This window comes from Nocardioides sp. 616, from assembly GCF_002930065.1.
GTDB classification, from domain to species: domain Bacteria; phylum Actinomycetota; class Actinomycetes; order Propionibacteriales; family Nocardioidaceae; genus Nocardioides; species Nocardioides houyundeii.
The window spans coordinates 55,049-98,776 of record NZ_POAG01000024.1; the positions used below are offsets into that span (position 1 = coordinate 55,049).

Consider the following 43,728-nt stretch of genomic DNA (forward strand, 5'->3'; position numbering starts at 1 on the left):
TTGGCGTGCAGCGTGCCCGCGCCGCCCTCGTGCCCGGTGTTCATCGCGGCCAGCAGGTCGACCACCTCGGCACCGCGGACCTCGCCGACGACCAGCCGGTCAGGACGCATCCGCAGTGCCTGGCGCACCAAGGTGCGCAGGTCGAGTCCCCCCTTGCCCTCGATGTTGGGAGGACGCGCCTCCAGGGCCACGACGTGGGGATGCACCGGTCGTAGCTCGGAGGAGTCCTCGACCAGCACGATCCGCTCATGCGGCGGCACCAGTCCGAGCATCGTGGCCAGCAGGGTCGTCTTGCCGGAGCCGGTGCCCCCGCTGATCAGGTAGGCCAGCCGTCCCGCCACCACGTCTCGGAGCAGTCGCGCGCCAGGCCCGGTCAGGGTGCCGGCGGCCACCAGGTCCTCGAGCCCGAACGCACGCGCCCGCGGCACGCGCAGGGAGACCAGGGTGCCGGGACGGGCCACCGGTGCGAGCACCGCGTGGAAGCGGGTGCCGTCGGGCAGGCGCACGTCGCAGCACGGAGTCGCGTCGTCGAGACGTCGGCCGCCCAGGCCGGCCAGCCGCTGAGCCAGCCGGCGTACCTCCTCCTCGCTGCCCAGCACCACCTCGGTCTGCTCCAGGCCGTCGCCGCGGTCCACCCATACCGGGCCCGGCCCGTTCACCAGCACGTCGGTCACCTCCCGGTCCCCCATCAGCGGCTCCAGGACCCCGACACCGAACGCGGTGCTGCGCAGCACCGCGTGCACGGCCCGCACCTCCTCGGCGCCCAGGGGCAGGCCCCGGCTGCGCAGCACCTCCGCCACCCGGTGGGGAGTGACCTCCCCGTGCTCCCGGGCCAGCTGGTCGCGCACCGCCTCGACCAGCTCCGGAGCCGGGCCCGGCATCTGGGCGACGCCCCCTGTGATCATGCCGCCCACCCCCGGTCGACCGTGCTCAGCAGCCGCGCCGCGGCCCGTCCCAGGGCGCCTCTGCCGCCGCGCACCGGACCCAGGCCCAGGTCCACCGACTCCTCCATCCCGCGCTGCTCGGGCACCTCCGCCAGCACCTCGGCACCCACGGCTCGTGCCACCGTCTCCGGCGACAGGCCCCGGCCACGGACCACCAGGGCGCCTCGCCCCTCGAGCGCGGCCACCTGGCGGGTCGCCGCAGCCACCCCGGTCAGCGTCGGTCGCACCACCACCAGCAGCCGGTCGCACCTGGTCAGCAGCTCGGAGGTCGCGGGGCCGGCGCGGCGCGGGAGGTCGACCACCACCAGGTCGTGGGCGCGCCGGGCGGCCTCCAAGGTCTCGCGCAGCACCCCGGCCGACGGCTCGACCTCGAGCGGGCCGCCCCAGGTGAGGACCCCGAGCTGGCCGCGCCGCGGGACGGAGTCCCGCAGCGACGCCCCGCTGAGGCGGCCGGAGGTGCCGGCCAGGGCGTCCCAGCGCAGGCCGGGCACGCCGTCCAGCCCCAGGACCCGATCGGCACCCGGGCCCAACGGGTCGGTGTCCATCAGGAGCACCGGTCCGTGGGCGGACCCGACCTGAGCGAGTGCGCAGGCCAGGGTGGTGGCGCCGGCTCCCCCGGAGCCGGGCATCACCGCCAGCACCCGGCCCGGCGGCCTGGGATCGCCGAGCTCGGAGAAGAGCTGTCCCAGCCAGTCTGCCGCCGCCGCCAGCTCCAGCACGGACTCGGCCCCGAGCACCACGGCACTGCGGAACAGCCACCCCTCCGCCTCGCCGCGGCTCACCACGTGCACGCCCGCCCGACGAGGCGGCCGGAGCAGGGCCAGTCCGTCGGCCAGGTCCGCCCCCACCAGGACCACCTCGGCCCGGCCCCACGCCCGTAGCGCCACCGCCTCCTGTCCCGCCACCTCGGGCACCACTCCCGCCGCTGCGGCCAGCCGCTGCACCTCGTCGAGCAGCCCGTCGTCCCGCGAGACCAGCAACACCGTGAACCCTGGATCCGTCATGGCACGACGCTCCCGCACCCGGCCGCCCGGCGCCGGCGAGGACGCCGGCCCCTGTGGACAACCGCGCTGCCGGTCAGGGGCACGCCCGGGCTGTGCAGGATTCGCGGCTGGGAAGGTGCAGGGGCGACGTTCTGTCCCGGCCCAGGAGTGGTCGACCTACGATGGGGACATGTCCCGCCCGTCCGCGGCCTTCTTCGACCTCGACAAGACGATCATCGCCCGATCGAGCACCCTGGCCTTCTCGCGCCCGTTCCAGGCGGGTGGGCTGATCACGCGCCGGGCGATGCTGCGATCGGCGTACGCACAGTTCGTCTACGCGGTCGGCGGCGCCGACCACGACCAGATGGAGAAGATGCGGCAGTTCATGTCGCAGCTGTGCGCCGGCTGGGACGTGGCCACGGTCCGCGAGATCGTCGCCGACACCCTGCACAACGTCGTCGACCCGCTGGTCTACGCCGAGGCGGTCAGCCTCATCGACGAGCACAAGCGCGAGGGCCGCGACGTCGTCATCGTCTCCACCAGTGGCTCCGAGGTGGTCGAGCCGATCGGCGCCATGCTGGGCGCCGACCGCGTGGTCGCCACCCGGCTGAAGATCGTGGACGGGAAGTACTCCGGCGAGATCGAGTACTACGCCTACGCCGAGGAGAAGGCCAACGCGATCCGTCGGCTCGCCGAGGAGATGGACTACGACCTGGACGAGTCGTTCGCCTACAGCGACTCCGTGACCGACGTCCACATGCTCGAGGCCGTGGGGCACCCCTATGCGGTGAACCCGGACAAGCAGCTGCGTCGCACGGCCGTCGAGCGGGGCTGGCCGGTGCTGGTCTTCAACCGTCCGGTGGCGCTGCGCAGCCGGGCCAGCCTGCCGCAGGGTCCCACGCTGGCCGCGCTCGCGGTGGGCGGCGCCTTCGCCGTCGGCGGGTACGTCTGGGCCAACGCGCGCCGGCGTCCGCACTCCGGCTGAGGGGCCGCGGGGCATGCCCGGCTCACCGGTCACCGAACCCGTCGCGCGCGTCTGTCCGGCCGTCAGATCAGGTGCGCAAAGTCAACCCTTGAAGGGGGTGGCCGGGGGGCGTAGACAGGAGTGCAGAACTCCACAGAGCAGCACGTGATCCAGGCACCCACGCGGCGATCAACCCTTCGAAAGGGCCGCTGGTGAGGCGGATTCAGTTCCGCCCACCACAATCTGGTGCACGCTTGGTAACCGGGAGTCACGTGTCAGCGGCGGCATCCGCACCCTCCGGGGTCGGGTGCCGCTCGCATGCTGCGGATCAGTCGGGGATCAGTCGGGGATCAGCCGGCGGGGCGGCGCAGCGGGCTGGCCTCGGCTCCGGCGGTGTAGGCCTCCGCGGCGTACAGCGCCCAGGACTGCACCCCCCGCTCGCCACCGTCGCGGTAGGCGCGCAGGTTGGACTCGTACTGCGGCCGCAGCGCCAGGTGGCCGGCCTCCGGGACCACCAGCGACTTGGCGTCCACACCCCGGGAGACCAGGACCAGCCGCTCCGCGGCCCGGGCCACGATCCCGTTGTGGGAGGCGAACGGCAGGGCGGTGGCCAGGTCGGCGTGGACCATCGCGGCCACCAGGAGCGCCGGCGCGCCGGTGTCGGCGAGCAGCAGGTCGGTGACGCCGCGGAGCCGCTGGGCCGAGGCGCCGTCCCGCGGGCGGCCGAGCTCCTCGGCGGGCAGCGACGTCGCCGCCACGACGCTGTGCAGCCGGGCCAGTGCCTGCATCGGCGCCTGCTTCATCAGCGGGGCCAGGGAGAGCTCGACGGCCGAGAGCCGTACGGCGTCCTCCGCGATCGCGTCACCCTCGCCCTCGCGCACCTGGGCCAGGGTCGACCCGGATCCCTCGAGCACGGCGCTGGCGTGCGCTCCCCGGAGCAGCGACTCCGCCGTCATCTCCGGCGACGTGCGGCGCAGACCCCGGTCCCGCAGCATCACGTCGATGCCGTCCCGAGTGGCGGCGTAGGCCGAGGAGACACCCTCCAGGCCGGACAACCACGCCAGGGGATCCGTCATCACGACAGCAACGCTAGTAGCCTCGGACCGATGACCGACGAGCAGCCCCCGGACCCGACCCGATCGCCGGACCACTCCCCCGTCGTCGGGGCAGGCGTCGGGGCGCGCGCCGGCACGCGCGTCCTGGCCCGGTCGCACGAGCGGGGCCGTCCCGAGTTCCCCCGCGCGGCAGCGGACTGGCTGGTGGCCGGCCAGGCCCGCACCGTCCTGGAGCTCGGCGCCGGCACCGGCAAGCTGACGCGGGTGCTGCTGGCCACCGGTCACGACGTGCACGCCTGCGACGCGGATGAGGCGATGCTGGAGGTGCTGCGCGACACCCTCCCCGGAGTCCGCGCCAGCACCTGGTCCGGCGGGGACCTCCCCGCTGCGGACCGGTCGGTCGACGTGGTCGTCTGCGTGGACGCCTTCGAGTCGCTGGACCACGAGCAGGCACTGCCGGAGATCGCCCGGGTGCTCAAGCCCGGCGGACACCTCGCGGTGGCCCACCACGAGCGGGACGAGCGCATCCCCTGGGTACGCCGGCTGGGCCGGCTGCTGGGCACCACCGCGCGGCGCGCGGCCGACGAGCCCGGCTCCACCCACGAGGTGCTGGTGCACTCCACGCTGTTCAGCTTCGTGGAGGAGGGCTCCTTCAAGTCCTGGCAGGACGTCAACCGCGAGACCGTGGTTGACCTGGCCCGGTCGCACCTGGGCGGCTGTGACGAGGACGAGCTGGACCAGGCGCTCGCCGAGGTCGTCGCCTTCTACGACGAGTTCGGCCGCGGCATGGACGGCATGCAGCTGCCGTACCTGGTGCGCGGCCACCGCACCCAGGTGGTCCACCAGCCCGGTCTCTTCGCCGACGGCGGAGCGCTGGGCGAGCTGCCGGAGCCCGAGGACGCCGCCGTCGCCGGCAGCTTCCTCTCCGACGGCACGGACACCGACATGCTGCTCATCGACTTCCGCTGAAGGTTTGCCGAGCCGGGTGACGCGGAAGGCTCGAACCCTCATCAACCATGCGGGGGAACAGATGCACCTGACCAAGAGCCTCTCCACGTCGTCCCGTGCCCGGACCCGGCTGCTCGCCGGGCTGTGCGCGGGGGGCCTGACCGCGGTCGTCCTGGGCGTGCCGACCGGCGCCAGTGCGGCCGCCTCCACCTGCCGGGGCGTCGCGGCCACGGTCGAGGGAACTCCCGGCGTGCCGTTGACGGGCACCCCGACCGCCGACGTGGTGGTGACCAACGGCGCCACGGCGGTCAGCACCCTGGGCGGCGACGACCTGGTCTGCGTCACCGGCGGGACGGCGTACGTCGACACCGCCACGGGCAACGACACGGTCGACACCATCAGCGCCGGCGGAGCGGCCGTGCAGGTCTACCTCGGTCCGGGCGCCGACCGCTTCGAGGGCGGCGAGGGCGCCGACACCGTCGGAACCCACGGCGCCGACCTGGTGCCCGACGAGCACGCCGACGTCATCCTCACCGGAGGCGGGAACGACGTGGTGAGCAGCGGCGCCGCCGGTGAGCTCAACCCCGACACGGTGGACCTCGGGGACGGCAACGACCGCCTCGAGGTGCGCGGGGCCACCGGCTCCCAGGCGGGCACCCTCTCCGGCGGCTCGGGCAGCGACGAGCTGGTGCTGGACCTCTCCGGAACCGCCACCTGGGTGATCAACAACAACCTCGGGGTGGCCCGTCGCCTGGGGCAGCGCCGCCACCGCTGGACGGCGTTCGAGCAGTTCGACCTCACCCCGACCCAGGGGGCGTTCCGGTTCGTGGGCTCGCCCAGCAACGAGCGGCTCGACTACAGCGAGCCGGGCGGGAGCCCGGTCGGTCCTGTCACGGTGCTGATGGGTGAGGGCAACGACACCGTCGTGGCACCGCCCCAGGCCGCTGGCGGCGCCCGCTACGACGGTGGCGGCGGCCGCAACACCTTCGTGGTCTCCTCCCCCGCCGAGCACCTCACCCTCGATCTCCTCAAGGGTCGGCTCGACCACGGTCCGACGGGAGCCGACGGCAGCGCGGCTGCGATCGTCAGCCTCTTCTCCGACGCCACGGTCCTGGCCGACCGGGCCGTGGTCCGCGGGGACGCGAACCGCAACACCCTCAAGGTGGGCGGCTGCAAGGCCCAGGCGTTCGGCCGGGCCCGCGGTGACGTGCTCCGGCGCGTGGAAGTGCCGGGGCTGACCTGCACCGAGCGGTCGAAGTTCCTCGGCGGCTCCGGCGACGACCGCCTCATCGGGGGTCCCGGCAAGGACAAGCTCTTCGGCGGATCGGGCCGCGACAAGGCCGACGGACGCAAGGGCAAGGACACCTGCCGCACCGAGCGCCGCAAGCGCTGCGAGAAGCGCTGAGCGCCTCGGCCCTCGACAGCCGCCGAGATGGGTAACGTGCGCCCATGGCGTCCTGGCGTCCCTGGCGGCGTACCCATCTCGGCACGGAGGCCGACCGGGCGACCTTCCACACCCTGCACACCGCGTCCCTGGCCTCCCCGGCGCTGCGGGAGGGGCTGACCACCGCCAGCGCCCAGCGGTCGGTCAAGCACCTGCGGGCCCTGCTGGGCGTCCCGGCGGTGGCGCTGACCGACACCGCCGGGGTCCTGGCCTGGGACGGTGTCGGCAGCCACCATGTCCCCCAGGTTCCCGACCTGGTCGCCTCCGCCCTCGAGCACGACACCACTCGCGCCACCGAGGCCGCCGACCTGCCCTGCGTCGACCCGGGCTGCCCGGTGCGGCACGCGATCGCCACCCCGCTGGTGGTGGAGGAGCGCACCGTCGGGATGCTGCTGGCCTTCGCCCCGCAACCGGCCGCGGGGCTGGTGCTGGCCACCCACGAGGTCGCCCGCTGGGTCAGCGGCCAGCTCGAGCTCGCGGAGCTCGACGCCCAGCGCACCCGCGCGATGGAGGCCGAGGTGCGGGCGCTGCGGGCCCAGATCAGCCCGCACTTCATCTACAACTCCCTGGGCGCCATCGCCAGCTTCGTGCGCACCGACCCCGACCGGGCCCGCGAGCTGCTGCTGGAGTTCGCCGACTTCACCCGCTACTCCTTCCGCAGCCACGGCGAGTTCACCACGCTGGCCGAGGAGCTGCGCTCCATCGAGCGCTACCTGATGCTGGAGCAGGCCCGGTTCGGCGACCGGCTGCGGGTCACCCTGCAGGTGGCGCCGGAGGTGCTCGCGGTGACGGTGCCCTTCCTGTGCGTGCAGCCCCTGGTGGAGAACGCCGTACGCCACGGGCTGGAGGCCGTCGAGGGGGTGGGCCACCTGCGGATCGTGGCGCGTGACCTGGACCAGGAGTGCGTGATCGAGGTCGAGGACAACGGGGTCGGGGAGGACCCCGAGCGGGTGCGGCGGGCACTGGCGGGCGACGACTCCGGGGACTCGGTCGGTCTCGGGAACGTCGACGCACGGCTGCGCAACGCGTTCGGGGACGGCTACGGTCTCGTGGTCGAGACCGCCCCGGGCGCCGGCACGAAGGTGATCGTGCGCGTGCCCAAGTTCGCCCCGGGAGTGCACCCATGAGCCAGACCGCCACCGGGCTGAGGGTGCTCGTCGTCGACGACGAGCGGCCCGCCCTCGACGAGCTCTCCTGGCTGCTGGCCCGCGACGCCCGGGTGGGCGAGGTGCTGACCTGCGACTCGGCCACCGAGGCCCTGAGGCTGCTGCGGGAGCACGAGGTGGACGCGGTCTTCCTCGACATCTCCATGCCGGGCCTGACCGGGCTGGAGATGGCGCAGGTGCTGGCCCGGTTCAAGATCCCTCCCCCCGTCGTCTTCGTCACCGCGCACGAGCAGCACGCCGTGGAGGCCTTCGAGCTGCGGGCGGTCGACTACGTGCTCAAGCCGGTGCGCGAGGAGCGGCTGGCCGAGGCGGTACGCCGGGTGGTCGAGCGCGGCGGCTCCCCCGCGGCCGCTGCGCGGGAGCAGATCGCGGTGGAGCGGGCCGGCGTGACCCGGTTCATCAGCCGAGCCGACATCAGCCACGTGGAGGCCCAGGGCGACTACGCCCGGCTGCACACCGCCGCCGGGTCGCACCTGGTCCGCACCCCGCTGTCCACCCTGGAGGCCGAGTGGGCCGGAGCCGGGTTCGTGCGGATCCACCGGTCCCTGCTGGTCTCGGTGGCCCACATCGACCAGGTCCGGATGGAGGGCGGCCGGTGCACGGTGGTGGTCGCCGGCCGCGACCTCGCGGTGAGCCGCCGCCACACCCGGGAGCTGCGGGACCTGTTGACCCGCCGTACGTCCTGACCCACACTCGGCGTCCATGGAGCAGCCCGAGCCGCAGCGGGTCCGGGTGACCGGACCGCCGCGGCGGCACGGGCGGGCGCTGCGCCCCGGCACCGGCGACATCGACGCGGGCACCCGCGTGGGGGCGATCCTGATGGGCAGCCTGCTGGCCGAGCAGCGGCGACTCGCGGGCTGGGTGCTTGCCACGCTGCTGCTCACCGTCTGCTCCTGGCCCCTGGTCTTCCACCTCTTCCCCGGCCTCTCGAACCTGCGGGTGCTGGGCATGCCGTTGGCCTGGCTGCTGCTCGGGTTCGTGGTCTACCCGCTGTTCGGGGGCCTGGGCTGGGTGTTCGTGCGCCGTGCGGAGGCCAACGAGCGGGCCTTCTCCGAGCTGCTCGCCGAGGTGCTGCCCGAGGGCGAGGAGCCGTGACCGACTCCCTCGCCGGGGTGGTGGGGGTGGTGCTGGTGGTGGCCGCCACCCTGGCGATCGGCACCTGGGGGCTGCGCATATCCCGCACCACCAGCGACTTCATGGTGGCCTCGCGCACCGTGCGCCCGCGCCTCAACGCCTCCGCGATCGGCGGTGAGTACCTCTCCGCGGCGTCCTTCCTCGGGGTGGCCGGCCTGGTGCTCACCTTCGGCGCCGACATGCTCTGGTACCCCGTGGGCTGGACCGCGGGCTACCTGGTGCTGCTGGTGCTGGTGGCGGCGCCGCTGCGCCGTTCGGGGGCCTACACGCTGCCCGACTTCGCCGAGGCCCGGCTCCGCTCGCGCGGGGTGCGGGCGGTGTGCTCGATGCTGGTGGTGGCCATCGGCTGGCTCTACCTGCTGCCCCAGTTCCAGGGCGCGGGCCTCACCCTGCGCACCGCCATCGGCGCCCCCGCCTGGGTCGGCACCGTGGTGGTGACCCTGGTGGTGCTGGCCAACGTCACCTCCGGCGGGATGCGCTCCATCACCTTCGTCCAGGCCTTCCAGTACTGGTTCAAGCTGTTCGCGATGCTGGTGCCCGCGGCGGTGCTGCTGGTGGTCTGGCTCGGCGACGGCGCCGCCAACCCCGCCGACGCCAGCTCCCCGCACGGCGCCGGCGGCTGGTCCATCCCGCTGGGCGAGGGCGGCGGGCAGGGGCTGTACGTCACCTACTCGCTGATCGTGGCCACCTTCCTGGGCACGATGGGCCTGCCGCACGTGGTGGTCCGCTTCTACACCAACCCCGACGGCCGGGCGGCGCGGCGCACCACGCTGGTGGTGCTGGCGCTGCTCGGCGCCTTCTACCTGCTGCCGCCGGTCTACGGCGCCCTGGGCCGGGTGTACGCCGCGGACCTGGCCGCGAGCGACCAGGCCGACTCCCTGGTGCTGGCGCTGCCCCGGGTGATGCTGCCGGGGATGGGCGGAGAGGTGCTCACCGGCCTGCTGACCGCCGGCGCGTTCGCCGCCTTCCTGTCCACCGCCTCGGGCCTGACCATCGCGGTGGCCGGGGTGCTGGCCCAAGACCTGACCGGGCGGCGCTTCGGCACCAGGCGGCTGGCCGGAGTGGCGGCCTTCCGGGTGGGCGCGGCGCTGGCGGTGGCGCTGCCGGGGGCGCTGGCCCTGACCTCGATGGACGTCGGCATCGCCCGGGTGGTGGGACTGGCGTTCGCAGTGGCGGCCTCCACCTTCTGCCCGCTGCTGGTGCTGGGGATCTGGTGGCACGGGCTGACCGCGCCCGGGGCGATCGCCGGGCTGGTCGTCGGCGGCGTGGGCTCGGGGTTCGCCGTGGCGTGGACGCTGTTCACCTCCGCGACCACGGGGTGGACCGCCGTACTCCTGGGGCAGCCGGCGGCGTGGAGCGTGCCGGCGGCCTTCGTCACCATGGTGCTGGTCAGCCGGGCGACGCGGGCCAGCGCACCGGTGGACGCGCGGCGCTTCATGGTGCGGCTGCACACCCCGGAGGCGCTCCCGCTGGACCGCGGCTGACCGTTCGTCGCGCCAGGACGACCGCTGGACGAGTCGCGGGCCCCGCTGGGCGACGTACCCGGGACGCCCTCTCGCCCGCCGGGTGTGATCTGCGCCACGTTGATCTCGACCGACCTGCCGAGAAGAGGGAACCGCCGTGACCCAGACGCCGCACGACCAGGCCGCCAGGCACGATCCGATCTACGACCACCTCGCCGCGAAGCCGGAGTTCGCCCTGCTCCGCCACCAGTACCGACGCTTCATCATCCCCGCCACGGCCGTCTTCCTCGGCTGGTACGGCCTGTACGTCGTGATGTCGATGTTCGCCCCCGACTTCATGAACCACGTGCTGTTCGGTCGGATCAACGTGGCCCTGGTGTTCGGACTGCTGCAGTTCGTGACCACGTTCGGCATCGCCTACCTCTACAGCCAGTACTCCAACAAGCACCTGGACCCGCTGGCCAAGCTGCTCAACGACGAGTACGACGCCGACCGCACCGGCCGGAAGGACCACTGACATGGACGGCAACCAGATCCTCACCGCCGGCCTCTTCCTCGCCGTCGTCGCGCTCACCGTGGCCATCACCTTCTGGGCCAGCCGCCAGACCCGTGGGGCGGCCGACTACTACGCCGGCGGCCGCGGGTTCTCCGGCTTCCAGAACGGCCTCGCCATCGGCGGCGACTACATGTCGGCCGCGTCGTTCCTGGGCATCTCGGGTGCCATCGCGCTCTACGGCTACGACGGCTTCCTCTACTCCATCGGCTTCCTCGTGGCCTGGCTGGTGGCCCTGCTGCTGGTCGCCGAGGTGCTGCGCAACTCCGGCCGCTACACGATGGCCGACCAGCTCGCCTACCGGATGCGGCAGCGCCCGGTCCGCACCGCGGCCGCGATCAGCACGGTGGCGGTCTCGATCTTCTACCTGCTGGCCCAGATGGTGGGCGCCGGCGCCCTGGTCGCGCTGCTGCTCGACGTGGAGTCCGGCGCGGTCAAGAACCTCACCATCTTCGCGGTCGGGGCGCTGATGATCTTCTACGTCACCGTCGGCGGGATGAAGGGCACCACCTGGGTGCAGATCGTCAAGGCCGTGATGCTGATGACCGGCTCGGCCCTGATCGTGGTGCTGGTGCTGGCCAAGTTCGACTTCAACCTCTCCGAGCTGCTCGGGGCGGCCGCCACCAACAGCGGCGCGGGGCAGGCCTTCCTGGAGCCGGGGCTGCGCTACGGCGCCGACCTGACGAGCAAGCTGGACTTCATCTCGCTGGCCATCGCCCTGGTCTTCGGCACCGCGGGGCTGCCGCACATCCTGATCCGGTTCTACACCGTCCCCACCTCGCGGGACGCCCGCAAGTCGGTGCTCTGGGCGATCGGCCTGATCGGCACCTTCTACCTGTTCACCCTGGTGCTGGGCTTCGGTGCCGCGGCGCTGATCAACCCCGGGGACCTCGACGCGGCCGGCAACCTGGCCGCGCCCAAGCTCGCCGAGGTGGTCGGCGGCGGGGTCGACTCCACCGGCGGCGCCATCCTGCTGGCGCTCATCGCGGCGGTCGCCTTCGCCACCATCCTCGCCGTGGTCGCCGGCCTGACGCTGACGTCGTCGATGTCGGTGGCCCACGACGTGTGGAACCCGGTGGTCAAGAAGGGCCAGGCCACGGAGGCGGAGGAGATGAAGGTCTCCCGGATCGCAGCGGGGGTCATCGGGCTGATCGCGATCCTGCTGGCCATCCCGGCCCAGTCCCTCAACATCGCCTTCCTGGTCGCCCTGGCCTTCGCGGTGGCCGCCTCGGCGAACCTGCCGGCGATCCTGTTCAACATGTTCTGGCGCGGCTTCAACACCCGGGGCGCGGTGTGGAGCATCTACGGGGGCCTGGTCTCCGCGGTGGGGCTCGTCATCTTCTCCCCGGTCTTCTCCGGCAGCGAGACGGCGTTGTTCCCCGACGCCGACTTCGCCTGGTTCCCGCTGCAGAACCCGGGCATCGTCTCCATCCCGATCGGCTTCCTGCTCGGCTTCATCGGGTCGATCACGTCCAAGGAGCCCGACGCGGCCGAGCGCTACACCGAGCTGGAGGTCCGGGCCCTGACCGGGGCGGGCGCGGAGGGGGCGGTGCAGCACTGAGCGGCGTACCTGAGGGGCGGACGCCACCGAGGCAGTAGATTTACGTCACACTCGACAACCCCAGGAGCCTTCTTCCATGGCCGACGAAACACTGTCCAACCTGTTGCACGAGACCCGGACGTTCGCCCCGCCCGCCGACCTGGCCGAGCACGCCAACGTCACCGAGGAGGCCTATGCGCGGGCGGACGCTGACCGCGAGGGGTTCTGGGCCGAGGCGGCCGACCGGCTCGAGTGGGGTCAGCGCTGGGACCAGGTGCTCGACTGGAGCAACCCGCCGTTCGCGAAGTGGTTCACCGGCGGCACGCTCAACGCAGCCGTCAACTGCGTGGACCGGCACGTGGCGGCCGGCAACGGCGACAAGGTGGCCATCCACTGGGTCGGCGAGCCCGCGGACGACACCCGGGACCTGACGTACGCCGACCTGGCCGAGGAGGTCTGCCGGGCGTCCAACGTGCTGACCGACCTGGGCGTCCGCAAGGGCGACCGAGTGGCGATCTACATGCCGATGATCCCCGAGACGGTGGTCGCGATGCTGGCCTGTGCCCGGCTCGGGGCCCCGCACACGGTGGTCTTCGGCGGCTTCTCCGCCGACGCACTGGCCTCCCGGGTGAGCGACTGCGAGGCGAAGGTCATCATCACCGCGGACGGCGGCTACCGGCGCGGCTCGGCGTCCGCCCTCAAGCCGGCCGTCGACGAGGCCTGCGAGAAGGCCGCCCAGAACGGGCAGCGCGTGGAGAAGGTGCTGGTGGTACGGCGTACCGGCCAGGACGTGGCCTGGAACCCCGACCGCGACGTCTGGTGGCACGAGGCCGTGGACAGCGCCTCGAGCGAGCACACCGCCGAGCTGCATGACGCCGAGCACCCGCTCTACGTCATGTACACCTCCGGCACCACCGGCAAGCCCAAGGGCATCCTGCACACCACCGGCGGCTACCTGACCGGTACGTCGTACACCCACTGGTCGGTCTTCGACCTCAAGCCCGACACCGACGTCTACTGGTGCACCGCGGACGTGGGCTGGGTGACGGGCCACTCCTACCTGGTCTACGGGCCGCTCGCCAACGGCGCCACCCAGGTGATGTACGAGGGCACGCCCGACTCCCCGCACAAGGGTCGCTGGTGGGAGATCATCGAGAAGTACGGCGTGACGATCTTCTACACCGCGCCCACCGCGATCCGGACCTTCATGAAGCAGGGCGACGACATCCCCGCGAAGTTCGACCTCTCCTCGATCCGGCTGCTCGGGTCGGTCGGTGAGTCGATCAACCCCGAGGCCTACATGTGGTACCGGGAACACATCGGCGCGAGCAGCGCACCCATCGTCGACACCTGGTGGCAGACCGAGACCGGCCAGATCATGATCTCGCCGCTGCCCGGGGTGACCGCCGGCAAGCCGGGCTCGGCGATGAAGGCCCTGCCCGGCATCTCCGCCGACGTGGTGGACGACGAGGCGCGCTCGGTGCCCAACGGCTCGGGCGGCTACCTGGTGCTCAAGGAGCCGTGGCCGGCGATGCTGCGCACCATCTGGGGCGACGACCAGCGGTTCAAGGACACCTACTGGTCCCGCTGGGAAGGGCTGTACTTCGCCGGTGACGGCGCGAAGAAGGACGAGGACGGCGACATCTGGCTGCTCGGTCGGGTGGACGACGTGATGAACGTGTCCGGCCACCGCCTGTCCACCACCGAGATCGAGTCGGCGCTGGTCTCCCACCCCAAGGTCGCCGAGGCGGCGGTGGTCGGCGCGGCCGACGACACGACCGGCCAGGCGGTCTGCGCCTTCGTGATCCTGCGCGACGCCGCTGGCGACGGCGGCGAGGACATCGTGGCCGAGCTGCGCAACCACGTGGCCCACGAGATCGGCGCCATCGCCAAGCCCCGGCAGATCATGATCGTGCCGGAGCTGCCGAAGACCCGCTCGGGCAAGATCATGCGGCGCCTGCTCAAGGACGTGGCCGAGAACCGCGAGGTCGGCGACGTCACCACCCTCGCCGACTCCACGGTGATGGACATGATCAAGCAGAAGGAGTCCGGCTCCGCCGGCGACGACGCCTGAGCCCTGCGCTAGCTGCGTTCGGCGGGGTCGGGGCTCTGCTCCACGGGCTCGGGCTCGGTGCCGGAGTCCGCGTCCTCGTCCCCGCCAGGGTCCTTGGCGCTCACCAGCAGTACGACGACTCCGAGGGCCGCCGCGATCACCGAGGCACCGAGGATGCCGACCTTGGCTTCCTCGGTGAGCAGCTCCGCGGCCGGGAACGACAGGCCTGCGATGAAGAGGCTGACGGTGAAGCCGATGCCCGCCACGGCGCCGAGGCCGCCGATCATCGGCCACGAGGTGCCCTGGGGCAGCCGGCCCAGGCCCAGCCTGATGGCGATGAAGCAGGCCAGCAGGATGCCCACGGGCTTGCCGATCACCAGGCCCGCGGCGATCCCCAGCGCGATGCTCGAGTCGAGGGCCTCGCCCAGCACTCCGCCTCCGAGGTGGACCCCGGCGTTGGCGAGCGCGAAGACCGGGAGCACCAGGTAGGCCGAGAGCGGGTGCAGCCGGGACTGCAGGCGCTCCACCACCGGCACCGACTCGTTGATCAGGAAGCGCAGCCTCTCGATCTCGTCCGGGTCCAGCTGGCGGTCGGCGAGCGCCTGAGAGGCGTAGGAGCGCGCCACGTCCTCCTTGAGCAGCGCCACGGCCGGGGTCAGCAGGCCGATGGCAACGCCGGCGAGCGTGGCGTGCACCCCGGACTGAAGCAGTGCGAACCAGAGCAGCACCCCGACCACGATGTAGGCCCACACGGTCCAGATCTTCAGCACCCTCATCACCACCATCAGCGCCAGCAGCCCGAGGGCCGCGGCCAGCCACGACAGCGACAGGTCGTCGGTGTAGAAGACCGCGATCACCACGATGGCGCCGATGTCGTCCACGATCGCCAGGGTCAGCAGGAACAGCCGGGCCGCCGAGGGGATGCGCCGGCCGAGCAGGCCCAGCACCCCCACCGCGAAGGCGATGTCGGTGGCCATCGGGATCCCCCAGCCCGAGGAGCCCTCTCCACCACCGGCGATCAGGAAGTAGATGCCGGCGGGCACGACCATGCCGCCGACGGCGGCCACGATGGGCAGCGCCGCCGTCTTGGGGTCCCGCAGGTCGCCCTTGACCAGCTCGTACTTGATCTCCAGTCCGACGACGAAGAAGAAGATCACCATCAGGGCGTCGTTCACCCAGTGCTGGAGGCTCTCGGAGAGCTCGACCACGCCCAGGTCGAGACTGATCTCGGTGTGCCAGAACGAGTCGTAGGACCCCGACCACGCCGAGTTCGCCCAGATCAGCGCGGCGGCCGTGGCGAGCAGCAGCAGCAGCGAGCCGGCAGCCTCGATGCGCAGGAACTCCCGCACCGGTCGCGCGACCAGGCGCGCCAGCGCTCGGTCGCTGACCAGGTAGGTGGGCCCGGTGGTCCACAGCTTGTCCAAGGCGATCCGGGCACGACGAGCGGTGCCGGGGTCCTGGGGAGTCTTCGCAGTCACGGGGAGGCCCTTCATCGGAGTCGCCCTGCGCGCATCGTCGGCGCAGGCGCATCTCGAACACCGTCGCTGGTCCAGCGACGAGCCGACCAGACTTCCCGGCACACCAGGTATCACCCTAGCAACGGCCCCGCGACGTGCCGGGCGCCACTTGTGTAGGGTCGCTGCATGGCAACCGAACCGGTCAAGGACGCGGATCCGACCATCGGCCGACTGGTCACCGATGCGACGCGTGACATCTCGACGCTGATCAACAAGGAGATCCAGCTCGCCAAGTCCGAGCTGAAGGTCAGCGTGAAGGCCGGGGGCACCGGTCTGGGACTGTTCGCCGGCGCGGGATTCATGGCACTGCTCGCCGTGATCATGGGCTCGGTGGGCATCGCCTACCTCATCCACTGGAACGGCAGCGGGCTCGACCTGCACTGGGCGTTCCTGATCGTGATGCTGGCCTACCTCCTGGTCGCCGCGCTGCTCGGGTTCGTCGGCTACCGCAAGGTCCGTCAGGTGCGCGCCCCGCAGCGGGCCATCCACCAGGCGCAGGAGACCTCGCACCTGCTCAAGCGCGGCTGACCCAGCGCCACGAGCGCCGGGAACGGGTAAGTCGCGCGCTCAGCCGGCGCAGTCGCCGGTGTCCACCGCGCGACTGACCCGCTGCCCCACAGCCGCGCTCTCGGCCACCTGCTCGGCGGTCAGCGCGTAGCCGGTCTCGTCGTCGGTGACCGAGGCGGCGAAGACCAGGCCCACCACGCGGCCCTCGGAGGAGACCACGGGGCCGCCGGAGTTGCCCGGGCGGACCAGCGCGCGCAGTGAGAACACCTCGCGGATCACCGTGCCCTGGCCGTAGATGTCGGGTGAACGGAGCCGCTGCTCGGCACGGATGCGCCCGGACTGTACGTCGAAGGGCCCGTCCAGCGGATAGCCGAGCACCGCGACGGCCTCCTTGGGCTGCGCGTCCTCGTCGAAGCCCAGGGAGGGCAGCCCCCCGGCGTCCAGGGACAGCACCGCCACGTCCAGGTCGGGGTCGTAGAGCACCACCTTGGCCGGGACCGCGCCGTCGGCGAGCTGGACCTCGGGCTCGTCCATGCCCGCGACCACGTGGGCGTTCGTCATGACCCGGTCGGGGGCGAACAGGAAGCCCGTGCCCTCCACGCCGCGGCCGCAGTCGTTGGAGCCGGTGATCTTCAGGACGCTGGTCTGCGCCGCCGTCACGTCGGGGTCGGTGAGCATCCGCTGGTCCCCGGCGTCGACCTCCACGATCCGCTCGGGGGCGAAGGGCTCGAGGTAGCGCGGGAAGAAGGTCGAGCCGACGACGTTGTTGAACGCCTGCAGCACCTGGTCGGCGCGTCCCGGCAGGCGCTCGTCCACCGCCGCCAGCACCGCCGAGCTGCGCACCAGCGACGTGATGCCGCTGATCCGGGATCCCGAGATCGCCACCCCGAGCGCCCAGGCGACCAGCAGCACCGCGACCGCACTGAGGGCCGCGCCGCCCAGGGCGTCCACCGCGCGGGCCGGCTGCCAGGTGATGCGGTCCCGAATCCGGGCGCCGACGTACTGCAGGAACGCCTGGCCCAGCGAGGCGGAGACGATGACGATGAACAGGGCCCCGAGGGAGACCAGCAGGGACGGCTCGGCGTCCCCGAGCGCGGTCGGCGCCAGCCAGACCCCGACCAGCCCGCCGATCAGCAGCCCAGCGGTCGCGAAGGCGCCGGTCACGAAGCCCTGCCAGTAGCCGGACAGGGCGTAGATCCCGGCGACGGCCACGAGCACCCAGTCGAGCAGGTTCACCGGATGTCTACTCCCGAAGCTTGGTGTTGGGCGCGAGGTCCGCGCGCGTGTGCTCACCCTGCAGCATGTAGGCGGGCAGATCGCGCACCTCGCCCGCTTCCCACTCCGTGCCCCAGCCGAGGTAGTCGAAGAGCCGGGAGATGATGCCGGCGGTGAAGCCCCACAGGATCAGGTCGTGGTCCTCGCCGATCAGGAAGCCCGGGCCCAGCCATCCCGAGGGGTGCCGCACCGTGATCCGGTTGGCCGGGTCGAGCAGCTCGGCGAGCGCGACGTGGTGGATGGCGTGCACCTCCGCCGGACTCGCGCTCACCTCGCCGCGGTGCTGCCAGTAGCCCAGCACCGGGGTGACCGCCATGTTGGTCGGCGGCAGCCACAGCTCGGGGAGCTCCCCGAAGACCTCGATCTCCTCGGAGACCAGCCCGATCTCCTCCCACGCCTCGCGCAGCGCCGCCTGGAGCACGCTCTCCCCGGGATCGATGTGACCGCCGGGAAAGGAGACCTGGCCGGGGTGGGACCGCATGTGGTGCGCGCGCTCGGTGAGCAGCAGCTCGGGCTCCCCGCTCACGGACTCAGCGAAGAGCATCAGCACCGCGCCCTTGCGGGTCTGGGCGTCCGGCGGGGGGACGAAGCGGGTGAGGTGGTCGGCGGTGATGGTCCGGGCGCCTTCGGCCACCGGCTGCAGCCACTCGGGGAGCTCGATCACTCAGACCCCCAGGTGCTTGTGCACCAGAGCCTCGAGCTCGGCGACGTCCTCGATGACGGCGAACTCCCAGGCCACCACCTGGCCCTCGGCGTCGACGAAGGCCAGGAAGGGCAGCCCCCGCAGGTGGGGGAAGGGCCCGAGCCGGTCCAGCTCGCCGTCGGGGTCGCTCAGCAACCGGTAGGTCACCCCGGTCTGGCGCACCAGCGTGCGCGCCTCGTCGACCTGGGGGTCCTGGTAGTCCACCCCGAGCACCTCGACCCGACCGTCGTAGGCGGCGGCGAACTTCTCCAGCACCGGCATCTCCTGGCGGCACGGGCCGCACCACGACGCCCAGAGATTGACCACCATGGGCCCGCGGAGCGTGGCCAGGTCGACCGGCTCCCCGCCGGTGAACGAGGCCAGCTCGACCGAGGGCAGCGGCGCGGGCAGCGCGACCGCACCTGGCTTGGCGTCCGAGTCGCCCCCGCGACATCCGGTGAGCACCACCGCGGCCAGCAGCAGCAGCACCAGCGCCCGCCTCATGCCGGACCCTGGGTCTTGACCAGGGCTGCCGCGACCACGGGGTCGGTCGGCCCCGCGCCGTACGACGGGCACCACTGCGCGACCGGGCACGCGCCGCAGGCCGGCTTCTTGGCGTGGCAGCGCCGGCGCCCGTGCCAGATGACGTGGTGGCTGAGCATCGTCCAGTCCTTCTTGGGGAACAGCGCGCCGATCTCGTGCTCGACCTTGACCGGATCGGTCTCCTCGGTCCAGCCGAAGCGGCGCACCAGCCGGCCGAAGTGCGTGTCGACGGTGATCCCGGGGACGCCGAAGGCGTTGCCGAGCACCACGTTGGCCGTCTTGCGTCCCACCCCGGGCAAGGTCACCAGGTCCTCCAGCCGGCCCGGCACCTGGCCGTCGTACCGCTCGACCAGCGCGGCGCTCAGCTTGAGCAGCGACTCGGTCTTGGCCCGGAAGAACCCCAGCGGTCCGACGATCTGCTCCAGGCTCTCCCGCGGTGCCGCGGCCATCGCCGCGGGGTCCGGGTACGCCGCGAACAGCGTCGGGCGCACCGCGTTGACCCGCCGGTCGGTGGTCTGGGCGCTGAGGACGGTGACCACGAGCAGCTGGAACGGGTCGTCGAAGTCCAGCTCGCAACGCGCGTCGGGATAGGTCTCGGCGAGCACCCGGTTGATCTTGCGGGCTCGCCGCACCAGCGAGGTGTCAGGCGGCGCGGGGACGACCACGCGGCTGGGACGGGGGGCTACGGGCACCGGGCCAGCCTACGGTGGAGCACCCACCGCCCTGCCCAGGGTGGAGGGTGTCTCAGGCGCCGAACTGCCTTTGTTTGACCCCGAAATGTCCTTGTGAGCAAGGCCACTGGTTAAGATCAGAGTGTTCCCGTCTGTCTCGGGGGCTTTGCGACGACTGGAGGACATGTGGACACCGACGTGCTTCGGCAGGCACCGCTCTTCAGCGCACTCGACGACGAGGCCGCCGCCGCCCTGCGCAACTCGATGGCCGAGACGAAGCTGCGACGCGGCGAGGTCCTCTTCCACGAGGGCGACTCCGGCGACCGGCTCTACATCGTGACCGACGGCAAGGTGAAGCTGGGCCGCTCGGCCGCCGACGGCCGGGAGAACCTGCTCGCGGTGATGGGACCCGGACAGATGTTCGGCGAGCTCTCCCTCTTCGACCCGGGCCCGCGCTCGGCCACCGTCACCGCGGTCACCGACGCGGGGTTCGCCTCGCTCTCCCACGACGACCTGCTGCTGTGGCTGGAGGGCCGCCCGATGGTGGCCCGCAGCCTGCTGTCGCAGCTGGCCGCCCGGCTGCGCAAGTCCAACGACGTGGTCTCCGACCTGGTCTTCTCCGACGTCCCCGGCCGCGTGGCCAAGGCCCTGCTCGACCTGGCCGAGCGCTTCGGCCGGACCGCCGACGACGGGGTGCACGTGCACCACGACCTCACCCAGGAGGAGCTCGCCCAGCTGGTCGGCGCCTCGCGGGAGACCGTCAACAAGGCGCTGGCCGACTTCGCCTCGCGCGGCTGGATCCGCCTGGAGCCCCGCTCCGTGGTGATCATGGACGTCGACCGCCTGGGGCGTCGCGCCCGCTGACGGAGACTCGTCTCGGGCTCACATGCTCCCGGTGTCCAGGTACCTCTGGTGCCAGCTGAGCGCCTCGCCCAGCAGGTGCGGGGTGTGCCGCGCGGTGGGCCGCGCGGCGATCGCCCGGTCCAGGTAGTCGGTGAGCCGGTCGGCGTACGACGGGTGCGCGCAGCTGGCGATCACCCTGCGGGCCCGGTCGTGCGGCGAGAGCCCGCGCAGGTCGGCGAGCCCCCGCTCGGTCACGATCACGTGCACGTCGTGCTCGGTGTGGTCGACGTGGCTGGCCATCGGCACGATCGAGGAGATGGCGCCGTTCTTGGCCGTCGAGGGTGAGACGAAGAAGTTCAGGTAGGCATTGCGGGCGAAGTCGCCGCTGCCGCCGATCCCGTTCATCACCGCCGAGCCCATCACGTGGGTGGAGTTCACGTGGCCGTAGATGTCGGCCTCGATCATCCCGTTCATCGCGATCACGCCGAGCCGGCGCACCAGCTCGGGGTGGTTGGAGATCTCCTCGCTGCGCAGCAGGATTCGGCCCTTGTAGCCGTCGATGCCGTCCATGAACCGCTTGACCCCGGCGCTGGAGAGGCCGAAGGAGGTGGCGGAGGCGAAGCGCAGGGTGCCGTCGTCGAGCAGGTCGAGCATGCCGTCCTGGATCACCTCGGTGAAGGCCACCAGGTCGGTGAACTCGCTGCTGCCGAGCCCCGCGAGCACCGCGTTGGCGACGTTGCCGACCCCGGACTGGATGGGGAGCAGCTCCGGGGGCATCCGCCCGGCCGCGACCTCGTGGCGCAGGAAGTCCAGCACGTGCCCGGCGATGGCCTCGGAGACCGCGTCGGGGGCGGTGAAGTCGCTGTTGCGGTCCGGCGCCCGGGTCTCCACGACGGCGACCACCTTGGCGGGGTCCACCCTCAGGTAGGGGTCGCCGATGCGGTCGGTGGGGTCGTCGAGCGGGATCGGCACCCGGTGGGGCGGCAGCGCGGTCTTGTAGTAGACGTCGTGGAAGCCCTCGAACTCCCGGGGCTGCCAGTGGTTGACCTCGAGGATCACCTTGTCGGCCTGGTCGAGCCAGGTCTTGTTGTTGCCGATGGAGCTGCTGGGCACCAGCATCCCGCCCGGCAGCACGGCGGTCACCTCCACCACGGCGACGTTGAGGCGGCCGTAGAAGCCGAACCACATGTGCGGGGCGGAGTGGCTCAGGTGCGCGTCGACGTAGTCGACCTCACCGGCGTTGATCAGGGCCCGCAGCGTGGGGTCGGAGTTGTAGGGCATCCGGCTGGAGATGGCGCGCGCCTCGGCGAGCACGCCGTCGGCATCGGGTGCGGTCGAGGCTCCGGTCCACAGCCCGATCTGGAACTCCTCGCCGCGCTCGTGCGCCGCGACCACCCGCCGGCCCAGCGCGGTCGGCACCTCCTTGGGGTAGCCGGCACCGGTGAAGCCGCTCATCCCGACGTTGTCGCCCGGCTGGATGTGCTGCACCGCCTCCGCGGCGCTCATCACGCGGGACAGCAGCACGGGGTCGGTGATCCGAGAGTTCACCACGCGATTATCCCAGGTCCCCGCGCGCCCCGGCGAGGTGCGCCAGCTGGGCCCGGACCGAGAGCTCCGCGGCACCCCACAGCACCGGGTCGACGTCGGCGTAGACGCGCTCCACGACGGTGTGCGGGGTGAGCGTGGCTCCGCTGCCCGGTGCGAGGTCCAGCTCGGTGAGGGCGGCCGCGAGGGTCGGCTGGTCGGACAGGTCCAGCACCGCCTGCTCGACCTGGGCCAGGCGCTCGTGCCGGTGCGCGATGTAGAAGTCCAGGGCGCCCAGCGCGTCCTCGATCACCGGGCCGTGACCGGGCCAGATGGTCTGCGCCTCGCGGGCCTCGGCCAGCGCGTGCAGCCGGTCCAGGGAGTCCAGGTAGGCGCCGAGCTGACCGTCGGGATGGGCGACCACGGTGGTGCCGCGACCCAGCACCGTGTCGCCGGTGAGGATCGCCCGGTCGGCGGGCAGCAGGAAGGAGAGAGAGTCGGCGGTGTGTCCAGGCGTCGCCACCACGTGCACCTCCAGGCCGTCGACCTCCACCACGTCGCCGTCGCCGAGTCCTTCGCCACCGAGCCGGTGGCCGGGATCCAGGGCGCGCACCCCGCAGCCCATCCGCTGCGCGAACTCCGCCGCCGCCTCGGAGTGGTCGAGGTGGTGGTGGGTGAGCAGGACCACCGCGACCTCCTCGGCGTGCGCGGCGACGGAGTCGAGGTGGCTCAGGATCGACGGACCGGGGTCCACCACCACGGAGCGTCGCGCGCCGGGCTCGCGGAGCACCCAGGTGTTGGTGCCGTCCAGCGTCATCAGGTTCGCGTTGGGCGCGAGCACGCACCGCGCCCGGTCCCCGAAGGTCCCGCCCTGCCAGGTGGTCACGACCCCTCGCGCTCCAGCAGCAGCTCGACGTACGCCGGAGGCGTGGACAGCAGGTGCCCGTCGGCGTCCTCGACCACCTCGGGCATGAACATCTCCACCCTGCGGTCTGCGGCTGCTGCCAGCACCGCGTCGGGGGTCTCGAAGCCGGAGATCTCCAGGCAGGTGAGCCAGGTCGGCGGCAGCATCCCGATCTCCTGCGCCTCGGCCCGGCGTACCGCCTCGGCGGCGGGCACCCAGCGCACCGAGGAGGCCTCGGTGCCCACGTGCCGGGTGACCTGCCCCTCGGGCATGGCGGCCACGAAGAACCAGGTCCGGTAGCGGCGCGGCTCGAAGATCGGCGTCAGCCAACCCGACCACGCGCCCAGCAGGTCGGTGCGCAGCACCAGGCCCCGGCGCACCAGGAAGTCGCTGAAGTGCAGCTCCCGCGACTCCAGGGCGACCCGGTCGGCCTCCCAGTCGTCGCCCGAGGTGTCGTCGACCAGGGTGGACGCTGACGGGCCGGCCAGCAGCACCCCGGACTCCTCGAAGGTTTCGCGCACCGCGGCACACACCAGGGCGCGCGCCTTGTCCTCGCCGGTGCCCAGGCGCTCGGCCCACTCGGTCGGCGACGGACCGGCCCACGCCACCGCGGGGTCGTCGTCGCGGGGGTCGACCCCGCCCCCGGGGAAGACGCACATGCCGCCGGCGAAGGCCATCGACGTCTGCCGGCGCAGGAGGTAGAGGTCGGGCTCGTCCGCTCCGGGACGCATCAGCACGACGGTGGCCGCGTCCCGCGGCTCGGCCGGCTCGGCGTGACCGTCGGCGAACGCGCGGGCGGCCTCGATCAGGTGGTGGGGCAGCGGAAGCCGTTGCACACTCACACCTCCACGACGAGCTCGACCTCGACGGGGGCGTCCAGCGGCAGCACGCTCACCCCGACGGCCGAGCGCGCGTGCGCCCCGGCCTCGCCGAAGATCTCGCCCAGCAGCTCCGAGACCCCGTTGGCGACCTGCGGCTGGCCGGTGAAGTCGGGGGTGCTCGCCACGAAGCACACCACCTTGACCACCCGTCGGATCGCGGAGAGGTCGTCGATCTGGGCCTTCACCGCGGCGAGGGCGTTGAGGGCGCACTGACGCGCGCACTCCACCGCCTCCTCCAGGGACACCTCGCCACCGACCTTGCCGGCCAGCATCAGCTCGCCGGCGCGCATCGGCAGCTGGCCGGAGGTGAACACGTGGTTCCCCGAACGCACCGCAGGCACGTAGGCCGCCACCGGAGCTGCGACCTCCGGCACGCTCAGCCCGAGCTCGGCGAGCCTCTCCTCGGGGTGCATCAGCCCGCCAGCGGCCGCTTGAAGAAGCCGACGTAGTTGTCAGGGGTCTGTCCGGGCATCAGCTGGATCAGCTCCCAGCCGTCGTGGCCGAAGTTGTCCAGGATCTGCTTGGCGGCGTGGTTGAGGATCGGTGCCGTGAAGTACTCCCACTTAGTCATGGGGGGACCCTACTCCGGCACAGATCCTCCCCTGGTCGGACGTCTGCCGGCCCGACGCGGACTACCTTGGCGGGCATGACCGGTGCCCGCGTTGCAGCCCAGGCGTCGGTGCCGTGGCAGCTGGGGCCGCGTTGGCGCCAGCGGTTCGACCTGCTCCTGGTCGCCGGCCTGATGCTCCCGGTGGTCGCCCTCCTGCTGTCTGGCGCCGACCCCGCGTGGACGATCCTGGCCAGCGCCCAGATCCTCCCGCTGGCCTGGCGACGCGGGCACCCCACGGCGGTCTTCGCCGCGGTCGCGGTGGCCTCGGCCGCCCAGGTGCTGCTGCTGGACACCCCCATCTGGGGACAGGTGGCGTTCCCCGTCGCGGTCTACTCGGTGGCTCGCTTCGGCACGGGCGTCCGGGCCTGGGTGGCGCTCGGGGTGGGCATCGTGGCCGCGGCGGTCGCCACCGTCGACTGGACCGGCTCCCTGGGCCAGGGCTGGACCGGACTGGTGCCGAACTTCGGCACCATCAGCGCCCTCGTGGTCACCTCCTGGGCACTGGGCACCATGGGCCGGGTCCGGGAGGCGCACATCGGCACCCTGGTGGACCGGGCCGAGCAGGCCGAGCGGATCGCCCAGCGCGAGGTCGAGCTCGCCGCCCAGGACGAGCGGGCCCGGATCGCCCGCGAGATGCACGACGTGGTGGCCCACGGGCTCTCGGTGATCGTGGTGCAGGCCGACGGCGCCCGGTACGCCGCCGCCAAGGACCCGGACGTCGCGGTGACGACCTTGGAGACCATCGGCGTCACCGGCCGGGAGGCGCTGACGGAGATGCGTCGCATGCTGGGCCTGCTGCGCACCGGCGACACCGGCGTACGCCCGCAGCCGACGCTGGCCGACCTGCCGCACCTGGTGGCGGAGGCGAGGGCGGCGGGGACCGAGGTGGCCGCCGAGCTGCCGGACCCTGGGGCCGAGGTCCCCGAGGGCGTCGGGCTGGCGGCGTACCGGATCGTGCAGGAGGCGCTGACCAACGTGCGCAAGCACGCCGGTCCCGACGCCAGCGTGCGGCTGGAGGTGCGGGTCGGGACGGAGGTCGCCATCGAGGTGGCCGACGACGGCCGGGGCTCGGCGGCGACCGACGACGGCCGCGGGCACGGGCTGGTCGGGATGCGGGAGCGGGCCGCTGCGCACGGCGGCACCATGAGATCAGGGCCGGTCGCCGGCGGCGGGTACGCCGTCTCTGCGAGGATCCCCCGGTGACCGCGCCCGAACCCATCCGGGTCTTCCTCGTCGACGACCAGCAGATGGTGCGCGCCGGCTTCCGGATGCTGGTGGAGTCCCAGGACGACATGGTCGTGGTCGGGGACGCCGGCGACGGCGGCGAGGCGCTGCAGCAGCTCGCGGTGACCGCGGCCGACGTGGTGCTGATGGACGTCCGGATGCCGCGGATGGACGGCGTCGAGGCGACGCGGCGGCTCCAGGCCACCAGCACGCCGCCCCGGGTCATCGTGCTGACCACCTTCGACCTCGACGAGTACGCTTTCGAGGCGATCCGGGCCGGCGCCTCGGCCTTCCTGCTCAAGGACGCCACCCCACCGGACCTGCTCGGCGCCATCCGGTCCGTGCACGCCGGCGACTCGGTGGTCGCCCCCAGCACCACCCGGCGCCTGCTGGACCACTTCGCAGCCCTGCCTGCCCCCGGGGCAGCACCCACGGACGGCCGGCTCTCGGTGCTGACCGAGCGCGAGCGCGAGGTGCTCACCCTGGTCGCCCGCGGTCGCACCAACCCCGAGATCGCCGCGGACCTGGTGGTCGCCGAGACGACCGTGAAGACCCACATCGGCCGGATCCTGGCCAAGACCGGCTCCCGGGACCGGGTACAGCTGGTGGTGCTGGCGTATGAGTCCGGGCTGGTCTCTGCGTGAGCCTCGCGCTGCCGGCCCCGGCTCCGGTCCGTCCGGAGCGGGTCCCGGCCGACCGGTGGGTGCACTGGACGGCGCGCCTGCTGCTCGCCTGCCTCGTGTCGACCCTGCTCTGGCTCAGCCTGGCGGCGAGCCGGCCGGCCACGCTTGCGGACCTCGAGACGCAGCTGCGGGCCAGGGAGGTCGAGACGCTCGAGGTGAGGGGCGGGCTCCAGTCCCCCGACTCTCAGGGCTACTCGCCCGTCGACCTGCGCTGGCGCTCCGGCTGGACCCGGCACGAGGCGACGGCCGTGGAGGCGTCACCCGGCCGGATGACCCGAGAGGCCGTGCGGTCGCAGCGCTCCTGGACGGGCGCGCCGTACCCCGTCGTCGAGCCCGGGCTCCGCGAGCGGCTCGCCGGCCTCGACCCTGACGTGCGGATCGTCGAGATGGTCCGGCAGTCCGGCTACGGCACGTTCTACGGCTGGAAGACCCCGATGGTGTCGTTCTCGGTGCTGCTCGTCTTCTGGCTCGGCACGTTGGTGCTGGTCCTGCTGCAACCGGCGGCACCCCAGCGGGCCACGAGGGTCGCGTGGACCTGGCTGGTCCTGCTCACCGGCCCCCTGGGCGCGCTCGGCTACCTCGTGCTGGGCGGACCTGCCGGACTGCTGGACCCCCCAGCGCCCGGCCGACGCCGACTGACGGGCGGCTGGGCGTTCGTGCTGGCCGTCGCGGCCACCGCGGTCATGAGTCCTGACCGCTGAGCGGGTCCGGCGTCACCTGGACCAGGTCCTCAGGGTCGGCCCGGACGGCGTCGCTCTTCTCCTGCCGCTTCTCCAGGACGTTCATCGCGAGGGTGAGCACGGCACCGCCGACCGCCAGCACGACGCGGGGGTGCTTCACCCCGTGCCGCGTCAGCCAGTCGAAGGAGGCGGCGTCCAGCCGTTCGCCCAACCGGACGCTGCCATAGACCGTCGCGGCCACCCCGGCGGCGATCGCTCCCCGGGCGACGGGGGGCAGCACCACCTCACCGCCGTCCTCGTCCTTCTGCGGCTGCGCGGCGACCTGGTAGGCCCCGGCGGCGCTCAGCGCGGTGAGACCGAGCCGGTAGCCGCGGCGCATCCGCGGGGAGAGACGCCGGGGGTCCACCAGGGTGGCGGCTCCGGCGCCGAGGGCCATGACGAGATCGGAACGGCTCAACATGGAGCCGAGACTAACGAGCCGCCCCAGTGCGGGCCGTCCTCCCCAGGTCGTACGTCGAGCGCCCGACTCCACCCGTCGACGTACGCCGGGTTCCGTCCCGGGGCCGACGGAAACCCCCGCGCGACCCGGAAGCCTGGTCACCATGACCACCACTCCTGACCTTGCCGGGACCACCCGGACCGACGTCGCCGCCAGCGCTCGCGGCCTGACCAAGACCTACGGCCACGACGACAACGTCGTGCACGCGTTGCGCGGCGTCGACCTGGACGTCCCCGCCGGCCGCTTCACCGCCATCATGGGGCCCTCGGGCTCCGGCAAGTCCACGCTGATGCACTGCCTGGCCGGGCTGGACGCCGCGACCAGCGGCAGCATCTCGGTGGCCGGACGGGACCTCGCGGGGATGGACGACACCGCCCTGACGCTGTTCCGGCGCGAGCACATCGGGTTCGTCTTCCAGGCCTTCAACCTGCTGCCGATGCTCACCGCGGGGCAGAACATCCTGCTCCCGCTGGAGCTCTCCGGTCGCCCGGTCGACCGGGAGCGCTACGACTCGGTGGTCGCCGTCCTCGGCCTCGCCGACCGCCTCGGCCACCTGCCCAGCCAGCTCTCCGGCGGCCAGCAGCAGCGGGTGGCGATCGCCCGTGCGCTGGTCACCCAGCCCGCCATCGTCTTCGCCGACGAGCCCACCGGCAACCTGGACAGCGAGGCCAGCGCCGAAGTGCTGGGCCACCTGCGGCGCTCGGTGCGCGAGCTCGGGATGACCGTGGTGATGGTGACCCACGAGCTGGACGCCGCGGCGTACGCCGACGACGTGGTGGTCATCCACGACGGCGCGATCAGTGCCCACCTGACCGAGCCCACCCACGACGAGCTGGTCGTCGCCCTGCGCCGCACGGTGGCGACGTCGTGAGAGGCATGGGGACGGTGCTGCTGGCCTCGCTGCGGCGCAACACCCGGCGCTACGTCGCCTCCACGATCGCGGTGGTCATCGGCGTGGCCTTCGTGATGGTCACCAACGGCCTCTCCAACGCCACCCGGGACGGGCTCACCCGCGACGCCGGCGCGCCGTACCAGGCGGTGGACCTGGTGCTGGAGTTCCCGACCGAGGACGAGGCGGTCGCCCTGATGGCGCGGGCCGCCGAGGACGGCTTCCCGGCCGGCATCAGCGGCTACGCGGTGGCGCCCGTCTCGCGGGACGGGATCGAGCTCAGCTCCTCCGCCGACGTCGGCGAGGTCGCCACCGACCCGGCGATGCAGTGGCAGACGCTGACCGCGGGCCGGCTCCCGACCGGGCCGGGCGAGGCGGTGGTGGACCACAACGCGGCCAAGAGCAACGGTGCCGAGATCGGTGACCGGCTGGCGCTCGGCACCGGCACGGACGCCGTCGAGGTCGAGCTGGTCGGTCTGGTGGACAGTCCCGCGTCCAGCGGCAGCTCGGTCTACCTCACCTGGCCCGACCTGCGCCGGCTGAAGGACTCGCTGTGGATCGAGGCCGTCGCCTGGGGCGGCGGCGCCGACCTGGCCCGCCGGCTCGCGCCCGAGGCGACGCTCACCGACACCGAGGCGTACGTCGCCCAGCGCCAGGCCGACATCGCCCGCGGGGTGGACTACCTGGCGATCATGGCGCTCCTCTTCGTGGCGATCGCCCTCTTCGTGGCGGTGATGGTCATCGCCAACACCTTCTCCATCCTCTTCGCCCAGCGGATGCGCGACTTTGCGCTGCTGCGCTGCGTGGGCGTCACCCGTCGTCAGCTGCGCAGGTCGGTGCGGCTGGAGGCCCTGCTCCTCGGGCTGGTCTCCTCGGCGCTCGGCGTGCTGGTGGGGATGCTCGGCGGGCTCGGGCTGACCCGGCTGGTGGGAATCTGGTTCGACGACATCGGCGAGGTCTCGTTCGGCGCCTCCTGGATCGTCGGCGCGCTGGTGCTGGGCACCCTGGTGACCCTCGCGGCGGCCTGGCTGCCGACCCGTGCGGTGACCCGGGTGACTCCGCTGGCCGCGCTGCGCCCGGACACCGGGGTGGAGGTGCGCTCGGCCGCGGGACGCCTGCGGATCGGGTCCGCGGTGACCCTGCTCGTGCTCGGCACCGGGGTGCTCGCCGCGGCCGTCGCCGGCGACGAGGTCGGCGCCACCATGCTGCTGATGGTGGCCGGCGGCATCACGGTCTTCGGTGGGGTGCTGCTGCTGGGTCCGTTGCTGGTGCCGGCGCTGATCCGCGTGGCCGGACGGCTGCTGGGCGACGGTCCGGTACGACGGCTGGCGACCGGCAACGCGGTGCGCAACCCACGGCGCACCGCCACCACGGCCGCCTCGCTGCTGGTGGGCGTCACCCTGACCACCGCGGTGCTCACCGGGCTGGCGACCTCCCGCTCCGCGCTGGCCGAGGAGATGGACGAGTCCAACCCCCTCGACGCCTCCCTGACCGCGCTCGAGGAGCCGCTCCCGGCCGACCTGGTGACCCGGGTCCGCGCCGTCGAGGGCGTGGCGGACGCGGTCGCGCTCGACGGCGCCCTGGCCCGGATCGGCGACCAGGTCGTGCCGCTGATCGGGGTCGGGGAGCGCCCCGCAGTGGTGCGCGGCACCGACGACCTGGCCCCCACCGACGGGGTGATCCGCCTGCCCGGGGTCGTGACCAAGGACCTGGGCGAGAAGTCGCGCCGCCAGTGGGCCGACGACGGCACCCTGGACGTCGTGGTGGGCGACCGGGTGCGGACCCTGCAGGTCGAGGAGGGCGGCGGCTGGGGCACCGCCGGACTGGTCTCCGCGCAGACCCTGGCAGCCCTGAGCACCGATCCGGTCCCGACCGCGGTCTGGGTGCGGGCCACCGACGACGCCGACCCCGAGGACCTGCGCGGCGACCTCGCGGCGCTCGCCGGACCTGCCGGCGCCGCGATCGCCGGCGGCCACCAGGAACGCGCCTGGGTCGAGCTGCAGGTCGACATCCTCACCGGCTCGGTGGTCGGGCTGCTGGGCATCGCGGTGGTGATCGCCCTGATCGGCATCGGCAACACCCTGGGCCTCTCGGTGCTGGAGCGGAGCCGGGAGAACGCCCTGCTGCGGGCGATGGGACTGACCCGCACCCAGCTGCGCCGGGCGATGGCGATCGAGGGACTGCTGCTCTCCCTGGTCGCGACTCTGGTCGGCACCGCCCTGGGCGTCGCCTTCGCCTGGGTCGGGGTCGAGGTGATGGTCGCCGACGTCGTCGGTGGGACGGCGATGACGCTGCCGCTGGGCCAGCTGGTGCTGGTGGTGCTGGTGGCCGCGCTCGCCGGGCTGGCGGCCTCCGTGCTGCCCGCGCGCCGGGCGGCGCGGGTGGCGCCGGCCGCGGGGCTGGCGATGGAGTGACCGGCTGGAAGCGGGAGCAGCGCCGTCCTCTCCGGGACGCCCCGACGGGCGGCGTTCATGACGGGGCCGATGATGTTCGGCTGAGACAGCGCGCGTCGGTGCCCGTTCTGTAGCAGACTCGCGCTCGCACTCGCAGGACGAGAAGTTACGGGGAAACAGGCAGATGAATCCGTTGTTGCGCTCGTGGGACCGCTTGTACATCTACGTCGCGGTCATCGGCCTCGTGGCGATCGTCTCGCACTGGTCATTGATCTGGCACCACCCTGTGCCCGACTTCGACACCGACACCCTCATCGGCCAGGCGCCCGGCAACTGCGGAAAGCCGTGGATCCTCGCTGGCATGGGCGACACTGCTCATCCGCTCGGCAACGCGCTGATCCAGCAGTACATCTGCCTGTGGGACGGCTCGTCGACGGTGAACCTGAACCAGGCGTGGGCGCTGTTGCTGGTCGCCGCCGTCACGGGGATCGCGCTGCTTCTGCTCATGGTGTCGTGGCGGACCGGCGCGGGGCCGCTCTCGGCGGCCGTCGCCCTCGGCTACGTCGGCACCTCGCCGGCGCTCCGCACGCTCTCCGCCCGAGCCGAGGAGGACTGGATCGGCCTCACGTTGTTCGTGCTCGTCACGGTCCTCGTCCTGCTGTACCACCGGGCCGATACGGGACTGAGCTGGCGACTGGCAGGCATCGCCGTGGCCACTACCCTGCTGGCGGTGTGGCACTTCCAGTACATGCTCGTGCTGGCGTTCGGCCTGACCCCGTGGGCAGTGCTCGCGATGGCCAAGCCGCGCTGGGCCGGCACGACGCGGCGCAAGGCGATCGCGCTGGGCGTGGCGATGGCGGTCCCGAGCGGCGCCACTCTGGGCACCCTCTTCGGCACCGGCTACGCCGTCCGGGTTGAGTACCACAAGCTCTACCTGAGCATCTTCAACCCGGACTACTGGGAGGGCATCCTCCACTGGCTGCGCAACTACACGACGTACTCCTCGCGGTGGCTCACCGGCTGGCTGGGCAACGACGGCCAGCAGGAGAAGCTGTTCGCCGCTCCCGAGACGTGGCCGTTCGTGGTCCTTGGCCTCGTCGCCCTAGCGACCGTCGTGCTGCTGCTCGTCTTCACCCGCAATGCGGTGCTGATCGCAATCGGGTTCGGCTGCCTGGTGCTGCCCTTCCTCTTCGAGCCTCACAACGCCGAGCGCTGGGACCCGACGAGCGTCATCGTCGCCCTCGCCCTGGCCCACGGCGTCTCGACGTGTGCCCGCGGCGCGCACCCCGTCGAGCCGGTGGCCGGCGAACTCGCGGGTGAACCGGAAGCCCTCGGCGTCGAAGCATCGCCTCCGGCCCGGGTCTGAGGATCTTGGTACGGCCCTGGCGGCCATCGTCGCCGTCGCCGTAGCCGTCGCCGCAGTGACGGCGCTAGCCTTGGGGGGATGTGGACCGCACTCGTCACCGACCTCTTCGACCGCACCCACGACTCCTGGCACGACCTGCTGGACGGCCTCGACGCGGCGCACCTGGAGCGGCGGCCCACTCCGGAGGCCAACTCACCCGGCTGGATCACCTGGCACGCGCTGCGGGTCCAGGACGACCACCTCGCCGACCTGGCGAGCCGGTCGCAGGTGTGGCACGAGGGGTGGGCCGACCAGCTGGGCCTCCCCTACGCCGCCGACGCCACCGGCTACGGCATGAGCAGCGCCGAGGTGGGCGCCTTCACCGTGGAGCCCGCCCTGCTCCTGGGGTACGCCGACGCCGTGCAGGAACGCACGACGGCCATCGTGCGTGGGTTGGCCGACGACAGCCTGGACCGGGTGGTCGACGAGAGCTGGGACCCGCCGGTGACCCTGGGGGTGCGGCTGGTCAGCGTCGTCAACGACGTCACCCAGCACGTCGGCCAGGTCGGCTACGCCCTCGGTCTCACTGCCGACTGACTCAGCGCCGACCGAGGCTGCTGGCTACCCTTCGGCCATGGCGAGGAAGGCTGGCGGCGGCACCCCCGCGACCGACGCGCTGCAGGCGGCCGGTGTGCCCTTCGCGCTGCGGGCCTACGAGCACGACCCGCGGGTGACGTCGTACGGGATGGAGGCGGCTCAGGCGCTGGGGGTCGACCCGGACCGGGTGTTCAAGACCCTGCTGGTCGACATCGGGAGCACCTCGCCCCAGCTGGCCGTTGGCGTGGTGCCGGTGACGGGCCGCCTCGACCTCAAGGCTCTGGCCGGCGCACTGGGCGCCAAGAGGGCGGTGATGGCCGACCCCGCCGCGGCCGCCCGCGCCACCGGGTACGTCGTGGGCGGGATCTCCCCGATCGGCCAGCGGACGCTGCTGCCCACGGTCGTCGACGAGACCGCGGTGCTGCACGAGACGATCCTGGTCTCCGGCGGCAAGCGGGGCCTCGACGTCGAGCTCGCTCCCGACGACCTGGTCGCGCTGCTCTCCGCGTCGTACGCCGACATCGCCCGCTGATCCTGGCGGCCCGGGCAGCGCATAGTCTCGGCCGGTGAGCAACCGTCCCCCCGTCGAGTCAGGGGGGATCCTCTCCCCGGCCTACCTCGCCACGACCGCGGCCGCCTTCTCGCTGATCGCGATCGTCGCCTTCGAGTCGCTCGCGGTGACCACGGTGATGCCGGGCGTGGCCGAGGAGCTGGGCGGCGTCGGCCTCTACGCCCTGGCCTTCGCCGCCCCCCTGGCCAGCGGCGTGGTCGGCATGGTGCTCGCCGGGATGTGGAGCGACCGGAGCGGCCCGGCGCTGCCGCTGGTCGCGGCACTGGTCGCCCTCTCCGCCGGCCTCGTGGTCTGCGGCACGGCGCCGTCGATGGAGGTGCTGGTCGCCGGCCGGGTGCTCCAGGGACTGGGCGGTGGCGGGGCCACCGTCGTCCTCTACGTGATCGTCGGGCTGGTCTACCCGACCCGGCTGCAGCCCTCGATCCTGGCCAGCTTCGCCGCGGCCTGGGTGCTGCCGGCGCTGTTCGGTCCCTACCTCGCGGCCCTGGTGGCCGACGCGTTCGGCTGGCGCTGGGTCTTCCTCAGCGTGGTCGCCCTGATCGCCCTGTCCCTGCTCGTCCTGGCTCCGACGCTGCGGACCGCCCCCAAGGGTGTCGAGGACGCCGACCCGCCCCAGCTGTCGCGGCTGTGGTGGGCGGTCGCAGCCGGCGCCGGCGCGCTCGGCGTGAAGCTGCTCGACTCCTCGCTGTGGCTGGCCGGCGGCTGCCTGGTCGTCGTGCTGTTCGGCCTCTCGCGGCTGATGCCCACCGGCACCATGCGGCTAGGTCGCGGCCTGCCCTCGGTGATCGCCACCCGCGGCCTGTTGAGCGCGGGCTTCTTCTGCGCCGAGGCCTACATCGTCTTCGTGCTCCAGGAGAAGTGGGGCATCGCTGCCGCCACCGCCGGGCTCGCGCTGACCGCCGTCGGCGTGGTCTGGGCCCTGGGCAGCCAGGCCCAGGCCCGGCTGCCCAAGGTCTCCCACACCCGCGTCCTGGTCACCGGCACCTCGGTGGTGCTCCTCGGCGTCACCCTGCTGACGCTGGTGGTCCGGCTCGAGGCGCCGGCACCTGTGGCGATGGCGGCGTACGTGCTGGCCGGGGCGGGCATGGGGTTCGCCTTCCCGCGGCTCGGAGTGGCCATGCTCCAGCACTCCTCCGACCGGGACCGCGGCGCCAACTCCTCGGCGCTGGCCGCTGCGGACTCGCTCAGCGCCGCGCTGGCGCTCGCGATCACCGGCGTGGTCTTCGCCCGCACCGAGGCGGCCGGGGCGGACGCCTTCGTCGCGGTCTACCTGGTCGCGATCGTCTGCTCGGCGGGTGCGGTGGTCGCCGCGAGCCGGACCGCGTCGGACGCCGTACGCCGCTGAGCGCCCGCGGCCGCCGGGCTCAGGAGGTCCCGGCGCTGGAGGTCGTGACTTCGGGCACCCGGGTGCACTCGGCCCCGGAGCAGGCGGCCAGGTGGGTGACCTGGTCCTCGCCGTAGAGGGACACCAGGACCCGGCCGTCGGCGTCCCACTCGACGTCCTCGAACGTCTGTGGGGACGCCACCCGGTAGCGGATCACCGGCTTGCCGGCCAGGGTGCGCACCCGGGCAGACACTCCTCCGTTGCCGACGACGAGCACCGACCGACCGTCCGGCGAGAAGCCGGAGACGGACTCGCCGCAGTTGCGCCACAGCTGCCTGCCCGAGTCGATCCGGGCGAGGACCGTGCACCCGCCGTTGTACTGGTCGGCGTCGTCGGTGAAGCGGGCGTAGATCCCGAGGTCGAGATCGCCGACGTAGGCGCTCTGGTTGCTCAACCGCGCGACCCTGCCGGTCCGGTGCTGCCACAGGTGGGTGCCGCCACTCGCTCCCCCGACCCCGCCCACCAGGACGCGGTCGCGGTCCACGTCGAGGGCATACACCGCGTCGTTGAGCGTGCGCGAGGCGAGCACCTTGCCGGTCCGCGCGCGGAGCACCCGCAGCTCGGTCCGGAACCTGACCACCTTGCTGGTCACCAGCAGCCGGCCGTCGGCGGAGAGCTGCGAGCCGTCGACGCCCCGGGCCAGCACCCGGCGCGTCCCGTCGCGCTCGACGCGCAGGACGTCGGCCAGCCGGCCGCGCCAGGCCTCGACCACGTAGCCGCGACCCGCGGCGCGCCCGACGACCCAGACGTGCGCCGGGACGCTGATCCGGACGTTGCCGTCGACCAGGGTGCGCCGGCCCTCGAGGTGCGGCCCTGCGACCGGGGCGCCGAGCGGCAGCGTCTCGAGGAGCGGGACCACCACGACGGGCTCGGTCGGCGCCGCCGCGACGGGGGCGGCGAGCAGGCCCGCTCCCACCATGGGGACGGCCAGCACGGCGATGGCTCGCCGGAGGAGGGTGTGGGCAAGGGTCATCCCGCGAGGCTATGCCCGGATCGCCGGCTCCGTCTTCTCCCGCACCTCGTCCATGGACACTCCCGGCGCGAGCTCGACCAGCACCAGGCCGTCGGGGGTCACGTCGAGCACGCAGAGGTCGGTGATGATCCGCTCGACCACCGCCCGGCCGGTGTAGGGCAGGGAGCACTCCTGGACGATCTTGTAGGAGCCGTCGCGAGCCACGTGCTCCATCAGCACGATCACCCGCTTGGCGCCGTGCACCAGGTCCATCGCGCCGCCCATCCCCTTGACCATCTTGCCGGGGATCATCCAGTTGGCGATGTCGCCGGCGGCCGAGACCTGCATCGCGCCGAGGATGGCGGCGTCGATCTTGCCGCCGCGGATCATCCCGAACGACGTCGCGGAGTCGAAGAACGACGCCCCGCGCCGCAAGGTCACGGTCTCCTTCCCGGCGTTGATCAGGTCGGGGTCCTCCTCGCCCTCGAACGGGTAGGCCCCCACGCCCAGGATCCCGTTCTCCGACTGCAGCACCAGCTCGACGTCGTCGGGGACGTAGTTGGGCACCAGGGTCGGCAGCCCGATGCCGAGGTTGACGTAGGAGCCGTCCGACAGCTCAGCGGCCGCGCGGGCGGCCATCTCCTCACGGGTCCAGCTCATCGGGTCCTCACCGTCCGCTTCTCGATCCGCTTCTCGTTCGCCTGCGCAGGCGTCAGCGCCACCACGCGCTGCACGTAGACACCCGGGGTGTGCACGTCGTTGGGGTCCAGCTCGCCGGGCTCGACCAGGTGCTCGACCTCGGCGATGGTGAGCCGCCCGCACATCGCGGCGAGCGGGTTGAAGTTGCGTGCGGAGTCGCGGTAGACGAGGTTGCCGTGCCGGTCGCCCTTCCAGGCACGGACCAGGCCGAAGTCGGCCACGATCGCCTCCTCCAGCACGTACTCCCGGCCGCCGAAGTCCCGGGTCTCCTTGGCCGGGGAGGCGACCACCACGTTGCCGGCGTCGTCGTACCGCCAGGGCAGGCCGCCCTCGGCGACCTGGGTGCCGCCCCCGGTGGCGGTGAAGAACGCCGGGATGCCGGAGCCGCCGGCCCGCATCCGCTCCGCCAGGGTCCCCTGGGGGGTGAGCTCGACCTCCAGCTCCCCGGAGAGATACTGGCGGGCGAACTCCTTGTTCTCCCCCACGTAGGAAGAGATCATCCGCCGCAGCCGCTTGGCCATCAGCAGCTTGCCCAGTCCCCAGTCGTCGACGCCGCAGTTGTTCGAGACCGCCTCGAGGTCACCGACTCCGGCCTCCAGCAGCGCGTCGATCAGCACCGAGGGGATGCCGCACAACCCGAAGCCGCCGACCGCCAGCGTGGCTCCGCTCCCGATGTCAGCCACGGCCTCCGCGGCGCTGGCAACGACCTTGTCCATCGGGCTCCTCTCACCGGGCGCCACAGGTGCGCACGCGAGACGGCCGGTGTGGCCGCCGTCACGGATCCTATTCCGCGCACCTCTGGTCCGTGTGCCTATCCTGCGAAGGTGACTTCTCAGACCTCAGCAGCGGACTGGTCGGGTGTGGAGCTGCACGTCGTCACCGGCAAGGGCGGCACGGGCAAGTCCACGGTCGCCGCGGCCCTGGCCCTGGCGCTCGCCTCCTCGGGACGCAACGTGCTCCTGTGCGAGGTCGAGGGTCGCCAGGGCATCGCCCGCATGTTCGACGTCGACCCGCTGCCCTACGCCGAGACCCGGATCGCCCGCGGACTGGCCGACGCCCAGGGCCGGGCCGGGACCGTCTACGCCCTGCACGTGGACCCGGAGTCCGCGCTGCTGGAGTATCTGGCGATGTACTACAAGCTGGGCCGGGCCGGGAAGGCCCTGGACCGCTTCGGGGTGGTGGAGTTCGCCACCACCATCGCCCCGGGCGTGCGGGACGTGCTGCTGACCGGCAAGGTCTACGAGGCGGTGCAGCGCAACGCCCGCAACAAGAAGGCCCGGCACTACGACGCCGTCGTGCTGGACGCCCCGCCCACGGGCCGGATCACCCAGTTCCTCAACGTCAACGGCGAGCTGGCCGGCCTGGCCAAGGTCGGCCCGATCAAGACCCAGGCCGACACCGTGATGACCCTGTTCCGCTCCGCGCGCACCGCGGTGCACCTGGTGACCCTGCTGGAGGAGATGCCGGTGCAGGAGACTGCCGACGGCATCGTCGAGCTGGGCAAGGCCGACCTCCCCGTCGGCGGGGTCGTGGTGAACCTGGTCCGGCCGCACGACCTGGACCAGGAGGCGCTCGACGCCGCCTGCGGGGGCGGGCTGGACCGCGCCGCCATCGAGGCCGACCTGGAGTCCGTGGGGATCGAGGTCAGCGACGCGCTGGTCGAGGAGCTGGTGACCGAGGGCTGCGAGCACGCCGCGCGGCGCAACCTCGAGGACACCCAGCGGGCGCTGGTCGCCGACCTCGACCGACCGACGTACGAGCTGCCGCTGCTGGCCGGCGGCGTGGACCTCGGCGGGCTCTACGAGCTGGCCGCCGCACTCAAGGAACAGGGGCTGGGACGATGAGCAGGACCCGGGTCGGGCCGTTGGCCGCCGAGCCGGTGGAGGCGCCGGCGCTCAACCTCGACGAGCTGATCGACGACCGCCGCATCGGCATCGTGGTGTGCTGCGGCTCCGGGGGCGTGGGCAAGACCACGACGGCGGCGGCACTGGCGCTGCGCGCCGCCGAGCGCGGACGCAACGTGGTCGTGCTGACCATCGACCCCGCCCGGCGCCTGGCGCAGGCGATGGGCATCGAGCGGCTCGACAACGTGCCCCGCCCGGTCTCCGGCCTGGTCCCCGCGGACCCCGACGGCACCGGCTCGCTGGACGCGATGATGCTGGACATGAAGCGCACCTTCGACGAGGTGGTCACCAGCCAGGCCACCCCGGAGAAGGCGAAGCAGATCCTGGAGAACCCCTTCTACATCGCCCTGTCCAGCTCGTTCGCGGGCACCCAGGAGTACATGGCGATGGAGAAGCTGGGCCAGATCCACCGCCAGGCCCGCCAGGACGGGTCCTACGACCTGATCGTGGTGGACACCCCGCCCTCGCGCTCGGCGCTGGACTTCCTGGACGCACCCGAGCGGCTCTCCAGCTTCCTCGACGGCCGGTTCATCCGGATCCTGCTGGCTCCGGCCCGCGGGCCGGCCCGCCTGATGTCAGCGGGGCTCGGCATCGTCACCGGCGCGCTGACCAAGATCCTGGGGACCCAGGTGCTGCGCGACATGCAGCTGTTCGTCGCCGCGTTCGACACCCTCTTCGGGGGCTTCCGGGCACGCGCGGAGAAGACGTTCGCGCTGCTCCAGGACGACCAGACCGCATTCGTGGTGGTCGCGGCCCCGGAGGAGGACGCCCTGCGCGAGGCGGCGTACTTCGTGGAGCGCCTCAACGAGGACGACATGCCCCTGGCCGGCCTGGTGGTCAACCGGGCGAGCCCGGAGACCGACGGCGACCTCAGCTCCGACGAGGCCGCTGCCGCAGCCGAGCGGCTGCAGCGCGCGAGCGCCGACTCGGTGACCGGGGGGCTGTTGCGGCTGCACGCGGACCGGGTGCGCATGGCGTCTCGGGAACACCGGTTGCGCAGCAGGTTCGCGGCAGCTCACCCCAGCGTGCCGACGGTGGTGGTGCGAGCACTGCCCACCGACGTGCACGACCTGGACGGGCTCCGGCAGATCGGCGCCCTGCTCGCGGGCGACGCCTGAGGCTTCCCCGGACGTCGCCGACGGATCAGTTCAGGGCCGGGGCGGTCTCGCTCGGGACCTCGACCGGGATGGCGCTGCGGGTGTGCTCCTCGCGGGCGGTCTCCAGGACGGTGCGCCAGCTGGCGCCGGGGCGGCGACGGAGCAGCGCCCGGCGCTCACGCTCGGTCATCCCGCCCCAGACTCCCCACTCGATCTGGTTGTCGAGGGCCTCCGCGAGGCACTCGGTACGGACAGGGCAGCCGCTGCACAGCTGCTTGGCCTTGTTCTGCTCGGCGCCGCGCACGAACAGCTGGTCGGGTGCTGATTCCCGACAGGCCGCCTTCGACGTCCACTCCTCGACCCACATGGTTACTCCCAAGATCCTCAAAATGCGGGTGGACATCCCCATGATTTCCACTCCACGTTCATGCATTACCAAATGTAGGTATGGATCCGGGATGCCGACAGACACCTTTAGCCCACATCGACTAGTCATAGGTGACTAGTCGGTAGGGACCACCCGGTCCCGCCGCCGGACGAGGCATTCGGGGCATTCGCGCCCTCGGCGTACATTGGTGCGCATGTCCACGCCTGCCGACGAGCGCCCTCGGTCTCGTGTTGTCCTGACTCACCTGGGCGTGATGGCTGCGGTCGCCATGGTCCTGGGCCTGCTCACCGCCGGCCTCGCGCTGCCGTTCGTCGCCGTGGTCGGGGCCGCGGTCAAGGACGTGTCCGAGGGCATGGACGACCTGCCGGCCGAGCTCGAGACCCGTCCCCTGGCCGAGAAGACCTCCATTGTCGACGGCCAGGGCAACCTGATCGCCTCGCTCTACGACGAGAACCGGATCAGCGTCGGCCTGGACCAGATCTCTCGCACGATGGTGGAGTCCATCGTGTCGATCGAGGACTACCGCTTCTACCGCCACGGCGCGATGGACCTCAAGGGCACCCTTCGCGCGCTGGTCACCAACCAGGCCAACTCCGGCATGGTCCAGGGTGGATCCTCCATCACCCAGCAGATGGTCAAGCTCACCCTGCTGGACCAGGCCAAGACCAAGAAGGAGAAGATCGCCGCCACCGACGACACCTACGCGCGCAAGCTGCGCGAGCTGCGTTACGCGATCGCCTTCGAGCAGAACTACTCCAAGGACTGGATCCTGGAGCGCTACCTCAACATCGCCTACTTCGGCGACGGCACCTACGGCATCCAGTCCGCGGCCAAGCACTTCTTCAACAAGAACGCCAGCCGGCTCAACCTCAAGCAGTCGGCGCTGCTGGCCGGCCTGGTCAAGAACCCCACCGGCTACGACCCGACGAACTACCCCGAGCGAGCCCTGGCCCGGCGCAACGTGGTGCTGGACCGGATGGCCGAGCTCAACGTGATCACCCGCGAGAAGGCCGAGGAGGTCAAGGGCAAGGGGCTCGGGCTCGACGTCCAGGTCGCGGCCAACGGCTGCGTGAACTCCCCCGCGCCGTTCTTCTGCGACTACGTCTACAACTACCTGCTCGAGGACCGCGCCCTGGGTGAGACCAAGGCCGAGCGCAAGCAGCTGCTGCGCTCCGGCGGCCTGACGGTGCGCACCTCGATCGACCTGAACTACCAGAAGGCGGCCGACGAGTCGGTCCAGTCCCACGTCTACCCGACCGACCAGGCCATCGGCGGGCTGGCGATGGTCGAGCCCCGCACCGGCAACGTCAAGGCGCTGGCCCAGTCGCGGCCGATGGGCGCCAAGAAGAACGAGGGCCAGACCTACCTCAACTACGTCGTCCCCGAGAAGTACGGCGACTCCAAGGGGTTCCAGGCCGGCTCCACGTTCAAGGCGTTCGTGCTGGCCGCGGCGGTCAAGCAGGGCATCCCGATGACCCAGACGATCTACTCCCCGGAGTCGCTGGTGCTCCGCAAGGAGGACTACATCGACTGCGACGGCAAGCCGTACGACTATGGCCCGTGGCCGGTGAGCAACTCCACCACGTCGGGCAGCAAGAACATGTACACCGGGACCCGGGAGTCGGTGAACACCTTCTACGCCCAGCTGATGCGCGAGACCGGCCTCTGCGAGCCCTACAACCTGGCCAAGAAGATGGGCATCCAGCTCGACAACCCCGAGGGCGACGAGTACGGCCGCGGCGCCGAGCGGGTCGCCTCCTTCACCCTCGGTGTCCCCGACACCAGCCCGCTGGAGATGGCCGAGGCGTACGCCACCTTCGCCGGCCGTGGCCTGCACTGCGACTCGCGCCCGGTCACCGCGATCGAGGACGCCCAGGGCAACCTGCTCAAGAGCTATCCCGAGAAGTGCCAGCAGGTGCTTCCCGGTGCTGTCGCCGACGCCGTCAACGACGTGCTGCGCGGCGTGATGGAGCCGGGCGGGTTCGGCCAGTACATCGCCCCCTCCGCCCGGGTCTCCGCGGGCAAGACCGGCACCACCCAGAGTGGTCGTGCGGTGTGGTTCGTCGGCTACACCCCGACCTTGGCGGCGGCCTCGATGATCGCCGGCGCCAACCAGTTCGGGGAGCCGATCGAGCTCGGCGGCCAGACCGTCGGTGGCACCTACATCAGTGCCGCCTCGGGCTCCGGGGTCGCGGGACCGATGTGGGGTGACGCCATGGACGTCGTCGCGCCCACGCTGCCCGAGGAGGACTTCCAGCGGCCCAACGGCACCGAGATCGCCGGCGTGCTCACCACCGTGCCCAGCGTGAGCGGCATGCCGCTGGAGCAGGCGCAGCAGGTGCTCACCGACGCCGGCTTCACCCCGTCGGTGGGCAGCTACGTCAACTCCGAGGTGACCTCGGGCGCCATCGCCTACAGCGCACCGGGCGCCGGCGCCTCGCTGAGCAGCGGCGACACCGTGGTGATCTACCCCTCCACCGGCTACGTGCCGGCCGAGCCCCGCAAGGGCAAGGGCAAGAAGGGCCGGGGCCGCGGCGGACGCGGACGGGGCTGAGCCCAGGCTCAGGCCAGCTGGCGGCGCACCTCGGCCGCCACGGCCCCGCCGTCGGCGCGGCCCTTGACCTGCGGCGTCACCACGCCCATGACCTTGCCCATGGCCTTCATGCCCTCACCCGCGGCGCCAGTCTGCTCGATGGCGGCGCGGACCAGCTCCGCGACCTCGGCGTCGGTCAGGGGAGCGGGCAGGTAGTCCGCGATCACGGCCGCCTCGTCGGTCTCCTTCTGCGCCATCTCGGTCCGGCCCGCCTCGAAGAAGGCCGCCGCGGCCTCGCGGCGCTTCTTGGCCTCGGAAGAGAGGACGCCGATGACGTCGTCGTCGGTGAGCTCGCGCTGCACCTTGCCGGCCACCTCGGCGTTGGTGATGGCGGTGAGCACCATCCGCAGGGTCGAGGAGCGCAGCTCGTCCCGGGCCTTCATCGATGCGGTCAGGTCGGTGCGGAGGCGGTCCTTGAGGCTGCTCATGGGCCCCAGTGTGGCAGCCTTGCCGCGTGACCCCCACCCGGATCCTCCCCCGCCTCGCCGGCGTTGGCCTCGGTGCGGGCGTGGGCGCGGGCCTCGGACTGGCCGCGTACGGCGTCTGGGAGGCCCGCGCCTACACCCTGCGCGAGGTGACTGTGCCGGTGCTTCCCGCCGGCAGCCCCGACCTGCGGGTGCTCCACCTCTCCGACATCCACATGACGCCGGACCAGCGGGCCAAGCAGGAGTGGCTGGCCGGCCTGGCCGCCCTGGAGCCGGACCTGGTGATCAACACCGGGGACAACCTCGCCCACCGGCGCTCGGTGCCGGTGGTGCTGGAGGCCCTCTCCGGCCTGCTGGGCGTCCCCGGCGCCTACGTGCTGGGCTCCAACGACTACTACTCCCCCAGCCTGCGCAACCCGCTGCGCTACCTCCTGCCCGATGACGGCCGCCGGCACACCGACGTCCCCCAGCTGCCCTGGCCCGACCTCAAGGCCGGGTTCGACGAGGCCGGCTGGCTGGACCTGACCAACGGGTTCGGGTCGCTGGTGGTCAACGGGACCAGGATCAGCTTCGCCGGCGTGGACGACCCGCACCTGGAGTACGACGACCTGTCGCGGGTGGCCGGTCCCGCCGACCCCGACGCCGACCTGCGGCTCGCGGTCTGCCACGCGCCGTACCTGCGGGTCCTGGACCAGTTCGCCCGGGACGGCTACGACGCGATCATCGCCGGCCACACCCACGGCGGCCAGGTCTGCCTGCCCGGCGGCCGCGCGCTGACCACCAACTGCGACCTCGATCCCGCCCGCGCCCGGGGTCTGCACCGGCACCCGGCGGACTCCTCCCCCGGCGAGCCCGGTTCGTCCTGGCTGCACGTCTCCGCCGGGCTGGGCACCAACCCCTATGTCCGGGTCCGGGTCGCGTGCCGTCCCGAGGCGACCCTGCTGACCCTGGTCGCCCGCACCTGAGCCCGCTCGGCCACCGTCGGTCCCACCACGCGGGGCGATTTCGGGGGGCCCATCCTGCTCGGGTATGCTCGCGGTGCTCGTGAGGGTCTCGATCCTTGCGATCGTCGGGCTGTGGCGCAGCTTGGTAGCGCGCCTCGTTCGGGACGAGGAGGCCGCAGGTTCAAATCCTGTCAGCCCGACAGTGTGATGTCTTCACGACATCGAGAGGCCCGAACCCACGGAAGTGGGTTCGGGCC

General features: G+C 72.3%; 44 protein-coding genes and 1 tRNA gene. 26 read left to right on the forward strand and 19 right to left on the reverse strand.

The genetic code is table 11. The annotated features are described in order from the left end of the window. Nucleotides 1–905 (reverse strand): TadA family conjugal transfer-associated ATPase (locus C5H89_RS17130; RefSeq protein WP_240181930.1); only part of this gene is annotated, 905 nt, incomplete at its 3' end. Next, nucleotides 902–1,948: a septum site-determining protein Ssd gene (ssd, locus tag C5H89_RS17135; RefSeq protein WP_104108189.1), complete on the reverse strand. Its 1,047-nt coding sequence runs from the start codon at nucleotides 1,946–1,948 to the stop codon at nucleotides 902–904. The genes C5H89_RS17130 and ssd, both read right to left, overlap by 4 nt. Before the next feature lie 169 nt (nucleotides 1,949–2,117). Between ssd and C5H89_RS17140 the strand changes: the two genes are divergently transcribed. Beyond that, nucleotides 2,118–2,912: an HAD family hydrolase gene (locus tag C5H89_RS17140; protein ID WP_104108190.1), complete on the forward strand. Its 795-nt coding sequence runs from the start codon at nucleotides 2,118–2,120 to the stop codon at nucleotides 2,910–2,912. 329 nt (nucleotides 2,913–3,241) lie between these two features. Here the strand turns inward: C5H89_RS17140 and C5H89_RS17145 are convergent, their stop codons facing one another. Next, nucleotides 3,242–3,967 (reverse strand): oxidoreductase, encoded by a 726-nt coding sequence (locus C5H89_RS17145; protein ID WP_104108191.1) that lies wholly within the window; start codon nucleotides 3,965–3,967, stop codon nucleotides 3,242–3,244. A 30-nt stretch (nucleotides 3,968–3,997) separates the two neighbouring features. Between C5H89_RS17145 and C5H89_RS17150 the strand changes: the two genes are divergently transcribed. From C5H89_RS17150 to acs, 9 genes are all read left to right on the forward strand, one after another. Continuing rightward, complete coding sequence (locus C5H89_RS17150) at nucleotides 3,998–4,915, forward strand: class I SAM-dependent methyltransferase (protein WP_104108192.1); 918 nt, start codon at nucleotides 3,998–4,000, stop codon at nucleotides 4,913–4,915. 61 nt (nucleotides 4,916–4,976) lie between these two features. Further along, nucleotides 4,977–6,299: a hypothetical protein gene (locus C5H89_RS19015; protein WP_162799441.1), complete on the forward strand. Its 1,323-nt coding sequence runs from the start codon at nucleotides 4,977–4,979 to the stop codon at nucleotides 6,297–6,299. 44 nt (nucleotides 6,300–6,343) lie between these two features. After that, on the forward strand, nucleotides 6,344–7,465 hold the full coding sequence (locus tag C5H89_RS17160) for a histidine kinase (RefSeq protein WP_104108193.1): 1,122 nt from the start codon (nucleotides 6,344–6,346) through the stop codon (nucleotides 7,463–7,465). Continuing rightward, nucleotides 7,462–8,190, forward strand: a complete 729-nt coding sequence (locus tag C5H89_RS17165; RefSeq protein ID WP_104108194.1) for a response regulator transcription factor — start codon at nucleotides 7,462–7,464, stop codon at nucleotides 8,188–8,190. Before C5H89_RS17160 ends, C5H89_RS17165 begins: the two co-directional genes overlap by 4 nt. A 16-nt stretch (nucleotides 8,191–8,206) precedes the next feature. Continuing rightward, nucleotides 8,207–8,599 (forward strand): hypothetical protein, encoded by a 393-nt coding sequence (locus C5H89_RS17170; RefSeq protein ID WP_104108195.1) that lies wholly within the window; start codon nucleotides 8,207–8,209, stop codon nucleotides 8,597–8,599. Next, the gene (locus C5H89_RS17175) at nucleotides 8,596–10,122 is read left to right on the forward strand and encodes a cation acetate symporter (protein ID WP_240181931.1); all 1,527 of its coding nucleotides are present in this window, start codon (nucleotides 8,596–8,598) and stop codon (nucleotides 10,120–10,122) included. The genes C5H89_RS17170 and C5H89_RS17175 overlap by 4 nt, the downstream gene beginning before the upstream one ends. 136 nt (nucleotides 10,123–10,258) lie before the next feature. After that, complete coding sequence (locus C5H89_RS17180; protein WP_104108196.1) at nucleotides 10,259–10,618, forward strand: DUF485 domain-containing protein; 360 nt, start codon at nucleotides 10,259–10,261, stop codon at nucleotides 10,616–10,618. A 1-nt stretch (nucleotide 10,619) separates the two neighbouring features. Further along, on the forward strand, nucleotides 10,620–12,215 hold the full coding sequence (locus C5H89_RS17185; protein WP_104108197.1) for a cation acetate symporter: 1,596 nt from the start codon (nucleotides 10,620–10,622) through the stop codon (nucleotides 12,213–12,215). Nucleotides 12,216–12,291: 76 nt separating this feature from the next. Further along, the gene (gene acs, locus C5H89_RS17190; protein ID WP_104108198.1) at nucleotides 12,292–14,268 is read left to right on the forward strand and encodes an acetate--CoA ligase; all 1,977 of its coding nucleotides are present in this window, start codon (nucleotides 12,292–12,294) and stop codon (nucleotides 14,266–14,268) included. Between the two features lie 8 nt (nucleotides 14,269–14,276). Here the strand turns inward: acs and nhaA are convergent, their stop codons facing one another. Continuing rightward, nucleotides 14,277–15,725 carry a Na+/H+ antiporter NhaA gene (nhaA, locus tag C5H89_RS17195; protein WP_205305099.1) on the reverse strand — a complete coding sequence of 483 codons (1,449 nt, stop codon included), beginning with the start codon at nucleotides 15,723–15,725 and terminating at the stop codon, nucleotides 14,277–14,279. Nucleotides 15,726–15,890: 165 nt separating this feature from the next. On the opposite strand from nhaA, the gene C5H89_RS17200 reads away from it, so the two are divergent. After that, nucleotides 15,891–16,292, forward strand: a complete 402-nt coding sequence (locus C5H89_RS17200; RefSeq protein WP_104108199.1) for a phage holin family protein — start codon at nucleotides 15,891–15,893, stop codon at nucleotides 16,290–16,292. A gap of 39 nt (nucleotides 16,293–16,331) precedes the next feature. Here the strand turns inward: C5H89_RS17200 and C5H89_RS17205 are convergent, their stop codons facing one another. The 4 genes from C5H89_RS17205 to nth are packed head-to-tail and all read right to left on the reverse strand — an operon-like array spanning nucleotide 16,332 to nucleotide 19,463. Then, nucleotides 16,332–17,507 (reverse strand): MarP family serine protease, encoded by a 1,176-nt coding sequence (locus C5H89_RS17205; RefSeq protein WP_104108200.1) that lies wholly within the window; start codon nucleotides 17,505–17,507, stop codon nucleotides 16,332–16,334. A gap of 7 nt (nucleotides 17,508–17,514) precedes the next feature. Beyond that, nucleotides 17,515–18,210, reverse strand: coding sequence for a CoA pyrophosphatase (locus tag C5H89_RS17210; protein ID WP_240181932.1), 696 nt, complete (start codon nucleotides 18,208–18,210; stop codon nucleotides 17,515–17,517). Then, nucleotides 18,211–18,732 carry a TlpA disulfide reductase family protein gene (locus C5H89_RS17215; protein ID WP_104108201.1) on the reverse strand — a complete coding sequence of 174 codons (522 nt, stop codon included), beginning with the start codon at nucleotides 18,730–18,732 and terminating at the stop codon, nucleotides 18,211–18,213. Then, complete coding sequence (gene nth, locus C5H89_RS17220; protein ID WP_240181933.1) at nucleotides 18,729–19,463, reverse strand: endonuclease III; 735 nt, start codon at nucleotides 19,461–19,463, stop codon at nucleotides 18,729–18,731. Before nth ends, C5H89_RS17215 begins: the two co-directional genes overlap by 4 nt. Before the next feature lie 165 nt (nucleotides 19,464–19,628). On the opposite strand from nth, the gene C5H89_RS17225 reads away from it, so the two are divergent. Further along, the gene (locus C5H89_RS17225; RefSeq protein WP_101525618.1) at nucleotides 19,629–20,306 is read left to right on the forward strand and encodes a Crp/Fnr family transcriptional regulator; all 678 of its coding nucleotides are present in this window, start codon (nucleotides 19,629–19,631) and stop codon (nucleotides 20,304–20,306) included. 18 nt (nucleotides 20,307–20,324) lie between these two features. On the opposite strand, the gene C5H89_RS17230 is transcribed toward C5H89_RS17225, so the two are convergent. The 5 genes from C5H89_RS17230 to C5H89_RS19200 are packed head-to-tail and all read right to left on the reverse strand — an operon-like array spanning nucleotide 20,325 to nucleotide 24,165. Continuing rightward, a complete protein-coding gene (locus tag C5H89_RS17230; RefSeq protein ID WP_205305100.1) occupies nucleotides 20,325–21,833 on the reverse strand; it encodes an acetyl-CoA hydrolase/transferase family protein in 1,509 nt (502 codons plus the stop codon). Between the two features lie 7 nt (nucleotides 21,834–21,840). Further along, entirely contained in the window at nucleotides 21,841–22,695 is an 855-nt protein-coding gene (locus C5H89_RS17235) for an MBL fold metallo-hydrolase (RefSeq protein WP_240181934.1), read from the reverse strand. After that, nucleotides 22,692–23,549, reverse strand: coding sequence for an NUDIX domain-containing protein (locus C5H89_RS17240; protein ID WP_240181935.1), 858 nt, complete (start codon nucleotides 23,547–23,549; stop codon nucleotides 22,692–22,694). The genes C5H89_RS17235 and C5H89_RS17240 overlap by 4 nt, the downstream gene beginning before the upstream one ends. Before the next feature lie 2 nt (nucleotides 23,550–23,551). Further along, nucleotides 23,552–24,010: a RidA family protein gene (locus C5H89_RS17245; protein WP_104108202.1), complete on the reverse strand. Its 459-nt coding sequence runs from the start codon at nucleotides 24,008–24,010 to the stop codon at nucleotides 23,552–23,554. Next, complete coding sequence (locus tag C5H89_RS19200; RefSeq protein ID WP_199286720.1) at nucleotides 24,007–24,165, reverse strand: hypothetical protein; 159 nt, start codon at nucleotides 24,163–24,165, stop codon at nucleotides 24,007–24,009. Before C5H89_RS19200 ends, C5H89_RS17245 begins: the two co-directional genes overlap by 4 nt. A 75-nt stretch (nucleotides 24,166–24,240) precedes the next feature. Here C5H89_RS19200 and C5H89_RS17250 point away from each other — a divergent pair, with 75 nt between their 5' ends. The 3 genes from C5H89_RS17250 to C5H89_RS17260 are packed head-to-tail and all read left to right on the forward strand — an operon-like array spanning nucleotide 24,241 to nucleotide 26,812. Then, complete coding sequence (locus C5H89_RS17250; RefSeq protein ID WP_104108203.1) at nucleotides 24,241–25,407, forward strand: sensor histidine kinase; 1,167 nt, start codon at nucleotides 24,241–24,243, stop codon at nucleotides 25,405–25,407. After that, entirely contained in the window at nucleotides 25,404–26,072 is a 669-nt protein-coding gene (locus C5H89_RS17255) for a response regulator transcription factor (RefSeq protein ID WP_205305101.1), read from the forward strand. The genes C5H89_RS17250 and C5H89_RS17255 overlap by 4 nt, the downstream gene beginning before the upstream one ends. After that, nucleotides 26,069–26,812 (forward strand): hypothetical protein, encoded by a 744-nt coding sequence (locus C5H89_RS17260; protein ID WP_104108204.1) that lies wholly within the window; start codon nucleotides 26,069–26,071, stop codon nucleotides 26,810–26,812. Before C5H89_RS17255 ends, C5H89_RS17260 begins: the two co-directional genes overlap by 4 nt. On the opposite strand, the gene C5H89_RS17265 is transcribed toward C5H89_RS17260, so the two are convergent. Then, nucleotides 26,793–27,251 carry a hypothetical protein gene (locus C5H89_RS17265; RefSeq protein WP_162799443.1) on the reverse strand — a complete coding sequence of 153 codons (459 nt, stop codon included), beginning with the start codon at nucleotides 27,249–27,251 and terminating at the stop codon, nucleotides 26,793–26,795. The two genes, C5H89_RS17260 and C5H89_RS17265, sit on opposite strands and share 20 nt — an antisense overlap. A 142-nt stretch (nucleotides 27,252–27,393) precedes the next feature. On the opposite strand from C5H89_RS17265, the gene C5H89_RS17270 reads away from it, so the two are divergent. The 6 genes from C5H89_RS17270 (at nucleotide 27,394) to C5H89_RS17295 (ending at nucleotide 34,430) form a co-directional block, all read left to right on the forward strand. After that, entirely contained in the window at nucleotides 27,394–28,161 is a 768-nt protein-coding gene (locus C5H89_RS17270; RefSeq protein ID WP_104108206.1) for an ABC transporter ATP-binding protein, read from the forward strand. 5 nt (nucleotides 28,162–28,166) lie between these two features. Continuing rightward, nucleotides 28,167–30,593 (forward strand): FtsX-like permease family protein, encoded by a 2,427-nt coding sequence (locus C5H89_RS17275; protein WP_104108207.1) that lies wholly within the window; start codon nucleotides 28,167–28,169, stop codon nucleotides 30,591–30,593. 163 nt (nucleotides 30,594–30,756) lie between these two features. Then, nucleotides 30,757–31,938, forward strand: a complete 1,182-nt coding sequence (locus C5H89_RS17280) for a hypothetical protein (RefSeq protein ID WP_162799445.1) — start codon at nucleotides 30,757–30,759, stop codon at nucleotides 31,936–31,938. A 78-nt stretch (nucleotides 31,939–32,016) separates the two neighbouring features. Further along, nucleotides 32,017–32,514, forward strand: coding sequence for a DinB family protein (locus tag C5H89_RS17285; protein WP_104108209.1), 498 nt, complete (start codon nucleotides 32,017–32,019; stop codon nucleotides 32,512–32,514). Between the two features lie 37 nt (nucleotides 32,515–32,551). Then, nucleotides 32,552–33,046, forward strand: a complete 495-nt coding sequence (gene ybaK, locus C5H89_RS17290; RefSeq protein WP_104108210.1) for a Cys-tRNA(Pro) deacylase — start codon at nucleotides 32,552–32,554, stop codon at nucleotides 33,044–33,046. 34 nt (nucleotides 33,047–33,080) lie between these two features. Beyond that, the gene (locus C5H89_RS17295) at nucleotides 33,081–34,430 is read left to right on the forward strand and encodes an MFS transporter (protein WP_104108211.1); all 1,350 of its coding nucleotides are present in this window, start codon (nucleotides 33,081–33,083) and stop codon (nucleotides 34,428–34,430) included. A gap of 19 nt (nucleotides 34,431–34,449) precedes the next feature. Here C5H89_RS17295 and C5H89_RS17300 read toward each other — a convergent pair whose 3' ends face one another. From C5H89_RS17300 to C5H89_RS17310, 3 genes are read right to left on the reverse strand one after another with little or no spacing between them, the layout of a single operon-like run. Next, nucleotides 34,450–35,442 (reverse strand): hypothetical protein, encoded by a 993-nt coding sequence (locus C5H89_RS17300; protein ID WP_104108212.1) that lies wholly within the window; start codon nucleotides 35,440–35,442, stop codon nucleotides 34,450–34,452. A 9-nt stretch (nucleotides 35,443–35,451) separates the two neighbouring features. Then, on the reverse strand, nucleotides 35,452–36,081 hold the full coding sequence (locus C5H89_RS17305) for a 3-oxoacid CoA-transferase subunit B (protein ID WP_104108213.1): 630 nt from the start codon (nucleotides 36,079–36,081) through the stop codon (nucleotides 35,452–35,454). Next, entirely contained in the window at nucleotides 36,078–36,836 is a 759-nt protein-coding gene (locus tag C5H89_RS17310) for a CoA transferase subunit A (protein WP_104108214.1), read from the reverse strand. Before C5H89_RS17310 ends, C5H89_RS17305 begins: the two co-directional genes overlap by 4 nt. Nucleotides 36,837–36,944: 108 nt before the next feature. On the opposite strand from C5H89_RS17310, the gene C5H89_RS17315 reads away from it, so the two are divergent. After that, complete coding sequence (locus tag C5H89_RS17315) at nucleotides 36,945–37,964, forward strand: ArsA-related P-loop ATPase (protein WP_205305103.1); 1,020 nt, start codon at nucleotides 36,945–36,947, stop codon at nucleotides 37,962–37,964. Then, a complete protein-coding gene (locus C5H89_RS17320; protein ID WP_104108216.1) occupies nucleotides 37,961–39,142 on the forward strand; it encodes an ArsA-related P-loop ATPase in 1,182 nt (393 codons plus the stop codon). The genes C5H89_RS17315 and C5H89_RS17320 overlap by 4 nt, the downstream gene beginning before the upstream one ends. 25 nt (nucleotides 39,143–39,167) lie before the next feature. On the opposite strand, the gene C5H89_RS17325 is transcribed toward C5H89_RS17320, so the two are convergent. After that, entirely contained in the window at nucleotides 39,168–39,488 is a 321-nt protein-coding gene (locus C5H89_RS17325) for a WhiB family transcriptional regulator (RefSeq protein WP_104108217.1), read from the reverse strand. A gap of 214 nt (nucleotides 39,489–39,702) precedes the next feature. On the opposite strand from C5H89_RS17325, the gene C5H89_RS17330 reads away from it, so the two are divergent. Continuing rightward, nucleotides 39,703–42,063 carry a penicillin-binding protein gene (locus tag C5H89_RS17330; RefSeq protein ID WP_104108218.1) on the forward strand — a complete coding sequence of 787 codons (2,361 nt, stop codon included), beginning with the start codon at nucleotides 39,703–39,705 and terminating at the stop codon, nucleotides 42,061–42,063. An 8-nt stretch (nucleotides 42,064–42,071) separates the two neighbouring features. Here C5H89_RS17330 and C5H89_RS17335 read toward each other — a convergent pair whose 3' ends face one another. Next, nucleotides 42,072–42,530 carry a GatB/YqeY domain-containing protein gene (locus tag C5H89_RS17335; RefSeq protein ID WP_104108219.1) on the reverse strand — a complete coding sequence of 153 codons (459 nt, stop codon included), beginning with the start codon at nucleotides 42,528–42,530 and terminating at the stop codon, nucleotides 42,072–42,074. A gap of 26 nt (nucleotides 42,531–42,556) precedes the next feature. Here C5H89_RS17335 and C5H89_RS17340 point away from each other — a divergent pair, with 26 nt between their 5' ends. Together C5H89_RS17340 and C5H89_RS17345 are read left to right on the forward strand one after the other, a co-directional pair. Continuing rightward, nucleotides 42,557–43,492, forward strand: coding sequence for a metallophosphoesterase (locus tag C5H89_RS17340; protein ID WP_240181936.1), 936 nt, complete (start codon nucleotides 42,557–42,559; stop codon nucleotides 43,490–43,492). 105 nt (nucleotides 43,493–43,597) lie between these two features. Beyond that, nucleotides 43,598–43,671 (forward strand) — tRNA-Pro (locus tag C5H89_RS17345). Nucleotides 43,672–43,728: the final 57 nt, after the last annotated feature.

Excerpts from the sequence above, each read along its gene's own strand:
- C5H89_RS17170 (WP_104108195.1), top strand. The coding sequence starts at position 8,207 with ATGGAGCAGCCCGAGCCGCAGCGGGTCCGGGTGACCGGACCGCCGCGG.
- C5H89_RS19015 (WP_162799441.1), top strand. The coding sequence starts at position 4,977 with ATGCACCTGACCAAGAGCCTCTCCACGTCGTCCCGTGCCCGGACCCGG.
- C5H89_RS17330 (WP_104108218.1), top strand. The coding sequence starts at position 39,703 with ATGTCCACGCCTGCCGACGAGCGCCCTCGGTCTCGTGTTGTCCTGACT.
- C5H89_RS17310 (WP_104108214.1), bottom strand. The coding sequence starts at position 36,836 with ATGGACAAGGTCGTTGCCAGCGCCGCGGAGGCCGTGGCTGACATCGGG.
- C5H89_RS17280 (WP_162799445.1), top strand. The coding sequence starts at position 30,757 with ATGAATCCGTTGTTGCGCTCGTGGGACCGCTTGTACATCTACGTCGCG.
- C5H89_RS17320 (WP_104108216.1), top strand. The coding sequence starts at position 37,961 with ATGAGCAGGACCCGGGTCGGGCCGTTGGCCGCCGAGCCGGTGGAGGCG.
- C5H89_RS17270 (WP_104108206.1), top strand. The coding sequence starts at position 27,394 with ATGACCACCACTCCTGACCTTGCCGGGACCACCCGGACCGACGTCGCC.
- C5H89_RS19200 (WP_199286720.1), bottom strand. The coding sequence starts at position 24,165 with ATGACTAAGTGGGAGTACTTCACGGCACCGATCCTCAACCACGCCGCC.
- C5H89_RS17200 (WP_104108199.1), top strand. The coding sequence starts at position 15,891 with ATGGCAACCGAACCGGTCAAGGACGCGGATCCGACCATCGGCCGACTG.
- C5H89_RS17165 (WP_104108194.1), top strand. The coding sequence starts at position 7,462 with ATGAGCCAGACCGCCACCGGGCTGAGGGTGCTCGTCGTCGACGACGAG.
- C5H89_RS17250 (WP_104108203.1), top strand. The coding sequence starts at position 24,241 with ATGACCGGTGCCCGCGTTGCAGCCCAGGCGTCGGTGCCGTGGCAGCTG.
- C5H89_RS17215 (WP_104108201.1), bottom strand. The coding sequence starts at position 18,732 with ATGAGGCGGGCGCTGGTGCTGCTGCTGCTGGCCGCGGTGGTGCTCACC.
- C5H89_RS17265 (WP_162799443.1), bottom strand. The coding sequence starts at position 27,251 with ATGTTGAGCCGTTCCGATCTCGTCATGGCCCTCGGCGCCGGAGCCGCC.
- C5H89_RS17150 (WP_104108192.1), top strand. The coding sequence starts at position 3,998 with ATGACCGACGAGCAGCCCCCGGACCCGACCCGATCGCCGGACCACTCC.
- acs (WP_104108198.1), top strand. The coding sequence starts at position 12,292 with ATGGCCGACGAAACACTGTCCAACCTGTTGCACGAGACCCGGACGTTC.
- C5H89_RS17305 (WP_104108213.1), bottom strand. The coding sequence starts at position 36,081 with ATGAGCTGGACCCGTGAGGAGATGGCCGCCCGCGCGGCCGCTGAGCTG.
- C5H89_RS17160 (WP_104108193.1), top strand. The coding sequence starts at position 6,344 with ATGGCGTCCTGGCGTCCCTGGCGGCGTACCCATCTCGGCACGGAGGCC.
- C5H89_RS17325 (WP_104108217.1), bottom strand. The coding sequence starts at position 39,488 with ATGTGGGTCGAGGAGTGGACGTCGAAGGCGGCCTGTCGGGAATCAGCA.
- C5H89_RS17285 (WP_104108209.1), top strand. The coding sequence starts at position 32,017 with ATGTGGACCGCACTCGTCACCGACCTCTTCGACCGCACCCACGACTCC.
- C5H89_RS17300 (WP_104108212.1), bottom strand. The coding sequence starts at position 35,442 with ATGACCCTTGCCCACACCCTCCTCCGGCGAGCCATCGCCGTGCTGGCC.
- C5H89_RS17275 (WP_104108207.1), top strand. The coding sequence starts at position 28,167 with ATGGGGACGGTGCTGCTGGCCTCGCTGCGGCGCAACACCCGGCGCTAC.
- C5H89_RS17335 (WP_104108219.1), bottom strand. The coding sequence starts at position 42,530 with ATGAGCAGCCTCAAGGACCGCCTCCGCACCGACCTGACCGCATCGATG.
- C5H89_RS17145 (WP_104108191.1), bottom strand. The coding sequence starts at position 3,967 with ATGACGGATCCCCTGGCGTGGTTGTCCGGCCTGGAGGGTGTCTCCTCG.
- C5H89_RS17140 (WP_104108190.1), top strand. The coding sequence starts at position 2,118 with ATGTCCCGCCCGTCCGCGGCCTTCTTCGACCTCGACAAGACGATCATC.
- ssd (WP_104108189.1), bottom strand. The coding sequence starts at position 1,948 with ATGACGGATCCAGGGTTCACGGTGTTGCTGGTCTCGCGGGACGACGGG.
- C5H89_RS17185 (WP_104108197.1), top strand. The coding sequence starts at position 10,620 with ATGGACGGCAACCAGATCCTCACCGCCGGCCTCTTCCTCGCCGTCGTC.
- ybaK (WP_104108210.1), top strand. The coding sequence starts at position 32,552 with ATGGCGAGGAAGGCTGGCGGCGGCACCCCCGCGACCGACGCGCTGCAG.